The organism is Streptomyces sp. L-9-10, from assembly GCF_004151105.1.
Lineage (GTDB): Bacteria > Actinomycetota > Actinomycetes > Streptomycetales > Streptomycetaceae > Streptomyces.
On the sequence record NZ_PHRF01000090.1, the window covers coordinates 230,687 to 276,486 of the forward strand.

At 71.9% G+C, this 45,800-nt stretch carries 22 protein-coding genes (1 of these 22 cut by a window edge); 21 read left to right on the forward strand and 1 reads right to left on the reverse strand.

The genetic code is table 11. The annotated features are described in order from the left end of the window. The 14 genes from CU044_RS21185 to CU044_RS21250 form a co-directional block, all read left to right on the forward strand. On the forward strand, positions 1-1,906 hold the 3' portion of the coding sequence (locus CU044_RS21185) for a glycoside hydrolase family 27 protein (protein ID WP_129770285.1). It extends 212 nt beyond the left edge of the window; only the last 1,906 of its 2,118 coding nucleotides appear in the window; its start codon lies beyond the left edge, outside the window; its stop codon occupies positions 1,904-1,906. A gap of 158 nt (positions 1,907-2,064) precedes the next feature. Further along, complete coding sequence (locus CU044_RS21190) at positions 2,065-3,354, forward strand: extracellular solute-binding protein (protein ID WP_129770286.1); 1,290 nt, start codon at positions 2,065-2,067, stop codon at positions 3,352-3,354. Between the two features lies 1 nt (position 3,355). Then, on the forward strand, positions 3,356-4,291 hold the full coding sequence (locus CU044_RS21195) for a sugar ABC transporter permease (protein WP_129770287.1): 936 nt from the start codon (positions 3,356-3,358) through the stop codon (positions 4,289-4,291). After that, positions 4,291-5,199, forward strand: coding sequence for a carbohydrate ABC transporter permease (locus CU044_RS21200; RefSeq protein ID WP_240045745.1), 909 nt, complete (start codon positions 4,291-4,293; stop codon positions 5,197-5,199). The genes CU044_RS21195 and CU044_RS21200 overlap by 1 nt, the downstream gene beginning before the upstream one ends. Then, on the forward strand, positions 5,196-7,298 hold the full coding sequence (locus CU044_RS21205; protein WP_129770288.1) for an alpha-galactosidase: 2,103 nt from the start codon (positions 5,196-5,198) through the stop codon (positions 7,296-7,298). The genes CU044_RS21200 and CU044_RS21205 overlap by 4 nt, the downstream gene beginning before the upstream one ends. Positions 7,299-7,382: 84 nt before the next feature. Further along, entirely contained in the window at positions 7,383-8,141 is a 759-nt protein-coding gene (locus CU044_RS21210) for an SDR family oxidoreductase (RefSeq protein WP_129770289.1), read from the forward strand. A gap of 42 nt (positions 8,142-8,183) precedes the next feature. Next, entirely contained in the window at positions 8,184-8,957 is a 774-nt protein-coding gene (locus CU044_RS21215) for a FadR/GntR family transcriptional regulator (protein WP_129770290.1), read from the forward strand. Beyond that, entirely contained in the window at positions 8,954-10,099 is a 1,146-nt protein-coding gene (dgoD, locus tag CU044_RS21220; RefSeq protein WP_129770291.1) for a galactonate dehydratase, read from the forward strand. The genes CU044_RS21215 and dgoD overlap by 4 nt, the downstream gene beginning before the upstream one ends. Then, positions 10,093-10,896, forward strand: coding sequence for a hypothetical protein (locus tag CU044_RS21225; protein ID WP_129770292.1), 804 nt, complete (start codon positions 10,093-10,095; stop codon positions 10,894-10,896). Before dgoD ends, CU044_RS21225 begins: the two co-directional genes overlap by 7 nt. 31 nt (positions 10,897-10,927) lie before the next feature. Beyond that, positions 10,928-11,575, forward strand: coding sequence for a bifunctional 4-hydroxy-2-oxoglutarate aldolase/2-dehydro-3-deoxy-phosphogluconate aldolase (locus CU044_RS21230; protein ID WP_129770293.1), 648 nt, complete (start codon positions 10,928-10,930; stop codon positions 11,573-11,575). After that, the gene (locus CU044_RS21235; RefSeq protein ID WP_129770294.1) at positions 11,572-12,651 is read left to right on the forward strand and encodes a sugar kinase; all 1,080 of its coding nucleotides are present in this window, start codon (positions 11,572-11,574) and stop codon (positions 12,649-12,651) included. Before CU044_RS21230 ends, CU044_RS21235 begins: the two co-directional genes overlap by 4 nt. Before the next feature lie 110 nt (positions 12,652-12,761). Further along, positions 12,762-13,193 (forward strand): hypothetical protein, encoded by a 432-nt coding sequence (locus tag CU044_RS21240; protein WP_129770295.1) that lies wholly within the window; start codon positions 12,762-12,764, stop codon positions 13,191-13,193. Continuing rightward, positions 13,190-17,209: a PD40 domain-containing protein gene (locus tag CU044_RS21245; protein WP_129770296.1), complete on the forward strand. Its 4,020-nt coding sequence runs from the start codon at positions 13,190-13,192 to the stop codon at positions 17,207-17,209. The genes CU044_RS21240 and CU044_RS21245 overlap by 4 nt, the downstream gene beginning before the upstream one ends. 177 nt (positions 17,210-17,386) lie before the next feature. After that, positions 17,387-18,484 (forward strand): hypothetical protein, encoded by a 1,098-nt coding sequence (locus CU044_RS21250; protein WP_129770297.1) that lies wholly within the window; start codon positions 17,387-17,389, stop codon positions 18,482-18,484. A 136-nt stretch (positions 18,485-18,620) separates the two neighbouring features. Here CU044_RS21250 and CU044_RS21255 read toward each other — a convergent pair whose 3' ends face one another. Further along, positions 18,621-20,792: a hypothetical protein gene (locus CU044_RS21255; protein ID WP_129770298.1), complete on the reverse strand. Its 2,172-nt coding sequence runs from the start codon at positions 20,790-20,792 to the stop codon at positions 18,621-18,623. Positions 20,793-21,064: 272 nt separating this feature from the next. Between CU044_RS21255 and CU044_RS21260 the strand changes: the two genes are divergently transcribed. The 7 genes from CU044_RS21260 to CU044_RS21290 form a co-directional block, all read left to right on the forward strand. Next, positions 21,065-21,715: a class I SAM-dependent methyltransferase gene (locus CU044_RS21260; protein WP_129770299.1), complete on the forward strand. Its 651-nt coding sequence runs from the start codon at positions 21,065-21,067 to the stop codon at positions 21,713-21,715. A gap of 223 nt (positions 21,716-21,938) precedes the next feature. Next, on the forward strand, positions 21,939-22,799 hold the full coding sequence (locus CU044_RS21265) for a class II fructose-bisphosphate aldolase (protein ID WP_129770300.1): 861 nt from the start codon (positions 21,939-21,941) through the stop codon (positions 22,797-22,799). Positions 22,800-22,803: 4 nt separating this feature from the next. After that, entirely contained in the window at positions 22,804-23,589 is a 786-nt protein-coding gene (locus CU044_RS21270; protein ID WP_129770301.1) for an HAD-IA family hydrolase, read from the forward strand. Positions 23,590-23,616: 27 nt separating this feature from the next. Continuing rightward, complete coding sequence (dhaL, locus tag CU044_RS21275; protein ID WP_129770302.1) at positions 23,617-24,300, forward strand: dihydroxyacetone kinase subunit DhaL; 684 nt, start codon at positions 23,617-23,619, stop codon at positions 24,298-24,300. 95 nt (positions 24,301-24,395) lie between these two features. Beyond that, a complete protein-coding gene (dhaK, locus tag CU044_RS21280) occupies positions 24,396-25,391 on the forward strand; it encodes a dihydroxyacetone kinase subunit DhaK (protein ID WP_129770303.1) in 996 nt (331 codons plus the stop codon). Positions 25,392-27,079: 1,688 nt separating this feature from the next. Beyond that, the gene (locus CU044_RS40065) at positions 27,080-39,127 is read left to right on the forward strand and encodes a type I polyketide synthase (RefSeq protein WP_129770304.1); all 12,048 of its coding nucleotides are present in this window, start codon (positions 27,080-27,082) and stop codon (positions 39,125-39,127) included. A gap of 53 nt (positions 39,128-39,180) precedes the next feature. Then, a partial coding sequence (locus CU044_RS21290; protein WP_129770305.1) for a type I polyketide synthase occupies positions 39,181-45,800 on the forward strand: 6,620 nt, incomplete at its 3' end.

Sequence of the window (45,800 nt, forward strand, 5' to 3'; positions counted from 1 at the left end):
GGTCAGCAGCGGCCTCAAGGACAGCGGCTACGACATCGTGTGGCTCGACGGTGGCTGGCAGGCGGACGATCCGCGGGACAGCGCGGGCCGGCTGGCCGCGCATCCGGGCCGGTTCCCCTCCGGCATCCCCGCGCTGGTCACCTACCTGCACCAGCGGGGACTGAAGGCCGGGATCTACACGGATGCCGGTACCTACGACGGTGGCAAGACCTGTGGCCTCGGCAGCCGCGGCCACTACCAGGAGGACGCCGAGCAGTTCGCCGGCTGGAAAATCGATGCCATCAAGGTCGACTTCCTCTGCGGGATCACCGAGAAGCTCGATCCCGGACCGGCGTTCAAGGAGTTCAGTGACGCCGTCGCCACGTCCGGCCGTCGCATGCTGCTCAATCTGTGCAACCCGCTCACCGACGACTGGGGGCTTCCGCACACCCCGGCGCAGGACGCGCACAACGCCTACGTGTACGGGCCGACGACCGGCGACTCCTGGCGCACCGGTACCGACATCGCGTGGGGCGCACCGACGCCAGGTCAGTGGCCCAACGTCCTGCGCAACATGGACGCCAACGCCTGGCACCCCGAGGCGCAGGGCCCCGGCCGCTACAACGACCCCGACTACCTCATACCGATGCGCAGGCTGGCGGACGGTTCGTACGAGCTGACCGAGGAGGAGTCCACCACCCAGCTCGTCATGTGGGCCGTGATGGGCTCCCCGCTGGTCATCGGCTCCGACCCGCGTACGCTGCCGCAGTCGATGATCGACACCCTGCGCAACCCGGAGATCCTCGCCGTGGACCAGGATCCCCTCGGCATCCAGGGGGTGCGCGTCGCCACGGACGCCACCGGCGATGTCTACAGCAAGGTGCTCCAGGGCTCGGGCAGGCGTGCGGTCGTGCTCCTCAACCGCTCCGACCGGCCGGCCGAGCGCACCGTACGGTTCGCCGACGCCGGCCTCGCGGGCGAGGTCGGCGTACGGGACCTGCGAGCCGGAGAGGGCCGGGGTACCCACTCCGGTTCGTACACCGTGAACGTGCCCGCGCACGGTACGGCGTTCCTCTCGCTGAGCGGCACGGACGACGCGCCCGGCGCCTCGCTGGGGGTACGGACCGACGCCACTCCCGCCCTCGTACGCGACGGTGACCGGCTGACCGTGTTCACACGGGGCAGGGACGGTTCGCTGCGGCAGCAGACCGGCCGGGACGGCCACTGGTCCCCGGCGACCACCCGTCTCGGCGGCCCCACGGACGGCCGGATCGTCGGACAGCCCGCCGCCTACTCCACCGCGCCCGGACGTGTCGATGTCTTCGTGCGCGGCACGGACAACGCCGCGTACCGACTGAGCCATCGCGACGGGCACTGGGGCCGCTGGCAGAAGCTCGGCGGGCGGCTCGCCGACGCCCCGGGCATCGCCTACGCGGGCCCGGACGACTGGACGCTCTTCGCGCGGGGCGAGGACGGACGGATCCACACGCGCGGCGCGGCGTCCGGCTGGACCTCCTTCGAGGGGCCGGGCGGGGTGGCTCTGTACGGGCGGCCCGCCGCTGTCACGGATTCCGCGGGACGCACGCATCTCGCCGTACGGACCGCCGACGACTCGATCCGGACCCGGGTGCGCGATGCGGCGGGTGCCTGGTCCGACTGGTCCTCGCTGGGCGGGACCGTGAGTGGCAGCCCCACGCTCGTCGCCGTCGGGGACACCGTACGGCTCTACGCGCGCGCCGGGGACTACACCCTCTGGCAGCGCGTCCACGACGCGAGCGGCGCCGGCGGCTGGGGCGACTGGTCGAAGCGTGAGGAGTTCGCCAGCGGAGCCTTCGACGGCGAACTCGGCGCGGTCGCCGGGTCCGACGGCAGCGTGCTGACCGTGTTCCGAGGAGTGGGCGGACTCGTCCGCCAGGGCCGGGACTGACGGGCCGGCCGCCTCATACGGGGCCTGGCCGAAGCATCAGTAAATAAATTAGTAATTAATCTTGACGCTGGCGTGGTGCCGCGCCAGTCTGTAGCAGCCGAACGAGAGCCCGGCCGTCAGGGGGCCGGGCCTCGTTCCTCGGGCGCTTAGGGAGACCCATGAACACCTCAGCACACAGCCGCCGCACCTTCCTCGTGGGTGCCGGCGCCGTCGGCGCCGGCGCACTGATGACCGGCTGCGTCACCTCCTCGTCATCGAGCGGCAAGAGCGCGTCGGGCGGCGCCGTCACCCTTCAGTCCAACCTCTCCGCACCGCAGGCCAAGTCCGCGATGCAGGACGTCATCGACGCCTTCAACAAGCGGGGCGGCGCCCGGGGTTCACTCAACACCGTCGCCTCGGAGACGTTCCGTACACAGCTGCCGACCTACCTCACCTCGGCCAACCCGCCGGACCTCTACACCTGGTACCCCGGATCGGTCGCCGAGTCGTACGCAGGCAAGGACCTCCTCCTCGATGTCAGCGACATCTGGCAGAAGCCCGAACTCGCCGGATACTCCGACGCGTTGCGGAAGCTGTGCACCGACTCCTCCGGCAAGAAGGTCTTCGTCCCCACCACCTACTACTGGTGGGGTGTGTTCTACCGGAAGTCGAACTTCGCCAAGTGGGGCGTCGAGGAGCCCAGGACCTGGGACGAGTTCCTCGGCCTGTGCGACACGCTCAAGAGCAAGGGAGTCGCACCGATCGGCCTCGGGGCCGGCGGCAACACCCCCTGGGTGGCCGCCTCCTGGTTCGACTACCTCAACATCCGGATCAACGGCGCAGCCTACCACCGCGAACTGCTCGCCGGCGAGCACCGCTTCGACGACCCCGAGGTCCGCAGGGTCTTCGACCGCTGGGGCGAGGCCCTGCCGTACTTCGACCCGAACGGGACCGCGCTGCCCTTCCAGGACGCCACCACCGCGCTCCTCCAGGGCCGTACCGGCATGATGCTGATCGGCACCTTCTTCGCCGACTCCACCCCCAAGGACCAGCTCGACGACATCGACTTCTTCCGCTTCCCGGTGATCGACCCCAAGATCCCGCTCGCCGAGGAGGCCCCCACCGACGGCTACTTCGCCAGCGCCCGCACCGGCCGCGCCGACGAGACCAAGGAACTCCTGCGCTACCTCGCCACCGCCGAGTCCCAGGAGATCTACCTCAAGGGCTCGTCCGGCACCTCGCTGCCCACCCACCCCGACGCCAAGGACAGCGGAACGCCCCTGGTGACCAAGGGCCGCAAACTGATCGAGGACGCCGCGGACATCACGCAGTTCTTCAACCGCGACTCCAGCGACGCCCTCGCGCCCACCGCCGACACCGCGCTGACCCGCTACCTGGCCAAGCCCAAGGAGATCGGCTCCATCCTCACGACGTGGCAACGCGACGCGCAGAAGATCTGGAGCCAGTGACATGGCGGTCCTCACCGCACCCCGGAAGACGGCGGGCGGCCGGGCGACCGGCCGGCCCCCGGCCCGCAAGCGGGCGACGAGGGTCCCGCCCGCCGTGCTCGCCTTCGTGCTCGTACCACTGCTCGCCGAGGCGTTCTGGGTGTTCTGGCCGGCGATCCAGGGGGTCTACCTCTCCTTCACCAAGTGGGACGGCGTCAGCGCCCCGGAGTTCATCGGTCTCGCCAACTTCCGTGAGATGTTCGGCGACGCCGTCTTCCGCACCGCCGCCCTGGACACCGTCATCTGGCTGGTGCTCTTCGGCGGACTCTCCGCCGCCCTCGGCCTCGGCGCGGCGCTCCTGCTCCAGCAGGAACGCCGGGGCGTCGGTTTCTACCGCGCCGCGCTGTTCCTTCCCGTGGTGTTCTCGCTGGTGGCGACGGCCCTGGTGTGGCAGGCGATGTACCAGCCCGACGGGCTGATCAACAAGACCCTCGAAGGGATCGGGCTCGGCAGCCTCACCCATGCCTGGCTCGCCGACCAGGACACCGCCCTGTACGCCGTGATCGTGCCCGCGCTGTGGCGCCAGATCGGCTATGTGATGGTGCTCTACCTCGCCGGACTCAAGGGCATCGACCCGGTGCTCTACGAGGCGGCGAAGGTGGACGGCGCCACCCGCCGGCAGCAGTTCCGGCACATCACACTGCCCCAGCTGAGCAGTGTGAACGCGGTGGTCCTCTCGGTCATCGTCATCGACTCGCTGCGCTCCTTCGACGTGGTGTGGGCACTCACCCGCGGTGGCCCCTACCACTCCTCCGAACTGCTCAGCACCTACATGTACTCCACCGCCTTCCAGTCACTGCGACTGGGCTACGGCTCCGCACTCGCGGTCGTGATCTTCGTTCTCGCCTTCGGCGTCATCGCGTCCTACCTCGTCCGCGCCTTCCGGGAGGCCGACTGATGAGCGTCACCCACGCCTCCGCCCCGCCCGCCGGCCCACACGACATCACCCCGGCCCCGCCGGCCCGCGCCCCGCGACGGAACCGCAGCGGGATCTGGCGAACCGCGGGATTCCACCTCAGCGCCGGGCTGCTCTCCGCCCTGTGGCTGCTGCCCATCGCGCTCGTCCTGGTCACCAGCACCCGGTCCTTCGACGATGTGGCCGCCCACGGCGTCGGCAGCCTGCCGCACTCCTTCACCCTCGACGGTTTCCGTCAGGCATGGGTCGACGGCGGCCAGCAGCGCGCCCTGATCAACAGCCTGCTCGTCACCGTGCCGACGGTGCTCCTGTCGCTGCTCCTCGCCTCGACGGCCGCGTTCGCCCTCAGCCGCTACGACCTGCCGCTGCGCCGTACCCTCCTGCTGCTGATGCTCGGCGGAAACCTGCTGCCCCCGCAGATCCTCCTGGTACCGGTCTCCAAACTCAGCGAAATGCTGGGTCTGTACGACTCGTTGTACGCGCTCATCGGCGTCCAGGTCGGCTTCGGCGTCGGCTTCTACGTCTTCGTCCTGCACGGCTTCATGCGGGCCATCCCGTCGGAGATCCAGCAGGCCGCGGTCATCGACGGCGCCGGTCCGTGGCAGATCTACACCAGGATCATCATGCCCCTGGCCAAGCCCGCCATGGCCGCGCTGAGCGCCCTGTCGTTCACCTGGATCTTCAACGACCTGCTGTGGGCCATCACCGTCCTGCGCACGGACAGCCAGATGCCGATCACCGCCTCGCTGATCGGACTTCAGGGCCAGTACGTGTCCATGTGGAACGTCATCGCCGCGGGCTCCGTCATCGCCGCGGCCCCGACCGTCGTCGTATTCCTCAAGTTCCAGCGCCACTTCGTCGCCGGACTCAATCTGGGAGCAGTGAAGTGACCCCGCACGACCGCTGGCTGCTGCGCACCGAGAACACCACCTACGCGGTACGGATCGCCGGCCGGGGACGCTGGGCCGAACTGGACGCCTGGGGTCCGCACGGAGCCGAGACCGGCCCCTCGCCCTTCCAGCATCCGCACCGCACCCACTTCCTCACCCCCGCGGACGCCGCACCGGCCGAGTACATCCCCCACGGCCTGCGGCCCTTCACCGGAGCCGACCTCGTGGCCCGGCGCCCCGGCGGGGAACGCGGCATCTGGTGGACGTTCGACACCGCCACACACGACGGCGACCACGCGCTGCGCCTCGACTTCACCGACGAGGAACTGGGGCTGCGCACGGCACTCCACTACGAGACCGTGCCCGGCACCGATGTGATCCTGCGGTGGACTGAGCTGACCTGCACCGGCGACGAGGGACTGCGGCTGGAGCGCGTCGACTCGGCTGCCGTGAACATTCCCGTCGCGGGCGGCGCCCGGCTCACCTGCCTCACCGGCCAGTGGTCCCAGGAATTCCAGCGCACCCAGCTGGAACTCACCCGCGGCCGCTTCGAGATGGCCTCCACCCAGGCCGTGCCCGGCCACGCGTACGCACCCTGGCTCGCCGTCCAGGACGCCTCGGAACCGGACGAGGGGAACACACCCACGTACGGCATCGCCCTGGAGTGGTCCGGGAACTGGCACATGGCCGCGGACGCCGAGCCCGGCGGCGCCATCCGGGTCCGCGCGGGCCGTGTGCCCCACGAGGGCTCCCTCCGCCTCGCCCCCGGTGCCACCCTCACCACCCCCCGGCTGGCCTGCGCGTTCAGCCCGGAAGGGCTCGACGGACTGGCCCGTGTCTGGCACACCTACGAACGCCGGCTCAGCGGCGAGCGCCTCCACCGGCCCCGCAAAGTCCTCTACAACTCCTGGGAAGCGACCGGCTTCGACGTCGACGCCGCCGACCAGCTGGAACTGGCCACGATCGCCGCCGGGATGGGAACCGAGGTGTTCGTCGTCGACGACGGGTGGTTCACGGGACGCCACGACGAGACCGGGGGACTCGGCGACTGGCACCCGGACCCGGCGAACTTCCCCGACGGCTTCGACACGTTCATCGACCGGGTCCGTGCCACCGGCATGGACTTCGGCCTCTGGGTCGAGCCCGAGGCGATCAGCCCCCGCTCCGCGCTCCACGCCGAGCACCCGGAGTGGGTCTACCGTGTCGACGGACGGCCCGCCTCGCTGGTGCGCGAGCAACTCGTCCTCGACCTGGGCCGCGAGGACGTCCAGGACTTCGTCATCGCCACCCTCGACCGGCTCCTCGGCGAACACGCCATCAGCTACCTCAAGTGGGACATGAACCGCCCGCCCACCGAACGCGGCAGGCCCGGCACCGTCCCCGTCGAAGAGCAGGACCTGGACGCCGCGCACGTCGCCGGATACCTGCGCGTACTCGACCACCTGCGCACCCACCACCCGCGGGTCACCGTCGAAGGGTGCGCCGGCGGTGGCGGCCGGATCGAACACGCCACCCTCGCCCGTACCGACGTGGTGTGGCCGAGCGACAACACCGCGCCACTGGACCGTCTCGCCATCCAGTACGGCTACCTGCACGCACACGCCCCGCACACGATGAGCTCCTGGGTCACCGACTCACCGGGCGTCTTCGACCCGCGGCCCCGGTCACTGGCCTTCCGTTTCGTCACCGCCATGGCCGGTGTCCTCGGAATCGGCGCCGACATCCGCACCTGGCCGGCGGAACGGCGCGCCGAAGCCGCACGCTGGGTGGCCCGCTACAAGGAGATCCGCGATGTCGTCCACCACGGCGAGGTCCGGCTGCTGAACACGCCGTCCGACGCCTGCTGCGGTGTCCAGTACGACGCGCCGGGTGGCGACCGCACCGTCGTCACCGCCTGGAACACCGGTCGCCTGGACGGGGCGCCCCTGGTCCCCGGCCGCCCCGCCCGGCTGCGGCTGCGCGGCCTCGACCGGACCGCCCACTACACCGACCAGGACACCGGCACCGTCTACAGCGGAGCGCATCTGACGCAGTACGGCCTGCCGTTCGCGTGGACCGCCCAGTACGACGCGGAACTGGTAGTCCTGGTCCGGACGTAGTCGTCACCAGCCCCGGCACTCCGTCACGAGAGCCGCCGATGCCGCCGGATACTGTTCACGAACCCCGAGGAGTCGACCCGCCCCATGAACGGACCCACCCGCTTCGCCGACCAGGTGGCCGTGGTCACCGGAGCCGCCTCGGGCATCGGCGCGGCCACCGCCGTACGCCTCGCCGCCGAAGGGGCCTCCGTGATCCTCGCGGATATCGCGGCAGCACCCGGCGAACGCGTCGCCGAGGACATCCGCGCACAGGGCGGCCACGCGCGGTTCGTCCACGCGGACGTCGCGGACCAGGGCGACTGGGAACGGATCGTGTCCGCCGCGCACACCTTCGGGCCGGTCTCCGTACTCGTCAGCAACGCCTTCACCGTGGACGTGGCCCCCGCCCACGAGATGACCGTCGCGTCCTGGGAACGCCAGCTCGCGGTCAATCTCACCGGCGGGTTCCTCGGATTCCGGGCCGCGCTGCCCGACCTGCGCGCCCACGACGGCGCCGTCGTCCTGACCTCCTCCGTCCACGCGCACAAGGGCATCCCCGGCCACCCCGCGTACGCGGCGTCCAAGGGCGCACTGCTCTCGCTGTGCGGACAACTCGCCGTGGAGTACGGGCCCGAGGTCCGGGTCAACGCGGTGCTGCCCGGCCCCATCCTCACCGGGGCCTGGGACCGGGTCCCGGAGGAGGACCGGCGGAAAAGCGTCGCCGAGACCGCCGCACAGCGCTTCGGCACCCCTCGGGAGGTCGCCGCCGCCATCGCCTTCCTGGCAGCCCGGGAAGCCTCCTACATCACCGGGTCGAGCCTGCTTGTCGACGGCGGCTGGTCCGTCGTCAAAGCCTCGGCCTGACCGCCGCCGTCCCCCATCCCCCCAGCAGAAAGGCACAACAACATGACGCCATACGCGCGCCGCGGAGTGCACGGCCAGACCGTGGAGACTCTCGCGCGCCGGGTGCTCAGCGGCGAGATCCCCGAAGGGGCGACACTCGATCTCGTGTCACTGCAGGGCGAGCTGGACGTCAGTCTGACCGCGCTGCGGGAGTCCCTGAAGGTCCTCGCGGCCAAGGGGATGGTCGACGCACGCCAGAAGCGCGGCACCTTCGTCCGCCCACGCTCCGACTGGAACCTCCTCGACGCGGACGTGCTGCGCTGGCAGTTCGCCGGCAGCGCGGGCACCGGTACCGACCTGGCCCTGCTGCGCAACCTGGGTGAGGTCCGCGGCATCATCGAACCGGCCGCGGTCAGGCTGGCCGCCGAGCGCCGTACCGACGCCGATCTCGACGCGCTGGAGGCGGCCCTGACGGCGATGGGCGAGGACCAGGGGGGCGCGGCGCACGCCGTCGAGGCGGACCTCGCCTTCCACCGCGCGCTCCTCGCGGCCACCCACAACGAACTCCTCGAACGCATGGAGATGGTCATCGAGTCCGGTCTCGCCCACCGTGACGAGATCGTCCACAGCACCCTCCACGGCGAGGACCCGGTCCCCAGCCACCGAGCCGTCCTGGACGCCGTGCGCGACCAGGACCCGGAAACCGCCGAACGCGCCATGCGAGCCCTCCTCGACCAGGCGGTCCGCGACCTCGACCGTGTCCGCGGAAGCGAGAGCGACGGCGACGGCGCGCCGGCGACCACCGGCGACACGCACAACGGGAGCCCGGCCCAGTGAAGATCACGCGCATCGAGACCTTTCTCGTCCCGCCCCGCTGGCTGTTCTGCCGGATCGAGACCGACGAGGGAGCCGTCGGCTGGGGCGAACCCGTGGTCGAGGGCAGGGCCGAGGTGGTTCGCGCCGCGGTCGACGTCCTGGCCGAGTATCTGATCGGCCAGGATCCCCTGCGCATCCAGGACCACTGGCAGGTGCTCAGCAAGGGCGGGTTCTACCGCAGCGGCCCCATACTCTCCAGCGCCGTCGCCGGAATCGACCAGGCCCTGTGGGACATCGCGGGCAAGGTGTACGGGGCGCCCGTGCACGCCCTGCTCGGCGGGGCGCTGCGCGACGAGGTCCGGGTCTACGCCTGGGTGGGAGGCGACGAACCCGCCGGGCTCGCCGACGAGATCACCGCCCAGGTCGAGGCGGGCTTCACCGCCGTGAAGATGAACGCGGCGGCCCGTACCTCACCGATTCCCACCCTCGCGGAGACGGCCGCCGTCGTCGAACGCGTGGCCGTGGCCCGTGAGATCCTGGGCCCCGGCCGCGATGTGGCCGTCGACATGCACGGCCGGTTCGGACCGGCCGCGGCCCGGCGAGTCCTCCAGGCCATCGAGCCACTGCACCCGCTGTTCGTCGAGGAGCCGCTGCTGCCCGAGCAGGGCCACCTGCTCGCCGCGCTCGTGGGTGCGACGTCCGTACCCATCGCCACCGGTGAACGGCTCTACGGCAGGGCGGAGTTCCTGCCCGCCCTCCACGCGGGCATCGCCGTGGCCCAGCCGGACCTGTCGCACGCCGGCGGCATCACCGAGGTCCACCGCATCGCGTCGCTCGCCGACACCTACGGCGTACAGCTCGCCCCGCACTGCCCCCTCGGTCCGATCGCCCTCGCCGCGAGCCTCCAGATCGCCTTCTGCACCCCGAATTTCCTCATCCAGGAGCAGAGCCGGGGCATCCACTACAACAAGGACGCCGATCTGCTCTCGTACGTCGTCGATACGGATCCGTTCCGCTTCGTCGCAGGACAGGCTCCGCGTACCGCACTCCCGGGACTCGGCATCACCGTCGACGAGGCCGCCGTACGCGCCGCCGACCGCACCGGGCACGCCTGGCGCAACCCGGTGTGGCGCCACCCCGACGGATCGTTCGCCGAATGGTGAACGCCCCGTCCCCGATCCGGATCACCACCGACCCGGCCCACGGCGGACGCTGGACCTCGCTGTGGGCGGCCGGCCGCGAATGGCTCTGGCACCGCGAGGAACCGCGTCGCCCGCACGTCGTCCCGGGCGACGCCTTCGCCGACGCGGGCGGCCTGGAGGAGTGTGTTCCCACGGTCCGGGGCACCCCCGACCACGGGCACGCCTGGGCCAGGGCGTGGCGGCGGGACGGTGACACGGAGTCCGTCACCTGCCCGGACTTCCGGCTCAGCCGCCGAATCCGTCACCAGGAGCGGCGGGCGGTGGCCGACTACCGGCTCACCGCCCGGCCCGGCTACCGCTTCCTCTGGGCGGGGCACGCCCTGCTGGATCTGTCCGAGCACGCACACCTCGGCCTGCCCGACGGGACGCACACCCGGGTCTACCCGGACGGCGGGTCCCGGTGGACACCCTGTGCGTGGCCGTGGTGGCCGGCGGAGTCGACCGCGCTCGACCGGCTGGGACCCGACGACGGTACGGCCGTCGGCCTGATCGCCGACACCCCTCAGATGGACGTCCACGAGGGAACCGCCGTGCTGCGCCTGTCCGTTGAGGCCGAGGGTCAGCCCGTGTCCGTCGCCGTGTGGCGCAACCTCCGCGGCTTCCCCGACGACGAGCCCTACCGGTCCATCGGGGTCGAACCGATGCTGGGACGCGTCTTCGACCTCGCCGCGGCCGGTGAAGGCGACGCGGCCCGCGTGCCGGCCGGCGGGGAAGTCCGGTGGCGGCTCATCGTGAGCGCGGGAACGGAACGAACGTGACAGCACCTCAGACCGGAAAGGAACCCCGCACGTGGATCTGCTGACCGAGCTGCGTACCCACCGGATCGTCGCCATCGTGCGCGGCGACGACGCGGACGCCGCGCTCAGGACCGTCCTCACCCTCGCGGAAGAGAAGATCCCGCTCATCGAGGTCTCGCTCAGCGGCAGGGACGCGCTGAGCGTCATCCGCCGGGCACGCGCGGCTCTCGGCACCGCCGCTCCGCTCGGCGCGGGTACCGTCCTGACGGCGCGGGACGCGCGGGCGGTGCACGAGGCGGGTGCCGACTTCGTCGTCACCCCGGCCGTCTGCGAGGGGATCACCGAAGCGAAGCGGCTCGAACTGCCCGTTCTCGCCGGGGTGATGACCCCCACGGACATCGTCGCCGCACAGCGGCTCGGCGCCGACTCCTTCAAGATCTTCCCGGCGGCACAGGCGGGCGGCCCCGCGTATCTGCGAGCCCTGCGCGGCCCGTTCCCGACCGCGCCGTTCGTACCTGTCGGGGGAGTGGACACCGAAGCGGCCGTCGCCTACCTCGCACACGGCGCGACCGCGGTGGGAGTGGGGTCGCCGCTCATCGGTGACGCCGCCGACGGCGGCAGCGTCGACGCCCTGCGCACCAGAGCACGCGCCTTCCTCGACGCGGTCCGCGCCACCGGTCACGGGGCGGCGGGACGATGACGGGCGGCGCACCTGCCGCGGGCCGGACCGACCGCCCCGAACGCGGCGACGGCACACGCACGGTCGCCCCCGCCGAAGAGCGCCCCGGCGGCCGGCTCCGCCACGACGCCCCCGCCTGGCGGCCGGCCCACACCCCGGTGGCCTGCGTCGGCGAGACGATGGCCGCTCTCGTGCCGGACCCCGTCGCCCCGCTGGACAGCGCCGACCTGCTCCGGGTCCGGATCGCCGGCGCCGAGTCGAACGTGGCGATGTACCTGGCCGACCACGGGGTGCCCGCGCGCTGGGTGTCCGCCCTCGGCGACGACCCGTTCGGCCGCCGGATCCGCGACGAAGTGGCCGCGTCCGGCGTCGACATCAGCGGCGTACGCACCGATCCGCACCGCCCGACCGGAATCCTCGTCAAGAACCCGGGCCCCGGCGGAACCACGGTCCATTACTACAGGCGCGGCTCGGCCGCCTCCGCCCTGGGCCCCGGCCTCCTCGACGACGAGGCCGTACGGACCGCCGGGCTCGTCCACCTGAGCGGTATCACTCCCGCGCTCTCACCGGACTGCCTGGCCCTCGTCGCCGCGCTGCTGCGCCCGGCGCCCGGGACACGCCCGTGCCCCGTCAGCTTCGACGTCAACCACCGGCCGGCCCTGTGGAGCGACGATACGGCCGCCGCCGTGCTCCACGACTTCGCGAACCGGGCGGACATCACGTTCGTCGGACTCGACGAGGCCCAGGCGCTCTGGGGGAACGGGCTGGCCGGGCCCACGGACGTACGGTCCCTGTTGCCCGGACCCCGCATCCTCGTGGTCAAGGACGGCGGGTACGCCGCGACCGCGTTCGAGGGCACCCGTGTCCACACCGTGCCCGCGCCGAAGACCGAGATCGTTGAACCGGTCGGGGCGGGCGACGCGTTCGCGGCCGGGTTCCTCGCGGGGCTGCTGCGCGACGAGGGCATGGTCCGGGCCCTGCGGCTCGGACACCTCACGGCGGGCGCCGCGCTCGGCGTGACAGGAGACCACGGCCCGCTGCCGGACCGTGGCCGTATCGCCGCTCTCCTCGACATGCCCCCCGAGATGTGGGCGTGAGACCGGGCCGGCCGGCCGCGCCCGATGCGACACGCGAGCCCCTGGCAGCGGGCAACCGTACTGAGTAGATTCATAAGGGGTGGGGCTTCGCGTGGTGAATGGGGGAAGGTATGGACCACGAGTTGATGGCACTGGCTTCGACAGCCGCGACCACTGTGGTGAGCCAACTGGCCACCGACGGCTGGGAACAGGTCAAACGGGCGGTCGCCGCACTGTGGCGGCGCTCGGATCCCGACGACCCGGAGCAGGCCGAGGCCGTCGAACGGGAACTGGCCGAGAGCCGGGCGGAGTTGCTCGCGGCGCTGATCGCCGGTGACGAGCAGGCCGAGCGCATCCTGACAGCACAGTGGAGTGGCCGGCTCCGCGGTCTGCTGGCCGCCTCTCCGGCCCTGGCCGACGCGTTGCGCCAGGTGCTCGCCGAGATCGGAACCGGGGAGCCGCGGTCCGAGACCGGAGCTGGCCGGGTGGACATGCACGCCACGGCGTCCGATCACGCCAAGGTGTTCCAGGCGGCACGTGACCAGCACATCAGCGGGGCATGACCCGTCAGGGCCCGCGGCCCGGGGACGAACCCATCAGGCTGGAGGCGTACGCGTCCGGATCCGGCACCATCTATCAAGCCGCCGGGAGCCAGCACATTGCCGCGCGTGACCTGCATCTGCATTTCTGGGACGGCACGCATCGCGTTCGCCGTCTCCAGCCGGGGGCGGAGGAGGACGACCGATGTCCCTACCCCGGTATGGTCGCGTTCACCGCGGATCAGGAGCAGTGGTTCTTCGGACGGGACCGGCTCAGGGCACGATTGACGGAGCGGCTCGACGAGTGCCTGCGCGAGGGAGGCGCCGTCGCGCTGGTCGCACCCTCGGGAGCGGGCAAGTCCTCCCTGCTACTGGCCGGGCTCGTGCCCGGTCTGGCTCGCGGCTCGTTGCCCGGCTCGCGGCGTTGGCCGTGCCTGCTGTTCACACCGACCGCGCATCCGATGGTCGCGCTCACGATGCATCTGGCCGCGCTGACGGGGAGTGACCCCGAGTCGTACGCCGACGAACTGGCCCAGGACCTTGAGGCCGTCGCCGGGCGGCTGCGGGAATCGCTGGCCGAGCGAGGGGCGGGGCGCCTGGCCATCATTGTCGACCAGGTCGAGGAACTGTTCTCACCGGACGTTCCCGAGTCCGAACGGCAACGATTCATCGACGTACTCGCGTTCCTGAGCCGGCCGTCGGCCCAGGGCGAAGAGCCGCTCGCGGTCGTGGTCTACGGCGTGCGCGCGGACTTCTACGCGTACTGCGCGCGTTACACGCCGCTGCGTGAGGCGTTGGAGCGCCGTCAGGTCTTCATCGGCCCCATGTCCACGGCCGAGGTCCGGGAGATCATCCTCTTCCCGGCACGGGCGGTCGGACTCGATCTGGAACCCGGCCTGGTCGAGGTGCTGCTGCGTGACCTCGGTGTGCCGGTGGAGACCCGCCCGGACCCGTCACTCGGCGACACGGCGGACGACGACGAGGGCGGCGGAGGCGGATACGACGCCGGGCGTCTGCCGCTGCTCGCCCACGTTCTGCGTGCCACCTGGAGGGAGAGCGCCGGCTCGACGATGACGGTGGACGGCTACACGAACGCCGGCGGCATTCTGCGTGCCGTCGCGACCACCGCGGAGGGCGTCTTCAAGCGACTGGACGACGAGGGCAGGCAGACCGCACAGACGCTCTTCCGGCGCCTGGTCAGGATCGGCGACGGCATGGAGGACACCCGCCGCCCGGCATCCCGGGCCGATCTGATCAGCGAGGGTCTGACGCCCACGGTGGCCATGGCCGTACTTGACGCGTTCACCCGGGAACGGCTGATCACCCAGCGCCGCGACACGGTGGAGATCACCCATGAGGCATTGCTGCGCGCCTGGCCCCGGCTCCGCGGCTGGATGGACACCGACCGTTCCGACAACCTGCTGCGTCAGCGGATCGAGGACGCGGCAGCGGCCTGGGCCCGTGAGCATCGCGACCCCGCTCTGCTGTACCGGGGCAATCCCCTGGCCGCGGCGCGGAATTGGGCGACCCGCTCAGGAGCCGACGGTATCGGGCCGACCACCAAGGCGTTCCTCGCCGCGGCCCTCAGGGCGCGACGCCGCTCGATCCTCGTCCGCCGCACCGCCCTCGCGCTGTTGATGGTTCTCTCGATCGTGGCCGGAGACGCTGCCTTCCGTGCCACACAGCAGAGCCGGAGAGCGGACGAACAGCGCGTGGTGGCCGAGGAGCAGCGCCGTCTGGCCACCGTACGAGCGCTGCAGGCCGAGGCGGAGAATCTCCGCGACACCGACCCTCGTACCTCGCTGCGTCTCAGCCTCGCCGCGCTGCGTATCAAGCCGACGGCCGAGGCGCGGGCGGGGCTGGTGACCACACTGCAACGCACCCGTCTCACCGGCGGCTCCGTCCTGGGCACCAAGACGTCGGACACGCTCGCCTTCAGCAGGGACGGCACCCTGCTGGCCACAGCGTCGTTGGTCGACAAGACGCATACGGTGTCCCTGTGGGACACGGCGGACGCCGTCCGGCCACGGCGGCTGGCCACGCTCTCCGGTCACACCGACTCGATCAACAGCCTCGCCTTCAGCCCCGACCGACGTCTCCTGGTGACCATCGCCAACGCCGGTCTCAACCCGGATGACGGCGTCAAGTCCGGCCGCAGCAGCCTGATTCTGTGGGATCTCGCGGACCGGACTCATCCTCGGCGGGTGCTGAGCTGGTCAGGCATGGACGATGCGCAGACGGCGGCCTTCAGCCCGGACGGCACGACGATGGCCGTGGTCGCGGGGCGAGCGAACGGCACGCTGGAACTCTGGGACATATCCCGCTCAACGGTCCCTCGGCGCCTGGCGGAACCGGCCGAGGCCGTCGACGCGCAGACCGTGGCGTTCAGCTCGGACGGGCATACGCTCGTCACCGGCTCCGGCTACCTCACAGCCAAGGACTCCTCCCTCTCGCCCAGCTCCATCACCCACACCACCGGATGGACCGTGTGGGACGTCACCGACCTCCGTCACCCCGAAGCGGTGGCGCGCCGCCCGTTCTTCGGCGCATCCGCTGTGTTCAGCCCGACCGCGCCGGTCCTGGCGGTTGGCTACGGCAGCGACCTCACACTGTGGGACCTCCGGACCCCGAGTGCGCCCCGGCGACTGACGACCCTCGGTCACAAGGACCAGGTCCGGTCGGCCGAGTTCAGCCCCGACGGCCGGTCCCTGGTCGTCGCCGCGCTGGACGAAACGGTGTCCCTCAGGAGCATCCGCGATCCCGCCCACCCGGGAAAGCCGATACCTCTGGGCGGACACGAGAGGCCCGTCGGCGCCATCGCGTTCAGCCGTGACGGCCGCCGCATCGGCCTGGCGGACGAGTCCATGACGATCTCGCGCTGGCTGGTGGGCAGCCGGGCCCCGGCCCGCGGGGTGACCGTGACCACGGCCTCCTTCCGCCCGATGGAATCGCGATTCAGCCCCGACGGCCGCAAGCTCGCGGTGGCGGGTACCGGCGGAAGGGTGCGGCTCTGGGACACCTCCGATGTCGGACGTCCCGCCAAAGAGGCAGAGCTGACCGGGCACCTCCAGATCGCCGAGTCGGTCGCCTTCAGCGGTGACGGCTCCGTACTCGCCGTCGGAAGCCAAGCCGGCGAGAACACGCCACTCGGGCGGATCACTCTATGGGACACATCCGGCCTGCGCGCACCACGTCGACTCGTTCAACTCCCCGCGAAATCGGGGGTGTCGGCCGTGGCGCTCAGCCCCCGTGGAATGACACTGGCTGCCCTCGGAGGTGAGCTCTTCGGTCAATCGTGGGTCGGCCTGTGGGACATCAGCTCTCCGGTGGACCCGGTGCGGAAGAGCTTGCTCGATCCCTTCGATCCCCGTGAGCGGACGTCGTCGTCCCCGGGCCCGGCCGGAGGACTACCGCTCCTCGTGGGCCGGACTCCCGCGGTCTTCGGACCCGACGGCGCGACCCTCGCTCTCCCCGACTCATTGTGGGACGTGTCGGACCCCGCCGCCCCCGCCAGGCTGCCCACACAGCGCACCGGGGATCCGTGGTCCCGGCTCCAGGACGGCTACTCGTATGCGGCTTTCAGTGCCGACGGGCGTGAACTGGTGACGGCCAGTGCGCGTGAGATCTCCATGTGGTCGTTGGACCACACGGCGGGACGACGGCTCCTGGGCTCGGTGGACGCATCCGAAAGCGCGCTCTCGCAGGTCGCCTTCCACCCCGGGGGCCACTTGGTCGCGACGGGGAACAGGGCAGGCCAAGTAGCCCTGTGGGATGTCAGCGACCCGACTCTGCCGGTTCGGGTGACGACGCTGACGGACACCACCGCGGAGATCGTGGACGTGCGGTTCAGCCCGGACCGAAGGACAGTGGCCGTTACCCTCGACTCCGGCGCCGTGGAGTTCTGGAACCTGGGAGACCTCCCTGCCATCGTCGCCGACGCGAAAGGCCAGGCGTGCGGAATCGTTGGATCGGGCCTGTCATCAGAGGAGTGGAAGCGATACGCGCCCGGCCTGCCGTACGAACGCACCTGCCCCAGGTAACCCTCCCAGCGGCGGACAGAACGCCGGGCGTCCGCCGCTGCGCGCGTGGCCCGCGTGAACCCACTACGAGGGCCGCAGGGCGACGACAACGCACCTTCCGCGAAGGCCGATGCGGCCGGCCGGGCCGTACGTGATTACATTCGGCCAGTGTCAGCCGGAAAGGGGCGGGAGCGCGGTATGAGCAAGGACGGGCCGTCCATACCGGACGAAGAGTGGGAGCGCTTTCTCCGGGAGGCCGGGACCGGGGCCCAGGGCGCTCCCAAGGAGCCCTCGGCGCGGGCCCGGATGGTGACGCGGAGGCTGGAGGGGGAGACCGGTCCGCCGGAGGGGTGGCGAACTCACCAGCCGCCCCGGCGGCGACGGGGCAAGGGCTGGTACGTGGTCGGCTTCCTGGCCGCGGTCGGCCTGCTCGTCGTGGCACTGGATCCGGGGCGGGTGGCCGGCTGGTTCGGGGACGGGGGCGGCGAGAGCGTACCGCTCGCCGCGGAGTCGGAACGCCCCGGTCAGCCCCCGGCGACGGAGGCCGCGGCACAACTCCCCACCGTGAAGGAACCGTTCAGGGGATCGCCCGCCGCACAGTGGGCCAACGGCACCGCGGGGATGAGTCTGCCCGCCGCACGGGCGACAGGCTGGATGAGCAGGGAACATGTCGCGCAGGCGCTCGAACAGAGCCGGAACTTCCTCGCCGCGTCCAGTCTGGATCCCGAGGTGCTGGGCGGGGAACGGCCGGCGAAGGCGATCGCGTTGATCAATCCCCATCAGCGGGATGTCCAGGACTACCTGGCGACCGCGTTCCGCGCGCCCGGCCGGGAGAACGATCCGCTGCTGCTGTTCAGCCGTTTCGCGAAAACGAAGGCGCGGCCCTTCGGTGACGTGGTCAGGACGCGAGGACGGATCACGTACGAGGAAGGTGAGCGCGGCGCGGTCGAGGTGACCACCGACGTCACCTACGTCTACCCGGTCGTACGCGCCGCGGCGGGCAGCGACGAGGTCGCGCGCACCATCGTGCGCCGCGAGATCGTGATGAGCTGGGACGACCCGTCGAAGGTGGTCATCGAGCCGGGAACGTTCTCCCTGGTCTCCTACAAGGTGGACACCGCCAACGGCGGCTGTGACAACGTCACCGGTTACTTCCTTCCCGAGTTCAGCGCCGAACGCGCCGTTACGGGCTCGGGAGACGGCCCCGAGGTCGACCCGTACGACCGGAGCACGTCGATGGACGCCCGCATGCGGGACGCCGGCGCGACAGGATGCGGAACCGCCACCCGGTCGTGAGCGAGGAGACGTGGAAGCCGGGGTGCTGTTCGGCACCCCGGCTTCCACGAAGAGGGCGAGGAAAGCGGAAGGACTAATTTCATAGAGGAAGGAGAAGGAAGTCCCTCCATGGCCTCGCCGAGTCCCACGCTAGCAGTCAGCCGGGGATCAGGTCGCGCAGATTCTCCGGCGTGACGATCAGGGAATCCGGGTGCAGTCCGTCCGGGCGCTCCAGGCCGATGTAGGTGACCGGGCCGTCCGGGACCGTCGTACCGTCCCACAGTGTGATGCCCGTGGCGCGGTCGGCCATCAGGCCGGTGAGGTACCGGACCGTGAGGTAGTCACGCTCGACGATGCCGCGCACCAGCGTGGCCACCGACAACCGGTTCTCTTCGACGCGGTTGGAGTCCGGGCTGCCCTGGAGGTACAGGTGGAGCCACTTGGCGCGCCAGCGGCCGTCGCTCCCGCGCCGGAACGCCAACGGCAGCGCGACTCTCCCCGGGCCGCGCAGCTCCGACTTCATGCGCACGGTACGCGGCTCGAAGGGGCGGCCCCGCTGCTCGGCATCGCGCCGCATGAACCCGAAGAACGACTCCTCGACCGCTTCGAAGTCCTCCCCCGAATAGATGTTGACCTGCGGGACGATGAAGGTGCCGCGCACGGCGTCCAGGCGCAGGTTGATGAACTCCGAGGCGCCGTCGGGCGCGTCCGTGATGTCGCCCGAGTGCTCGCCCCCGACCTCCGTGAGAGCGGTGTACGACAGCCAGCAGACGGTCGCGTACTCGGCGTCGAGCATCAGCGCCGACAGGTCGTAGTCGGTGCTGTGGCTCTTCTGCTTCCAGTAGACGAAGAAGCGCAGCAGTTCACCGTCGACGGGGGAGAGGGAGCCACGGGGCAGCACGCCGAGCCCGGCGGCCGACGCCTTGCCGCTGAGCGGGAGCGCGACATCGAGGACGTCGGGGTCGATCAGCAGATGCCCGGGGTCCGGAAGGCGGCGGCGCGTCTCGGTGTCCAGGGCGGCGATCAGGCGCCGCCGCTCGGGCGGCGGCACGGGGGGACGGGTGTCGGCGGTGACCCAGGCGCGGCCGCGCTGGTTGACGAAGACGCGACGCTCGCCGGTCTCCTGCGCGCGGTTGTGCAGGTGCTCGCGGACCGACAGCAGGACACGGCCGGAGACCTGCGGGGCGACCTCCTCGGCGGCGGCCATGACGGCATCGCGCTCCTCCTGGGTGACGCACGCGCGCAGCAGCCGGTCCAGAGCACGGAACAGCCTGCCCGGGGCTGCGGTCAGCAGCCGGGCCGCCCCGGTGACGTCGCTCGCGCCGAGCAGTTCCTCAAGGCGGCTGTCGAAGGACCGGGCCTCCTTCTCACCCCGGGCGACGGCGAACACCTCGGCGGCATGCGGCCAGCGCGGGTACTCGTGCGGGTGGAGGCGCTCGCCGAGGCGCTTGAACGGTTCGCGCCGCGCGGTGACATCGGCGAGCTTGGCGGGAGCGGCCGCCACCACGGCGTCGAGACCGGCGAGCAGGGCGCGCCGGACCGGTCGGGACAGCGACCGGAAGCGGGTGGGTTCCACGAGGGTCACGTCGCCGTCCGAGAGCGCGCAGGCCAGCCGGAGGACATCGGTGACGGTGTCCAGAAGGAGATCCTGGCCGGCTTCGAGACGGGCGACGTTGATGACGGCTCGGTTCTCGCGTACCGGTATCGCCTCGGGCTGCGGGCTGTCGGCACACTGCTCCGCGAGTGCCCGGAGGTCGCGCAGTCCCTCGTCGCCCAGCGGAGTGGCGCTGCCGGCGAGGGCCAGGTACAGGGCATCGACCTCGTCGTCCGAGGCGCCGCCCAGGTGCAGGAGCGTGATGCGGTCGCCCGCCGCGGCGATCAGCTCATCGTGGGCGGCGAGCATCCCGTCGTACGTGTGCCGGTAGTTGCCGTACGACGGGAGCGTCAGCAGATCGACCACGCCAGCGCGCAACTGGGCGAGCGTGCTGTCCCGCGAGGCGTCGTCGGCGAACGCCTCGGCGATGCACTGCCTCCAGAAGTCGAACGTGTCCGGCACGTTGGCGGGGAAGTCGAGGAAGTAGACGTTGTGCCGCACGTGGTCGCCCACCATCTCGCGGACGGTGTCCAGCGTGCGCGCGGCGGTGGCGACGACTGTCTCCTCGGACAGCCCCGACAGACGCTCCATCACGGCCGCCGAGAGTTTGAAGCCGACGGACATCAGCGCGGCGTCGAACTGCCGCGCCGCGACGTCGCCGTGCCCGGCCGGTCCGGAGGGGGCGGGGAGGCGGTGGGTGTGCCGGATGACAAGGGGGTCGAGAGGGTGGGCCATCCGGGCATGATCCCAGAACCACCCGAGCCGGAGCATTCGGGTTTTCGCACATGGTGTGCGCCATGACGGCGGGCCGCGTTCACGAGCGTTCAGGGCGGCAGGCGCTGTGAGTTGGACGGCACCGCCGAAGAACTCGCCGAGTATGAGCGGATGCGGCTATAGACTCCCTGAGCAGCGCGAGAACCGGTCGGCACAACGCGCGTGGCGGGAAGAGCCGTCGTCCGGTCTCGCACGGCTTTTGCAGACCATGGACTGGACATGGAGCTGAGGACGTGCCTTCGAACGTGGACGGATGGTTGGCGGACACCCGCAGCTCCTACGACACGGTCGCGGTCGACTACGCCGACCAGATCCGCGAAGTGCTGGCAGGGGAGCCGTATCTTCTGTCGGCACTGGCATTGTTCGCCGGCATGGTTCACACAGCCGGCGGCGGGCCGGTGGTGGATGTGGGGTGCGGACCGGGTCATGTCACCGCCCACCTACGTGAGTTGGGCGTCGACGCGTTCGGTATCGACCTCTCACCCGTGATGATCGACGTGGCCCGGCGGGACCACCCCGGCCTGCGGTTCGAGGTGGGCTCGATGACGGATCTCGACCTCGCCGACGCGTCGGTCACCGCCCTGCTCGCCTTCTGGTCGTTGATTCACGTCCCTGACGATGCGATCCCCGCGGTCCTCGGTCATTTCCGGCGGGTGGTGCGCCCCGGCGGACCGCTGCTGCTCGGCTTTCACATCGGCGACGAGTCGCGACTGAAGACGCGGGGCTACGGCGGCCATCCGATGAAGGTCCATGTCCACCGCCGCCGGCCTGACCAGGTGACCGCCTGGCTGCGCGATGCCGGATTCACCGTCGAGGCTCAGTGGTTGCTCGACCTCGACGGAAGCCGCCCAGGAGCGGTCCTGTTCGCGCGCCGCCAGTCCTGACGCCGCGTCGACATCGAGCCGAGCCGGCTGCGGCGGCTCGAACCGGCCTCGACCGCGACACCGCTGTCGGTGAGGCGGACCCGCTCGACCACGAACGGCCGTCCCCCGCTCGTCGGCCGCTGAGTGGCGGCGCTCTTCCGGCTGGCGTCGAATGGATGGAGAGACCCGTCCCCGGTCACGAGGGCTCGGTCTCCGTTGGGTGTGCCCGATCCCAGGAGTCCACGTGTCTGTCGTGCCGCTTACCGACATCCTGTCCGACGCCTTCGAAAAGCGTTACGGCGTGCCGGCCATCAACGTGTTCAACGACCTCACCATGGAGGCGGTTCTCGCGGCCGCGGTGGAGAACGGCTCGCCACTGATCGTGCAGACGTCCGTCAAGACGGTCAAATCGATCGGAAGCGAGGTGCTCTTCGCGATGTGGACGTCGATGACGGCCGGTATCGAGGTGCCCGTCACACTCCATCTGGACCACTGCCCGGAGCGCGAGGTCATCACGGAATGCCTGCGGCGGGGCTGGAACTCCGTCCTGTTCGACGCCTCGAACCTGCCGGTGGAGGAGAACATGCGGCAGACGGTCGAGGTCGTCGCCGAGGCCCGCGGACACGGCGCCCACGTGGAGGGCGAGATCGAGTCCATCACCGGGGTCGAGGACGACATCGGCACCGACAGCGCGGCCGCCCAGCAGGATCTGGACGTGGCACTGGAGTTCCTCAGAACGACACACGTCGATGTCTTCGCGCCCGCCATCGGCAACGCCCACGGAACGTACAAGCGCCCACCGGTACTCGACTTCGAGCGGGTCTCCGACATCGTCACGGCGTACCCCCTGCCGATCGCGCTCCACGGCGGCAGCGGTCTCTCCGACGAGCAGTTCCGCGATCTCATCTCCCGGGGCTGCGCGAAGGTCAACATCTCGACCGCCCTCAAGGAGAGGTTCATGAAGTCGAGCCTGGCCTTCCTCGAATCGGCGGCGGAGAAGCAGAAGTGGGATCCTCCCTCGCTGTTCCGGTCCGTCCGCCAGGACGTCATCGGGATGACCGGCTCGCTCATGACACTCTTCGGCAGCGCCGGCCGGGCCGGGTGACACCGTGCCCGCCCTCGTCTTCGACTGCGACGGCGTCCTCGCCGACACCGAGCGCTACGGACACCTGCCCGCGTTCAACCAGACCTTCCAGGAGTTCGGCCTGCCCGTACGGTGGAGCGACAGCGCCTACGCCGAGAAGGTGAAGGTCGGCGGGGGCAAGGAACGTATGAAAACGCTCCTCACCCCCGATTTCATCGCCGCGACCGGGCTGCCCAGTGACGCCGACGCGCTCGACGAGCAGGTCGCCCGGTGGCATCGGCGCAAGACCGAGATCTACACCGGGATCATCGAGGGCGGCACCGTTCCGCCCCGGCCCGGCGTACGGCGGATCGCCGCCGAGGCCGACGCCGCCGGATGGACACTGGCCGTCGCCTCCACCTCCGCGGAGCCGTCCGTACGCAGTGTGCTGGAACTCGCCGCCGGCCCCGAACTGGCCCGGCGCTTCAGTGTGTTCGCCGGAGACATCGTGCCGCACAAGAAACCGGCGCCGGACATCTACCAGTACGCGGCGGACCGGCTCGGGCTCGGTCCGGCGGGCACCATCGTCATCGAGGACAGCCGCAACGGGCTGCTCGCGGCACGGGGCGCGGGCCTCGGCTGCACCGTCACGACCAGCGCCTATACCGCGCTGGAGGATTTCACCGGTGCGTGGCTGGTGGTGTCGTCACTGGGCGATCCCGAGCCGGAGGAGACCACCACGAAGGTGCTGAGCGACCCCTTCGGCGCCGACCCCCGCCCGTTCGTCAGGCTCGCCGACCTCGAATTCCTGCTCGCCGCCGGTGCGACGTGACGGTCAGGACAGACAGTCAGGAGAGCCATGCCATCGACAACAGCCAGTGATCTGGAGTTCGTCGTCAGGACCATCGCCAGAACGGCGGTGGACAACGAGCGCGAGTTCGGCGAGCTCGACGCCGTCGTGGGCGACGGGGACTTCGGGTACTCGCTCGCCCGCGGCTTCGAGATCGTTCTCGCCGACTGGGACTCGCTGGACCGCGGCTCCCCGTCGGCGTTTCTGAAGAAGGTGGCCCTGGTGATCTCCAAACGGGTGGGCGGGACCTCCGGGCCACTCTGGGGCACCGCGTTCCTCCGGGCGGCCGGAGCCGTCAACGACCGCTCCGAGCTGAACGGTGAGGACGCGGTCGCCATGCTGCGCGCCGCCGCCGAGGGCATCAAGGTGCGAGGCAAGTCCGACCTCGGTGACAAAACACTGCTGGACGCGCTGATCCCGATGACCGACGCACTGGAGAACGCGCTGGCGAACGAGAGGAAGACCGGCGAGGGCCCGGCTGCCGGTCCCGCCGGTCCCGCCGGTCCCGCCGGTCTCGCCAGGGTCGCGGCCTCTGCGGCGCGTACCGCCGCCGAAGCCACCACACCGATGATCGCCAGGCGTGGCCGGCCGAGCTACACCGGGGAGCGCAGCATCGGTTCCCCGGACGCGGGGGCCATGGCGGTCGCCATCATGGCGGAGCGCGTCGCCGACGAATGGGCCGTACGTACCTGAACCGCCGTGCCCCCGGGGCGGGGCCCGTACGGGGCCTGGCACCGGGCCGTACCGAGCCAGTCCGTGTCCCCACGCCGAGATCCAGGAGCGATCGCATGAAGAAGTTCGTCAACGACCCGAAGAACTACGTGCCCGAGATGCTCCAGGGACTGGCCCTCGCCAACCCCGGCACCCTGCGGTACGTCCCCGAATACAACCTGATCATGCGCGCCGACGCGCCCCGGCCCGACAAGGTCTCCCTCGTCCAGGGCTCGGGCTCCGGACACGAGCCGTCGCATGTCATGACCGTCGGCAGGGGAATGCTCGACGCCGCCTGCCCGGGTGACGTCTTCTCCGCGCCCCCCACCGACTACGTATACGAGACGGTCAAACTCGTCTCGTCGCCCAAGGGCGTCCTGTTGCTGGTCAACAACTACACGGGCGACCGCATGGCCTTCGAGATGGCCGAAGAGCTCTCGCAGGCCGACGGTGTCACCGTTCGTACGCTGTTCATCGACGACGACGTTTCGGTGCAGGACTCGACCTACACGGTCGGCCGACGCGGGGTTGCCGGAAACTTCTTTGTGATGAAAGCCGCCGGCGCGGCGGCCGAACGCGGTGCCGATCTCGACGAGGTGTACCGGATCGGCGAGAAGGTGAACTCCGTCACGCGCACCATGGGCATGGCGCTCACCGCGTGCACGCCGCCGGCCAAGGGGTCCCCGCTGTTCGAACTGCCCGACGACGAGATCGAGATGGGCGTGGGGATCCACGGCGAGCCGGGCCGGCGGCGGGAGAAGATGAAGCCCGCGGACGCGATCGTGCGGGAGCTGGTCACCGCTGTCGTCGACGACCTGCCCTACGTCTCGGGCGACGGCGTCGCCCTCATGGTCAACGGCCTGGGCGGCACTCCGATCGGCGAGCTCTATCTGGTGTACGGGCTGGCTCACAGGCAACTGGCCGAACGGGGCATCGAGATCCGCCGCAGCTACGTGGGCGAGTACTGCACCTCGCTCGACATGGCCGGCGCGTCCATCACCCTGGTCCGGCTGGACGACGAGATCTCCGGCCTGCTCGCGGACCCGGCCGAGATCCCGATCCGTGTCTTCTGACCGACGCGTGTTGTGGAGCGGATCCGCGCTGGCGGCGACCGGGCGAACGTCACAGTGGGGTTGAACACTTCATGGCTGCCGGGGGCGTCCCGCGTGTACGGGCCCCATGGAATCCACCGCGCGTCGGCTGCCGGGGCTGTGGCGCCCGGTTCGGGTGTGCGGGACGTGCGAGGTGACCGTGGCGAACGGGTACGGAGCCGAAGCGGGCAGGAAACGGGCATCTCGAACGGTCAAACGGGCGCCTGTTCGGTCACGGCTGCCGGCCCCCGAGGGCGGTGTGCGGTGCGTGGGGTGATGTGGTGCCAGGTTTCGCAGATGTGAACGGCGCAAGGCAGCCCCAGGTGGTGGCGGCGCCGGTGATTCGTGACGGCGGATGCCTGGGCGTATTCACCGCGTGGGGGAACGCTCCTGCGTGCCGGTGTGGAAGTGTTATTCCGCTTCCAATAACCACAAGGGAAGAGGCTGGAGCGGGCAACGCGGATTCCGATACTCTTGGGGCAGGCAGGGGATCGCTGGGCTTTCGCATTCATTGCGGCCTTGTAAGATCTGCCGGCGCACCCAATCGGGTTTCCCCTAGCGCCGCTCCCGTGGTCCTCGGTATCGAGCGCGATACCCGGAGTTCATGTAAAGGGACTAAGCCCCGGTTACCCGCGATGCGGGTTCTGGCACTTCTCGGTGTGCCGCCCTCGGCTGCTGCGTGGAAAAACAGGTCGGGCTGATGGTTTTACTCATGCGCCGGCCGTCCCGCAGCACCCTCAGCGTATTCGTCGCGAACCTCGACTCCGGCTTTCGTTTCGGCGAGGTAAACAGGGTGTTCTTTGTAATACGGCTTCACATCCTTCACATGCTGGCTGATTGATCCCCGTGGGTATGGCTTGATTGGTCGCTTCGCCGCCATAACCGTTCACTCCGGCCGCGGGATGGCGAGTGGCGTAACCATCGTTATTCAGCCGGGCGGTGCTGAGGCCGACTCGCCCGAGCCCTTGGCCGGCTCTGTGATCAGCGGCCGAGCACTGTCACTCCCCGGGTGCGCGCATTCCTGAGGTTATTGCTGCTGGGGCTTCCTCCGTACGGTTCGCGCCAGACTGCGCTCCGGCCGGGGCGCGCCGTCGACTACCGGCTTTCGTCGCTGCCGTGCGAACGTCGCAGTTCAGCCAGAACGCCCGGTGTCCCCGGCCTATGCCACTGGTCTTGGGGTGCTGGCCGGTGGACGCGGGGCGCGGCGGGATTTCGTCGAGATGCGGCCACGCCTCCCCGGCTTGAATCCATGCGTCGCCGTCCGGACGGCATATCGGGCGTTTCCGTGTGAACTCCGACGCGTCCGGCTGAATGAGGTCGGTTTTCTGTCTGTATACCGTTGGTGATTCAGGGCGGAGATATGCAAGGGCCAGTGCGTGGACAAGTGCTCAGTCAGTCATTTCCTGGAGGCGCCGAGAGGCGGGTAAATTTCGGAAGTTCGCGCGGTAAATTTCGAGAGTCCACGCGCTCGGACACGCCTCTGCGTGTCCTTGACGGGCATTCTTGGCCTGGCGCGCTACCGTCAACGCAGCCGGCCGTGCGCTGGTTGACAATTTCCGAAGCGCTGGCTTGAATTGCGCCCGTTATGGCGGCGGCGTCGCCAAGAAAAGCGTTTCGATTCTGGTGGACGACTGACGAGAGCAGAGGCTGCCATGTGCGAATCAGCACGAGTGGACACCGGCACTGTCGCCGTCATCGGGGCCGCGCCCGCGGTACCGGTGCGGGCGGAGCGCAATCCCGGCGCGCTGACCGAACTGGCCGGTATGCCGCTTCCCGCGGACCGAACGGCCGAACTGGAGTCCGCGTGGACGGCCTGTGAAGACGCGGGCGTCGGAGCCGACGACCCGTCAGGCGTCGGTGTCTATCTCGCCGCCGGCGGAGCGGGCGCGGACGACGCCGACGGGCTGGCGCGCGTGCTCGGCTTCCACGGCCCGAGCCGGACCGGGCACGACCCGGTCGCCGAGGCCGTCGCCGCGGTGCGGTCCGGTGAGTGTGACCTGGCCCTGGTCGGCGCGGACGGGGCCTTCGCCGTGCTCACGCGTGCGGACGGTGCGCGGACCGAGACCTTCGCCTACCGAATAACCACTGACGACGAGTGGCCGGACGACGTCCCCGCCCTGGTCGAGGCCGCGTTGCGCGCGGGCCGTCCCGAACCCGGCCGCGCCGCGCCGGACGGGCCCGCCGTCCCGGTCACGCTGTCGGCGCACAACCAGGACGCGCTGCGCGCGCGGGCCGCCGACCTGCACGCTCTTCTCGGCGCCGAGCCGGCCCTCCCGCTCGTCGACCTCGCCTTATCCCTCGGCTCATCCCTCACCACGACCCGTCCCGCGTTCGCTGAGCGCGCCGTGTTCGTCGGCGGGGACCGCGCGCGGCTCGCCGACGAGCTGCTCGCCGTCAGCGAGGGCCGGCCGGTGCCGGGGCTCGCGACCGGAGGTCCCGCGCGAGCCGCGGCGAACGGTGTCGCCTTCGTGTTCCCGGGGCACGGGCCGCAGTGGCTGGGCATGGCCGACGAATTACTCGAAGCTTCGCCGGTGTTCGCCGAGCAGCTGCACGCCTGTGTGGAAGCCCTCACACCGTTCGTGGACTGGCCCGTGATGGACGTGTTGCGCGGCAGGACGGACACACCGTCGCTCGACCGGCCGGATGTGGGCCAGCCCGCGCTCTGGGTGATGATGGTCTCCCTGGCCGCGCTGTGGCGGTCCTGGGGCGTGGAGCCCGGCGCTGTGATCGGTTCCAGCGTCGGCGAGATACCCGCCGCCACGGTCGCGGGCGCGCTGTCCGTCGAGGACGGCGCACGGGCCGTGGCCCTGTTCAGCCAGGCGCAGGTGCACCTGCTCGAACGCGGTGTGATGGTCTCCGTGCTGGCGTCCGCCGACGAGGTACGCGAGCGGCTGACCCGCTACGAGGGGCTCGACCTCGCCGCCGTACACGCCCCCGGCTCCGTCCTGGTCTCCGGGACCGAGGACGCGGCCACCGACCTGATGGCCGAACTGGCCGCCGACGGCATCAGGGCCAGGAGCATCGCGATCCGCCTCGCGGCGCACGGCCGCCAGGTCGACTCCGTGCTCGACGCCATGCACGACGGCCTCGCCCCGATCACACCACGCCCGACGGATGTGCCCATCTACGTGGCCACGACGGGCACAAGGGTCGACCCGCTCACACTCACCGCCGACCACTGGTGCCGCAACCTCCGCAACACCGCGGACTTCGAGAGCGCCACACGCGCCGCGCTCGCCGCCGGGCACCGCCTGCTGCTGGAGTCGAGCCCGCACCCCGTCCTCACCAGGGCCATGCAGGAGACCGCGGAGGACGCCGCCGTCGAGGCCGCCGTCATCGGTACGCTGCGCAAGGACAAGGGCGGCGCCGACCAGATGGTCTCCGCGCTGGCCGAACTCCACGCGCACGGCGTGCTCCCCGACTGGCAGTCGGTGTTCGCGGGCCGGGACGCGCGCGCGGTGCCGCTGCCCGCGTACCCGCTGCACCCGGCGCCCGCGGCAGGCCCCGCCCCGTCGCTGGCCGACCGGCTCGCGGACGCCCCCGACCGCATCGAATTCCTGATCGACCTGGTCCGCGCGCAGGTCGCCGCCGTCGTCGGCGGCGACATCGACTCCTCCGCCTACGCGGACGCCCCGCTGCTGGAGCTGGGCGTCGACTCGGCGGGCGCGGTGGCGCTGCGCAACCTGGTGAACGCGGCCACCGGCCTGAACCTGCCCGTGTCGGCGGTCTTCGACAACCCGACGTGCCGCGGCCTCGCCGAACTCATCAGCCGCGTCCTGCTCGGCGAGCCGGCCGAGGACGACGAACTGGTGGCTCCCGCACAGCTCGGGGACGACGAGCCGATCGCCGTCGTGGCGATGAGCTGCCGCCTGCCCGGCGGCGTGCACAGCCCCGAGGACCTGTGGGAGATGCTGTCCTCGGGCGGCGAGGGCATCACCGCGTTCCCCACCGACCGTGGCTGGGACCTGGACGGGCGCTACGACGAGGACGCCGAGCGGGCGGGCGGGTACTACCAGCGCGAGGCCGGCTTCCTGCCCGACGTCACCCAGTTCGACCCGGAGTTCTTCGGCATCGCGCCGCGCGAGGCGCTGGCGATGGACCCGCAGCAGCGACTGCTGATGGAGATCACCTGGGAGGCGCTGGAGCGGGCGGGCCTCGACCCGAAGGAGCTGCGCGGCAGCCGGGCGGGCGTGTTCGTGGGCGCGATGACGATGGACTACGGGCCCAGGCTGCACGAGGCGCCCGCGGACCTGGAGGGCTACCTCCTCACCGGCAACACCGGAAGCGTCGCGTCCGGCAGGCTCTCCTACACGTTCGGGTTCGGCGGACCCTCCATCTCCGTCGACACGGCGTGCTCGTCGTCGCTGGTCGCCCTGCACCTGGCCGTACAGTCGCTGCGGCGCGGCGAGTGCCCCCTCGCCCTGGCCGGCGGTGTCACGGTCATGCCGTCGCCGGGCATGTTCGTGGAGTTCAGCAGGCAGCGCGCGCTGGCCCCCGACGGGCGGTGCAAGGCGTTCTCGGCGAGCGCGGACGGATTCGGCCTCGCCGAGGGCGCCACGATGGTTCTGCTGGAGCGGCTGTCCGACGCGCGGCGCAACGGGCACCCCGTGCTCGCCCTGATCAAGGGCACCGCGATCAACCAGGACGGCGCGTCCAACGGCCTCACCGCCCCCAGCGGCCCCGCGCAGCGCCGGGTGATCCGGCAGGCGCTCGCCAACGCGGGCGTGCCGGCCGCCGAGGTCGACGCCGTCGAGGCGCACGGCACCGGCACACGGCTGGGCGACCCGATCGAGGCGGACGCGCTCCTCGCCACCTACGGCCGTGAGCACCCGGCCGACCAGCCGCTCCTGCTCGGCTCGTTGAAGTCGAACATCGGCCACACGCAGGCGGCGTCCGGCGTCGCCGGCCTCATCAAGATGGTGCTCGCGCTGCGCCACGGCGAGCTTCCCGAGAGCCTGCACATCACCGAACCCACTCCCCACGTGGACTGGTCGTCGGGCGCGGTGTCACTGGTCACCGAGACCACGCCGTGGCCGCAGTCCGCGCACCCCCGGCGGGCCGGTGTGTCCTCGTTCGGCATCAGCGGCACCAACGCCCACGCCGTACTGGAGCAGGCGCCCGACGAGACCCCGGTCGCGCCGCCGTCCACGTCCGAGCCCGTCCCGATGGTGTTCTCCGCGTCCACGGAGGACGCCCTGCGCGCCCACGCCGCCCAGCTCGCCGCCGCCGCGGAGAGGCTGGCACCGGCCGACATGGCGGACGCCCTGCTGTCCCGGTCCGTCTTCGACCACCGGGCCGTGGTGGTGTCCGGCGGAGCCGACGCGCTGACGGCGGTGGCCCGAGGGGGCGAGTCCGCCCGCATGGCGATCGGCGTCGCACGGCCCCCGGGCAAGGTGGCGTTCGTCTTCCCCGGCCAGGGCTCGCAGTGGCTGGGCATGGGCGCCGCGCTGGCCGAGTCGTCGCCCGTGTTCCGCGACTCGATCGACGCGTGCGCCGAGGCGCTCGCCCCGCACGTGGACTGGTCGCTGTGGGACGTCCTGGCCGACGGCGCGGAACTGGACCGGGTCGACGTCGTGCAGCCCGCGCTGTTCGCCGTGATGGTGTCGCTGGCCGCGCTCTGGCGCTCGTACGGTGTGGAGCCGGACGCGGTGGTGGGGCACAGCCAGGGCGAGATAGCCGCCGCCCACGTCGCGGGCGCGCTGTCGCTGGCCGACGCCGCCAAGATCGTCGCTCTGCGCAGCAGGGCGCTGCCCGCGCTGTCCGGCCAGGGCGGCATGGTATCGCTGGCCGCGACGGTCGACGACGCCCGCGCGCGGATCGCACGGTGGGACGGGCGGATCTCCGTCGCCGCGATCAACGGCCCCGGCTCGGTGGTCGTGGCGGGCGACGCCGACGCACTGGACGAACTGGTCGAGTCCTGCGCCGCCGACGGCGTACGGGCCCGGCGCGTCCCCGTCGACTACGCGTCCCACTCACCGCACGTCGAGCGCATCCGGGACACACTGGCGACCGTGCTGGCCGGGGTGGAACCCATGCCCGCGCGCGTGCCGATGCTGTCCACCGTCACCGGGGAGTGGCTGACCGGGACAGAGGTGGGCGCGGAGTACTGGTACCAGAACCTGCGGGAGACCGTACGGTTCGAGGACGCCACCCGCGGCCTCATCGACCGGGGCGTCGGTGTGTTCGTCGAGTGCAGCCCCCACCCCGTCCTCACCATCGGGGTGCGCGAGACGCTGGACGCGACCGGTGCCGACGCCATCGTGGTCGGCACACTGCGCCGGACCGACGGTGACCTCGACCGGTTCCTGCTCTCCGCCGCCGAGGCGTATGTGGAGGGCCTGCCCTTCGACTGGCGTGCCGTGGTGCCCGCCGGTCGGCAGGTGGACCTGCCGACCTACCCGTTCCAGCGCAGGCGGTTCTGGATCGACGAACCGGCCCGCCCGACGGCGGGCGGCGACCCGGCGCTGGAGGAGTTCTGGTCCTCGGTGGAGCGGGGCGACCTCGCCGAGACGCTGGACGTGCCCGCCGACGCGCCGCTCACCGACGTCCTGCCCAGCCTGGCCGGCTGGCGGCGCCGCAGGCAGGAGAGGTCCGCCGTCGACTCGTGGCGCTACCGGGTCACCTGGCGCCCGCTCGCCGCCCCCGCCTCGCCGGTCCTGACCGGCACCTGGCTCGTGGTCGGCTCGCCGTCCGAGGCGGAGCACCCGTGGCGTGCGGCGGCCGTCGACGCGCTGCGCGCCCACGGCGCCGACGTCCTGGAAGTCGACGGCTCGGTGGAGTCGCTGCGCGCCGCGGGCGTCGTGCCCAGTGGTGTGCTGTCCCTGCTGGCGCTGGACGAGCGGCCCGACCCCGCGTCGCCGGCCGTCCCGAGCGGACTGTCCGGCACACCGGCGCTGGTACGTGCGCTCGGCGAGGCCGGGATCGGAGCCCCGCTGTGGCTGGCCACGACGGGCGCGGTGTCCGTCGGACGGTCCGACCCGCTGACCCACCCGGCGCAGAGCCAGATGTGGGGCCTCGGGCTCGCCGTCGGCCTGGAACACCCGGACCGCTGGGGCGGCATCGTCGACCTCCCCGTGACCCCCGACGCCAGGACCGCGACACGGCTCGCCGCCGTCCTGGCCGGCCAGACGGACGAGGACCAGCTGGCGATCCGCGCCTCCGGTGTGTCCGTACGACGGCTGACCCCGGCCCCCGCACCCGCGGCTCCGGCCCCCTGGCGCGCCCGCGGCACCGTACTGATCACCGGCGGCACCGGCGCCATCGGCGGCCAGGTCGCCCGCTGGCTGGCGGCCAACGGCGCCGAGCACATCGTGCTGACCAGCCGCAGCGGCGCCGACGCCCCCGGCGCCCACGAGCTGGAGGCCGAGCTGACCGCGCTCGGCGTCCGGACCACCGTCGCCGCCTGCGACGCCGCCGACCGCGCCGCGCTGGCCGGCCTGTTCGCCCGGTTCGACGCCGACGGCACACCGATCCGCTCCGTCTTCCACGCGGCGGGCACCGTCCCGTCACTGACCCTGGCCGACACGTACACCCCCGACCTCGCGTACGCCCTGGCGGCGAAGGCCGTCGGCGCCGCCCACCTCGACGAACTGTGCGCCGGGCGCGAGCTGGACGCCTTCGTCCTGTTCTCCTCCGGATCCGCGGTCTGGGGCAGCGGCGAACTGGGCGCGTACGGCGCCGCCAACGCCTTCCTCGACGGCCTCGCGCAGCGCCGCCACGCCGACGGCCTGCCCGCCACCTCCGTCTCCTGGGGCATGTGGGCAGGCGAAGGGATGGCGGCGGGCGACCTCAACGACCAGCTGCGCCGCCGGGGCATGCGCCCGATGCGGCCCGAACTCGCGGTCGGCGCGCTCGCCACCGCCCTCGCGACGGGCGAGACCACTCTGACGGTCGCGGACGTCGACTGGGCCCGCTTCGCCCCCGGCTTCACAGCGGCCCGCGCGCGCCCGCTGATCAGCGACATCCCCGACGTCGTCGCCCTGGCCGAACAGGACACGGCGGAACAGCCGGCCTCCGGCGGGGGACTGGCCGACCGGCTCGCCGGGCTCACCGAGGCCGACCAGCACCGGCTCCTGCTCGACCTGGTCCGCGGCCACGCGGCGGCGGTGCTCGGCCACGACGGCCCCGACGCCGTCACACCGGACCGGGCCTTCCGCGAGCTGGGCTTCGACTCCCTCACCGCCATCGAGGTCCGCAAGCGCCTCAACACCGCCACCGGCGTACGGCTGGCCACGACCGTCGTGTTCGACCACCCGACGCCGGACGCCCTCGCCCGCCACCTGCACACCGTGGTGCTCGGCGAGCGGGAGACCGCCGCGCCGGCCGGCCGGACCGCGACCCGCGACGCCGACGAGCCGATCGCGGTGGTGGCGATGAGCTGCCGCTACCCCGGCGGCGTACGCGGACCCGAGAACCTCTGGTCCCTCGTCCTGGCCGGACACGACGCCATCGGTCCCTTCCCGGACGACCGGGGCTGGGACACCGACCGGCTGTACCCGGCCGACGCGGAGGCCCAGGGCCACAGCCGCACCCTGGAGGGCGCCTTCGTCGACGACGCGGGCGGCTTCGACGCGGGCTTCTTCGGTATCGCCCCGCGCGAGGCGCTGGCGATGGACCCCCAGCAGCGGCAGGTACTCGAACTCGCCTGGGAGGCCTTCGAGCGGGCGGGCATCGACCCGTCCTCGGTACGCGACAGCCTCACCGGCGTGTTCATCGGCGCCTCGCCGCAGGGCTACGCCGGCACCCTGGAACAGGCGACGCCCGAGATGGACGGCTACCGGCTGACCGGCGACGCGCTGAGCGTCATGTCGGGCCGGATCGCCTACTCGCTGGGCCTGCGCGGGCCCGCCGTCACCGTGGACACCGCGTGCTCGTCCTCGCTGGTCGCCCTGCACCTCGCGATGCAGGCGCTGCGGTCGGGGGAGTGCTCGATGGCCCTGGCCGGCGGCACGGCGATCATGGTGACGCCGACGCCCTTCGCCGAGTTCAGCCTCCAGGGCGGCCTGGCCCCCGACGGCCGCTGCAAGCCCTTCGCCGACGCCGCCGACGGCGTCGGCTGGGGAGAGGGCGCGGGCCTGGTCCTGCTGGAACCCCTCTCCGCCGCCCGCGCCAACGGCCACGAGGTACTCGCCGTCGTCCGGGGTTCCGCGATCAACCAGGACGGCGCGTCGAACGGGCTGTCCGCACCGAACGGCCCCGCGCAGCAGCGGGTCATCCGGGCGGCGCTCGCCAACGCCGGGCTGACCGCCTCGGACGTGGACGCCGTCGAGGGCCACGGCACGGGCACCCGGCTCGGTGACCCCATCGAGGCGCAGGCACTGCTCGCCACCTACGGCCAGAACCGCCCCGCCGACCGGCCGCTGCTGCTCGGCGCGCTCAAGTCGAACATCGGCCACACCCAGGCCGCGTCGGGCATCGCGGGCATCATCAAGATGGTGCAGGCGCTGCGGCACGGCGTGCTGCCGCGCACCCTGCACCTCGACCGCCCGTCCCAGCACGTGGACTGGACGACCGGCGCCGTGGAACTGCTGGCCGACGAGCGTCCGTGGCCGGAGACCGGCAGGCCGAGGAGGGCCGCCGTCTCCGCGTTCGGCGTCAGCGGCACCAACGGCCACGTCATCCTCGAACAGGCCGAGCCCGTCACCCCCGCCCGCGCGTACGAGCCCGACGGCCGCACCCTGGCGTGGGCGCTGTCCGCCCGCGACACCTCGGCGCTGCGCGAGCAGGCCGTCCGCCTGGCGTCCGCCATGGACGAGCGGCCCGAGCTGTCGCCCGTGGACATCGCCGTGACGCTCGCGGCCGGGCGGGCCGCACTCGACCACCGCGCGGTCGTACTCGGCACCGACACCCCCGGACTGCGCGCCGGACTCGACGCGCTGGCCCGGGGCACGGACGACCCCGCCGTGGTACGGGGCACCCCCGACGGCGGCAGGCTCGCCGTACTGTTCTCCGGCCAGGGCTCCCAGCGCATCGGCATGGGCCGGGAACTGTACGAGACGCACGCCGTGTTCGCCGACGCGCTCGACGAGGCGTTCGCCCACCTCGACCCGCTGCTGGCCGTGCCGCTGCGCGACGTGGTCTTCGGCGACGACCAGGCCGTACTGGACCGCACCGAGTACGCCCAGCCCGCGCTGTTCGCCGTCGAGGTCGCGCTGTACCGGCTCTGGGAGTCCTGGGGAATGCGGCCCGACGCGCTCGCGGGCCACTCGATCGGCGAACTGGCCGCCGCGCACGTGGCGGGCGTGTTCTCGCTGGCCGACGCGTGCGCGATAGTCGCCGCGCGCGGCGCGCTCATGCAGGCACTGCCCGCCGGCGGCGTCATGGTCGCGGTGCAGGCCACCGAGGACGAGATCGCGCCGGAGTGCTCCGAGGACGTCGGTATCGCCGCCATCAACGGCCCGAACTCGCTCGTCCTGTCCGGCAGCGAACTGGAAGTGCTCGAACTCACCGACCGCCTCAAGGCGCAGGGCCGCAAGGTGACCCGACTGCGGGTCAGCCACGCGTTCCACTCGCCGCTGATGGAACCGATGCTGGCGGAGTTCCGCCGCGTCGTGGCGGGCGTGACCGCCAACCCGCCCGCGTTGCCGATCGTGTCCACACTGACCGGCGCGCCGGTCGACGCCGAGGAACTGGCCTCGCCGGACTACTGGGCACGGCACGTACGCCGGCCCGTGCGGTTCGCCGACGCTGTCACGGCCCTCGTCGCGCAGGGCGTGACCACGATGGTGGAGGTCGGGCCCGGCAGTGTGCTCACCGCGATGGGCCAGGACAGCGCCCCCGACGCCGTGTTCGTACCGACGCTTCGCACCGACCGGTCCGAAGCGGACACGCTGACCCTCGCCGCCGCGCGGCTCCACGTCCGGGGCGCGCGGCTGGACCTGGCCGCCGCGCTCGGCGACCGCGGCAGCCGCGTCGACCTGCCCACGTACGCCTTCCAGCACGACAGGTACTGGCTGACCGCGGCCGTCGCCCCCGCGGGCGACGGGGCGACGGCGGCCCTCGGGGTCGCCGCCGGCGACCACCCGCTGCTCCGCGCCGCCGTCGCGCTGCCCGACTCCGACGGCGTCGTCTTCACCGGCAGGCTGTCCACCCGGACCCAGCCGTGGCTCGCCGACCACGGTGTCGGCGACCGGGTGCTGTTCCCCGGCACGGGCTTCCTCGACCTCGCCCTGCACGCCGCGGGCCACTGCGGACTCGACGAGGTCGAGGAGCTGACCCTGCAGGCCCCGCTGATCCTGCCCGAGCGCGGCGGCGTCGCCCTGCGGGTCGCGGTCGGCGCGGAGACCGACAACAGGCGGAACATCCGGGTGCACTCGCGCCCCGAGGATGCCGACCGGGACGCGCCATGGACCGAGCACGCCACCGGCACACTCACGGCGGGCGACGCACAGCCGACCGAACTGGCCGCCTGGCCGCCGCAGGACGCGACCCCGATGGACGTCGACGACGTCTACCACCGCCTCACCGAACTCGGCTACGACTACGGGCCCGTGTTCCGCGCGCTGCGCGCCGCCTGGCGCCTCGGCAGCGATGTCTACGTCGAAGTGGCCCTGGACGACGCGACCGGCGGTGAGGGCTTCAGCCTGCACCCCGCCCTGCTCGACGCCGCGCTGCACGCACCCGTGCTGCGCGCACTGGACGAGACCGGCGGCGGCCCCCGGCTGCCCTTCAGCTTCACGGGCGTACGGCTGCACGCCGTCGGCGCGTCGACGCTGCGGGTGCGCTGGACGCCCACGGGTCAGGACGAGATGGCGCTGGCCGTCGCGGACCAGACCGGCAGGCCCTTGGCCACCGTCGAGTCGCTGGTGATGCGGCCGGCGGAGCTCAGGAGGGTCGCCTCCGGCACCACCGACGCTCTCTTCGCCCTGGAGTGGACGCCCGTCGAAGGGACCGGGGACAGCCCGGCCGTGCTCGCCGTGCTCGGCGCGGACGCGGACGGCCTCGGCCTCGACGCGCCGGCCGTGTCCGGCTTCGGCGCCCTCGACGGTGTGACCGACCTGCTCGCCCCCTGCCCCCGGCCGTCCGGCGGGGACGACGGCAAGGCGGCGCGGGAAGCGGTGTCCTGGGCACTGACACGGGCCCAGGACTGGCTCGCCGACGAGCGGACCGCGCACACCCGCCTGGTGTTCGTGACCCGCGGCGCCGTCGACACCGACGCGCCCGACCCGGCGCACGCCGCCGTGTGGGGGCTCATACGGTCGGCGATGACCGAGAACCCCGGCAGGTTCGCGCTCCTCGACCTCGACGACGCCGAGGAATCCGCCCTCGCCGTACCCACAGGACTGGCCTCCGGCGAGCCCCAACTCGCCATACGGGCCGGACTGGTGACGGCGCCCAGGCTCGTCCGGGCCACCACCGGCACTCCGCTCACCCCGCCCGGCGACGGCCCATGGCCGGCGGACCCGGACCGCCCCGTCCTGGTGACCGGCGGCCTCGGCACACTCGGCGCACTCGTGGCACGCCACCTGGTCGCCGACCGGGGCGTCCGCAACCTCGTACTGGCAGGGCGCAACGGGCCGGCGACCGAGGGCGCGCGGGAACTGCGCGACGAACTGGTCGCGCTGGGCGCCGAGGTGTCCGTGGCGGCCTGCGACGTGGCCGACCGCGACGCGGTGGCGGCTCTGCTCGCCTCGCTGGACCGGCCGCTCGGCGCGGTCGTCCACGCGGCGGGCATCGTCGACGACGGCGTGCTGGAGTCGCTGACACCCGAACGCGTCGACCGCGTATTCGGCCCGAAGGTCGACGGCCTGCTGCACCTGGACGAGCTGACCAGGGGCACCGACCTGTCCGCGTTCGTCGTGTTCTCCTCGGCGGCCGGCATCCTCGGCAGCGCGGGCCAGGCGAGCTACGCCGCCGCGAACGCGGCGCTCGACGCGGTCGTACGACGCCGCCACACGCTCGGCCTGCCCGGCGTCTCCCTGGCCTGGGGCATGTGGGCCGCCGCGAGCGGCATGACGGCGGGGCTCGACACGGGCGACCGGGCCCGGCTAGGCCGCTCCGGCATCCTCGAACTGCCCACCGAGCAAGGGCTCGCGCTGTTCGACGCCGCGGCCCAGGACGGCCGCGCCACGCTCGTACCCGTCCTGCTGGACACCGCGGCGCTGCGCGGACAGGCGGCGGACGGCACACTGCCCCGGATACTGCGAGGCCTGGTCCGCGCCCCCGCCCGCCGCGTCACGACGACGGCCCCCGTCGCCACCACGACATTCGCCGACACCATCGCGGGCCAGTCCGCCGCGGACCGCGAACAGACGGTGCTCGACCTGGTCTGCGCACAGGTCGCCGCGACGCTCGGCCACTCGGGCGACGCCCACGTCGATCCCGGCCGCGCGCTGCGGGACCTCGGGTTCGACTCGCTGACCTCGGTGGAACTGCGCAACCGGCTCACCGCGGTCACCGGGCTGCGGCTGCCCTCGACGCTCGTCTTCGACCACCCGTCGGCCGCCGCGATCACCCGGCACGTGCTCACGCTGCTCCCGCGCAACGAGCCCGATCCGGAGACCGGCGTGCTCGACCAGCTCGACCGGCTGGAGAGCGCGCTGCTCGCCCTCACCGACGACGGCGCCGCCACCAAGGCGGACCTGCGGCTGCGCGCCCTGCTCGCCAAGTGGAGCGACACACGGACCGGTGACGCGGGCGAGGACCTCGAGTCCGACCTCGACTCGGCCACCGACGACGAACTCTTCGGCTACCTCGACAACGAACTCGAGACCTCGTGACACGGCCGGACCGCGTCGATCTCGCCCCCACCGCTGTAAGGAGCGCACGCCAGATGGAGAACGAGGACAAGCTCCGCGACTACCTCAAGCGGGCCACCACCGACCTGCGCACCACACGCCGACGTCTGCGCGAGGTCGAGGAGCGGGAGAACGAGCCCATCGCGATCATCGGGATGAGCTGCCGCTACCCCGGTGGTGTCGAGTCGCCGGAGGACCTGTGGCGGCTGCTGGCCGACGGCGGGGACGCCGTCGTGGAGTTCCCGGCCGACCGCGGCTGGGACACCGACGCGCTGCACAACCCCGACCCGGATCACGTCGGCACGTCGATCACCCGGCACGGCGGATTCCTCCAGGACGCCACGGGCTTCGACCCGGCGTTCTTCGGGATCTCACCGCGTGAGGCGCTGGCGACGGACCCGCAGCAGCGGCTCCTGCTGGAGACCTCCTGGGAGGCCTTCGAGCGCGCGGGCATCGACCCGGTACAGGCCAGGGACACCAGGACCGGCGTGTTCGCGGGCGTCATGTACAACGACTACGCGACGCGGATGTCGCAGGCGCCCGAGGGATTCGAGGGCTTCCTCGCCAACGGCAGCGCCGGCAGTATCGCGTCCGGCCGGATCGCCTACACGCTCGGCCTCGTCGGGCCCGCGGTGACGGTGGACACGGCATGCTCGTCGTCGCTCGTGGCGCTGCACCTCGCGATGGTCGCGCTGCGCCGCGAGGAGTGCTCGCTGGCGCTCGCGGGCGGCGCCACGTTCATGTCCACGCCGCGCACATTCGTCGAGTACAGCAGGCAGCGCGCGCTGTCCGTGGACGGCCGCTGCAAGGCGTTCTCGGACAGCGCCGACGGCACCGGCTGGGGCGAGGGCGTCGGGATGCTGCTCGTGGAGCGGCTGTCCGACGCCCGCCGCAACGGCCACCAGGTGCTGGCGGTCGTACGCGGTTCCGCGGTGAACCAGGACGGCGCGTCCAACGGCCTGACCGCGCCGAACGGACCGTCCCAGCAGGCGGTGATCCGTCAGGCGCTGGCGAGCGCGCGGCTCACCCCGGCGCAGGTGGACGCGGTCGAGGCACACGGCACCGGCACCACGCTCGGCGACCCGATCGAGGCGCAGGCCCTCATCGCGACCTACGGAGCCGAGCGGGCCGACGACCGGCCGCTCTGGCTGGGGTCCCTGAAGTCGAACATCGGCCATGCCCAGGCGGCGGCCGGGGTCGGCGGCATCATCAAGATGGTCATGGCGATGCGGCACGGTGTGCTGCCCAAGACCCTGCACGTCGGCGAGCCGAGCAGCCATGTCGACTGGTCGGTGGGCACCGTGGCGCTGCTGACCGAGGGGCAGCCGTGGCCGGAGACCGGCGAACCGCGCCGCGCCGGTGTGTCCTCGTTCGGCGTCAGCGGGACGAACGCCCACGTCATCCTGGAGGAGCCGTCCGCCGCCGATGAGCAGTCCACCGCGGATATCGAGCCGCGGGTCACCGCTGTCGCGCCGTGGGTGCTGTCCGCCCGTACCGCCGACGGGCTGCGCGCGCAGGCGGACCGTCTCCTGTCCGCCGTGGTGGCTTCCGCCGACTTCGACCCGGTGGGGGTCGGCTTCTCGCTGGCCACGACACGGAGCGTGTTCGAGCACCGCGCCGTACTGCTGGCCGAGGACCGGGCCACCACCACCGAACGGCTCGCCGCTCTCGCCGAGGGGCGTGGCGGTCCCGGTGTCGCGGTGGGCGAGGCGACGCCGCATCGGCTGGGTTTCCTGTTCTCGGGTCAGGGCTCGCAGCGGCTGGGCATGGGTCGTGAACTGTCCGAGCGTTTCCCGGTGTTCGCGGAAGCGCTGGACGCGGTGCTGGGTGAGTTCGGCCCCGAGGTCCGCGAGGTGCTGTTCGGTGAGGATGCCGATGCGCTGAACGAGACGGGGGTGACGCAGCCGGCGCTGTTCGCGGTCGAGGTGGCGTTGTTCCGTCTGCTGGAGTCGTGGGGTGTCCGGCCGGATGTGCTGGCGGGTCATTCGATCGGTGAGCTGGCCGCCGCGCACGTGGCGGGCGTGTGGTCGCTGGCGGACGCGGTGAAGGTGGTGTCGGCGCGTGGTGCGCTGATGCAGGCGCTGCCGTCCGGTGGTGCGATGGTGGCGGTCCAGGCGTCCGAGGCCGAGGTCGCCTCGGACCTGCCGGAGACCGTGGGTATCGCTGCGGTGAACGGCCCGAACTCGGTGGTCGTCTCCGGTGTCGCCGACGATGTGGAGGCGGTCGCGGAGCGGTGGCGTGACGCGGGGCGGAAGGTGACCCGGCTCCGCGTCAGTCACGCGTTCCACTCGCCGCTGATGGACCCGATGCTGGACGAGTTCCGCGCGGTGCTGGAGGGCGTGTCGTACGAGGCGCCCGCGATCCCGATCGTGTCGACGCTGACCGGTACGCGGGCCACCGCGGAGGAGCTTGCCTCGCCGGAGTACTGGGTGCGGCACGTACGCGGGGCCGTACGGTTCCACGACGCGGTCGTGGCGCTGCGCGAGAGGGGCGCCGATGTCTTCCTGGAGATCGGTCCCGGCGGCGTGCTGTCCGGTCTCGGACAGCTCAACGCCCCGGAGGCCGCCTTCGTACCCGCCCTGCGCGGTGACCGGCCCGAGCTCGTCGCGCTGACCGCCGCCGTCGGTCAACTGCACGTGCGCGGCGTCCCGGTGAACCTGGCCGCCTGTTTCGACGACACCGGCGCGCGGCGGGTGGATCTGCCGACGTACGCGTTCCAGCGGGAGCGCTACTGGCTGGAAGCCCCGGCCGCCGATGAGGCCGCCCAGCGGATGTCACCGGTGGAGGCACGGTTCTGGGAGGCCGTGGAGGAGGGCGATCCCGCTGATCTCGCCCGCACGCTCGATGTGTCGCCCGACGATCCGCTGAGCGCCGTGCTGCCCCGGCTCTCCGCCTGGCGCAGGAAGCAGCGGGACCGGTCCGCCGCCGATGACTGGCGGTACCGGGTCGACTGGCTGCCGGTGACCTCCGAGGGCCGGCGGCTGGATGGTGTCTGGCTGGTGGTCGCCCCGGCCGGGGAGCCGCGCGCCGAGTGGGTTCGCGACGCTCTGGTTCGGAACGGTGCGGACGTACAGGTTCTGTACGTGGATCCGGAAGGTGTGGACTGGGCCGGGGAGTTGGCCGGTTTGTCCGCGCTGAGTGGTGTGGTGTCGCTGCTGGCATTGGCGAGTGCGGGCGGGTCGGTTGTGCCCGTGGGTGTGGCGGGCACGATCGGTCTGCTGGGGGCGTTGGGTGGCGCGGATGTGCCGGCGCCGTTGTGGTGTGTGACGTCGGGTGCGGTGTCGGTGGGTGCGGATGACGCCGTCGCCGGGTTCGAGCAGTCGATGCTGTGGGGTCTGGGCCGGGTGGCGGCACTGGAGCACCCCGATCGTTGGGGCGGTCTGGTCGATCTGCCCGACGCGCGGGACGAGGCGACCGGCGACCTCCTTGCCTCCGCCCTCACCGGAACGGCCGGTGAGGACCAGGTCGCCGTACGCGGTGGCGGGATCCTCGGCCGCAGGCTGGTGCCCGCGCCGCTGGGCGACGCTTCCGGGGAGAACTGGGCGCCGCGTGGCACGGTCCTGGTCACCGGCGGTACCGGCGCCCTGGGCGGTCGGGTGGCGCGCTGGCTGGCGGAGCGCGGGGCCGAGCACATCGTGCTCGTGAGCCGGCGCGGCCGGGCCGCCGAGGGAGCCGCGGAACTGGAAGCCGAGCTCGTCGAGTTGGGCGCGGACGTCACGTTCGCCGTCTGTGACGTGGCCGACCGGGAGTCCGTCGCGGCGCTGCTGGAGACCGTCCCGTCGCTCACCGCCGTCTTCCACACGGCGGGCATCGAACGCTCGGCGACTCTCGCCGACCTCGACCCGGACGACCTCACCGACGTCGCCGACGTGCTGGCGGCCAAGGCCGACAGCGCCAGGAATCTGCACGAGCTGCTGGCCGGCACGCCGTTGGACGCGTTCGTGCTGTTCTCGTCCATCGCCGGTGTGTGGGGCAGTGGCGGCCAGGCCGCCTACGGCGCCGCCAACGCCTACCTGGACGCCCTCGCCGACCACCGCAGGGCGGCGGGTCTGCCCGCCACGGCGGTCGCGTGGGGCCCGTGGGGCGGTGGCGGTATGGTCGCGGACTCCGGACAGGCCGCACACCTCCAGCGCAGGGGCCTGACCACGATGGCCCCCGAGGCGGCCCTCGCCGGACTCGGCACGGCCATCGAACACGGTGACGGGAAGGTCACCATCGCCGATGTCGACTGGTCCCGGTTCGCGGGCACCTTCATGGCGCGGCGGCCGAGCCCGCTCCTGCGTGAACTGCCCGAAGTCCGCGCCGCGTTCGACGCCGCTCCGGCGGCGGACGGCGGTACGTCGGCCCTCGCTCAGCGGCTCGCGGGTCTGGACGAGGCCGAGCAGGAGCGGGAGCTCACCGAGCTGGTCCGGTACGAGGCCGCCGCGGTGCTCGGTCATGTGTCCGCCGCCGCGTTCTCCGCGACGCGCGCCTTCAGGGAGCTGGGCTTCGACTCGCTGACTGCGGTGGAGCTGCGCGCCCGGCTCAGCGATGCCACCGGGATCGCCCTGCCCGCGACCGTGGTGTTCGACTACCCGACGGCCGGGGCGCTCGCGGCCTATCTCCGTGTCGAGCTGTCCGGTGTGGTGGCGGCACCCACCGCCTCCGGTCCGGTCGCCGTGCCGGGGGTGACCGACGAGCCGATCGCGATCGTGGCGATGGCGTGCCGGTTCCCCGGCGGCGTCGAGTCGCCTGAGGACCTGTGGGACGTGCTCCTGTCGGGTGCGGACGCGGTGTCGGAGTTCCCGGCCGACCGTGGCTGGGACGTGGAGGCGCTGTACGACCCGGATGGCGCCGGTGTCGGCACGTCGTACACCCGCATGGGCGCCTTCCTCGACCGTGTGGCGGACTTCGACCCGGCGCTCTTCGGGATCTCGCCGCGCGAGGCGCTGGCGATGGATCCGCAGCAGCGGCTGCTGCTGGAGACGTCGTGGGAGGCGTTCGAGCGGGCGGGCATCGACCCGAACTCGTTGCGGGGCAGCCGGTCCGGTGTGTTCGTCGGCACCAACGGCCAGGACTACACGACGTTGATGATGGCCGCGCCGGAGAGCGTCGAGGGCTACTTCGGCACCGGCAGCGCGGCGAGTGTCATCTCCGGCCGGCTGTCGTACACGTTCGGCCTTGAGGGACCCGCGGTGACGGTGGACACGGCGTGCTCGTCGTCGCTGGTGGCGCTGCATCTGGCGGTGCAGGCGCTGCACAAGGGCGAGTGCGAGCTGGCGCTGGCGGGTGGCGTGACGGTGATGTCCACGCCCGCCGCGTTCGTGGAGTTCAGCAAGCAGCGCGGGCTGTCGGTGGACGGCCGGTGCAAGGCGTTCGGGGCGGGCGCGGACGGTACGGGCTGGGGCGAGGGCATCGGGATGCTGGTCGTCGAGCGGCTGTCCGACGCCCAGCGCAACGGCCACCAGGTACTCGCCGTCGTGCGAGGGTCCGCGGTGAACCAGGACGGCGCGTCGAACGGTCTGACGGCTCCGAACGGTCCGTCGCAGCAGCGGGTGATCCGGGCCGCACAGGCGGCAGCGGGCCTCGCTCCGTCCGACGTGGACGCGGTCGAGGCGCACGGCACCGGCACGACGCTGGGCGACCCGATCGAGGCGCAGGCGCTGCTGGCGACCTACGGCCAGGGCAGGCCCGCCGACCGGCCGTTGCTGCTGGGATCGGTGAAGTCGAACATCGGTCACACGCAGGCGGCAGCCGGTGTGGCGGGTGTGATCAAGATGGTCATGGCGATGCGGCACGGTGTGCTGCCGCGCACCCTCCACGCGGACGAGCCGTCGCCGCACGTGGACTGGTCCGCGGGTGCGGTGGAGCTGCTGACGGAGGCCCGGCCGTGGCCGGAGACCGGTCAGCCGTGGCGGGCGGGTGTGTCGTCGTTCGGGTTCAGCGGGACGAACGCGCACACCATCATCGAGCAGGCCCCCGTGGTGGAGCGGGAGGACGCCCCGGAGCCGTTGCCCGCCGGGACGGTCGTCCCGTGGCTGGTGTCGGCCAACAGCCCCGAGGCATTGCGGGAGCAGGCCGCGCGGCTCACAGCGTTTGTCGATGACTCGTCGGATCTGTCCGTGGCCGACGTGGGCCGCACGCTGGTGTTCTCGCGCGCGGCGCTGGAGCACCGCGCGGTGGTTGTCGCGGCGCAGCCCGCCGAGTTCCGGTCCGCTCTGGCCGCTGTCGCCGAAGGACGCGGTGGTCCAGGTGTGGTGGTGGGCGCGGCGGAGCCACACCGGCTGGGTTTCCTGTTCTCGGGCCAGGGTTCGCAGAAGCTCGGGATGGGCCGTGAACTGTCCGCCCGTTTCCCGGTGTTCGCGGAAGCCTTGGACGCGGTGCTGGGTGAGTTCGATCCGCGGGTGCGTGAGGTGCTGTTCGGTGAGGATGCCGACGCGCTGAACGAGACGGGTGTGACCCAGCCGGCGTTGTTCGCGGTCGAGGTGGCGTTGTTCCGTCTGCTGGAGTCGTGGGGTGTGCGGCCGGATGTGCTGGCGGGTCATTCGATCGGTGAGCTGGCCGCCGCGCACGTATCCGGTGTGTGGTCGCTGGCGGATGCGGTGAAGGTGGTGTCGGCGCGTGGTGCGCTGATGCAGGCGCTGCCCGAGGGCGGTGCGATGGTGGCGGTCCAGGC

Bases quoted from the DNA above. Each gene is read 5' to 3' on its own strand.
- CU044_RS21190 (WP_129770286.1), top strand. From the start codon at position 2,065: ATGAACACCTCAGCACACAGCCGCCGCACCTTCCTCGTGGGTGCCGGC.
- CU044_RS21195 (WP_129770287.1), top strand. From the start codon at position 3,356: ATGGCGGTCCTCACCGCACCCCGGAAGACGGCGGGCGGCCGGGCGACC.
- CU044_RS21200 (WP_240045745.1), top strand. From the start codon at position 4,291: ATGAGCGTCACCCACGCCTCCGCCCCGCCCGCCGGCCCACACGACATC.
- CU044_RS21210 (WP_129770289.1), top strand. From the start codon at position 7,383: ATGAACGGACCCACCCGCTTCGCCGACCAGGTGGCCGTGGTCACCGGA.
- CU044_RS21215 (WP_129770290.1), top strand. From the start codon at position 8,184: ATGACGCCATACGCGCGCCGCGGAGTGCACGGCCAGACCGTGGAGACT.
- CU044_RS21225 (WP_129770292.1), top strand. From the start codon at position 10,093: ATGGTGAACGCCCCGTCCCCGATCCGGATCACCACCGACCCGGCCCAC.
- CU044_RS21235 (WP_129770294.1), top strand. From the start codon at position 11,572: ATGACGGGCGGCGCACCTGCCGCGGGCCGGACCGACCGCCCCGAACGC.
- CU044_RS21240 (WP_129770295.1), top strand. From the start codon at position 12,762: ATGGACCACGAGTTGATGGCACTGGCTTCGACAGCCGCGACCACTGTG.
- CU044_RS21245 (WP_129770296.1), top strand. From the start codon at position 13,190: ATGACCCGTCAGGGCCCGCGGCCCGGGGACGAACCCATCAGGCTGGAG.
- CU044_RS21250 (WP_129770297.1), top strand. From the start codon at position 17,387: ATGAGCAAGGACGGGCCGTCCATACCGGACGAAGAGTGGGAGCGCTTT.
- CU044_RS21255 (WP_129770298.1), bottom strand. From the start codon at position 20,792: ATGGCCCACCCTCTCGACCCCCTTGTCATCCGGCACACCCACCGCCTC.
- dhaL (WP_129770302.1), top strand. From the start codon at position 23,617: ATGCCATCGACAACAGCCAGTGATCTGGAGTTCGTCGTCAGGACCATC.
- dhaK (WP_129770303.1), top strand. From the start codon at position 24,396: ATGAAGAAGTTCGTCAACGACCCGAAGAACTACGTGCCCGAGATGCTC.